General features: G+C 44.9%; 16 protein-coding genes. 9 read left to right on the top strand and 7 right to left on the bottom strand.

Annotated features, from left to right (window positions below):
* Nucleotides 1-204 precede the first annotated feature (204 nt).
* From AB4185_RS14675 to AB4185_RS14665, 3 genes are all read right to left on the bottom strand, one after another.
* Nucleotides 205-1,086: an NAD(P)-dependent oxidoreductase gene (locus AB4185_RS14675; protein ID WP_004733521.1), complete on the bottom strand. Its 882-nt coding sequence runs from the start codon at nucleotides 1,084-1,086 to the stop codon at nucleotides 205-207.
* 653 nt (nucleotides 1,087-1,739) lie between these two features.
* Nucleotides 1,740-3,818 (bottom strand): DUF4962 domain-containing protein, encoded by a 2,079-nt coding sequence (locus AB4185_RS14670; RefSeq protein WP_017061476.1) that lies wholly within the window; start codon nucleotides 3,816-3,818, stop codon nucleotides 1,740-1,742.
* A gap of 219 nt (nucleotides 3,819-4,037) precedes the next feature.
* On the bottom strand, nucleotides 4,038-5,816 hold the full coding sequence (locus AB4185_RS14665) for a sodium:solute symporter family transporter (protein ID WP_102332117.1): 1,779 nt from the start codon (nucleotides 5,814-5,816) through the stop codon (nucleotides 4,038-4,040).
* A 1,140-nt stretch (nucleotides 5,817-6,956) separates the two neighbouring features.
* Here AB4185_RS14665 and AB4185_RS14660 point away from each other — a divergent pair.
* From AB4185_RS14660 to AB4185_RS14645, 4 genes are all read left to right on the top strand, one after another.
* Entirely contained in the window at nucleotides 6,957-7,427 is a 471-nt protein-coding gene (locus AB4185_RS14660; protein ID WP_016785024.1) for a hypothetical protein, read from the top strand.
* Nucleotides 7,428-7,452: 25 nt separating this feature from the next.
* Nucleotides 7,453-8,379 carry a tripartite tricarboxylate transporter substrate binding protein gene (locus AB4185_RS14655; protein WP_010438355.1) on the top strand — a complete coding sequence of 309 codons (927 nt, stop codon included), beginning with the start codon at nucleotides 7,453-7,455 and terminating at the stop codon, nucleotides 8,377-8,379.
* An 88-nt stretch (nucleotides 8,380-8,467) separates the two neighbouring features.
* Entirely contained in the window at nucleotides 8,468-8,929 is a 462-nt protein-coding gene (locus AB4185_RS14650; RefSeq protein WP_372135605.1) for a tripartite tricarboxylate transporter TctB family protein, read from the top strand.
* An 8-nt stretch (nucleotides 8,930-8,937) separates the two neighbouring features.
* Entirely contained in the window at nucleotides 8,938-10,440 is a 1,503-nt protein-coding gene (locus tag AB4185_RS14645; protein ID WP_010438351.1) for a tripartite tricarboxylate transporter permease, read from the top strand.
* A 210-nt stretch (nucleotides 10,441-10,650) separates the two neighbouring features.
* Here the strand turns inward: AB4185_RS14645 and AB4185_RS14640 are convergent, their stop codons facing one another.
* The 3 genes from AB4185_RS14640 to AB4185_RS14630 all read right to left on the bottom strand — a co-directional run bounded on the left by AB4185_RS14640 (nucleotide 10,651) and on the right by AB4185_RS14630 (nucleotide 16,256).
* On the bottom strand, nucleotides 10,651-11,367 hold the full coding sequence (locus AB4185_RS14640) for a FadR/GntR family transcriptional regulator (protein WP_010438348.1): 717 nt from the start codon (nucleotides 11,365-11,367) through the stop codon (nucleotides 10,651-10,653).
* A 525-nt stretch (nucleotides 11,368-11,892) separates the two neighbouring features.
* Nucleotides 11,893-14,046: a heparinase II/III family protein gene (locus tag AB4185_RS14635; RefSeq protein WP_017069900.1), complete on the bottom strand. Its 2,154-nt coding sequence runs from the start codon at nucleotides 14,044-14,046 to the stop codon at nucleotides 11,893-11,895.
* Between the two features lie 2 nt (nucleotides 14,047-14,048).
* On the bottom strand, nucleotides 14,049-16,256 hold the full coding sequence (locus tag AB4185_RS14630) for a heparinase II/III family protein (protein ID WP_372135604.1): 2,208 nt from the start codon (nucleotides 16,254-16,256) through the stop codon (nucleotides 14,049-14,051).
* 333 nt (nucleotides 16,257-16,589) lie between these two features.
* Between AB4185_RS14630 and AB4185_RS14625 the strand changes: the two genes are divergently transcribed.
* The 5 genes from AB4185_RS14625 (at nucleotide 16,590) to AB4185_RS14605 (ending at nucleotide 22,232) form a co-directional block, all read left to right on the top strand.
* Nucleotides 16,590-16,925 (top strand): cupin domain-containing protein, encoded by a 336-nt coding sequence (locus AB4185_RS14625; RefSeq protein ID WP_009846518.1) that lies wholly within the window; start codon nucleotides 16,590-16,592, stop codon nucleotides 16,923-16,925.
* 34 nt (nucleotides 16,926-16,959) lie between these two features.
* Complete coding sequence (locus AB4185_RS14620; RefSeq protein ID WP_017061485.1) at nucleotides 16,960-17,892, top strand: sugar kinase; 933 nt, start codon at nucleotides 16,960-16,962, stop codon at nucleotides 17,890-17,892.
* Between the two features lie 73 nt (nucleotides 17,893-17,965).
* Complete coding sequence (locus AB4185_RS14615) at nucleotides 17,966-18,592, top strand: bifunctional 4-hydroxy-2-oxoglutarate aldolase/2-dehydro-3-deoxy-phosphogluconate aldolase (protein WP_017069898.1); 627 nt, start codon at nucleotides 17,966-17,968, stop codon at nucleotides 18,590-18,592.
* Nucleotides 18,593-19,453: 861 nt separating this feature from the next.
* Entirely contained in the window at nucleotides 19,454-21,220 is a 1,767-nt protein-coding gene (locus AB4185_RS14610; RefSeq protein ID WP_102332113.1) for a sodium:solute symporter family transporter, read from the top strand.
* A gap of 247 nt (nucleotides 21,221-21,467) precedes the next feature.
* Nucleotides 21,468-22,232: a transporter substrate-binding domain-containing protein gene (locus AB4185_RS14605; RefSeq protein ID WP_017067326.1), complete on the top strand. Its 765-nt coding sequence runs from the start codon at nucleotides 21,468-21,470 to the stop codon at nucleotides 22,230-22,232.
* 120 nt (nucleotides 22,233-22,352) lie between these two features.
* Here the strand turns inward: AB4185_RS14605 and AB4185_RS14600 are convergent.
* On the bottom strand, nucleotides 22,353-40,989 hold an 18,637-nt coding region (locus AB4185_RS14600), incomplete at its 5' end, for a cadherin-like domain-containing protein (RefSeq protein ID WP_372135603.1).

Below are 40,989 nucleotides of genomic sequence, written 5' to 3'. Positions count from 1 at the left end.
GATATAGATATAGATATAGAAACAAAAATAGGAATTGAGGCAGTAACAAAGTTGAACAGAGTTTTGAGTCGGTGTAGCTGAGGAAGTAGAAGTAGAAGAGTTTAACGAGGGAACAAAGGGTTGGGTATGGCAGATAAAAACGAACCTCGCTGAGGTATCGCCGCCTAAAAAGACAGGCAATACCCTAGCGAGGTCGTACGTCGATTACTTCTCTAGTTTAGCGAAGTAGTCGAAGATTACTGGTACGTCGTTGTTACCCATTCCTGCGTCAACAGCAGCTTGTAGGCTAGTTGCAGTACCTTGAGCAATTAGAGACTCAGTACCTAGCTCTTCACAAAGAGCAAGGAAGTAACCAAGATCTTTGTTAGCGTTAGCAACAGAGAAACCTAGCTTCTCTTCGCCGTCTACTGCGTAGAACTTACAGAATTGCATGAATGGTGAGTTAGATGGACCTGCAGACATGATGTCAAACAGTTGTTGGCCATCAACACCAGCGCGTTGAGCAACAGCGAAAGCTTGAGACATAGTCGCAACAGTCGTCATACCCATGAAGTTGTTTACAAGCTTAGTAACGTGACCAGAACCTAGAGCACCTAGGTGGAATACGTTTTCGCCTTGCTCTTCAAGAACAGGTTTAACTTTGTTGAAAGTTTCCATGTCGCCAGCAGCCATGATGTTCAGAAGACCATCTTTAGCGTGTGCCGGAGTACGGCCTAGAGGTGCGTCGATCATGCCCGCGCCTTTTTCAGCTAGAGCTGCGCCGATTTTCTTAGTAGAAGCAGGGATAGAAGTACCGAAGTCTACTAATACTGCGCCTTCTTTGATGCCAGCTAGAACGCCGTCTTCGCCGTAAACGATTTTTTCAACAACAGCAGAAGTTGTAAGACAAAACTGAACGATATCACTTGCAGCCGCTAGTTCTTTAGCAGAAGTGAATGCAGTTGCGTTGCCGCGATCTGTAACGCGAGCAACAGCTTCAGCGCTTAGATCCATTACGTTTACGTGGTAGCCGCGCTTTTGCAGGTTTTCAACCATGTTGCCGCCCATAAGACCTAGGCCAATGAAACCGATTACAGGTTTAGTCATGTTCAAACTCCAAATATAGTATTGTATGATTATATGCTCATTATAATAACTACGTCTTTCTCGTTACGCAATAGTTTTAGGGTAATCCTTCAATGCTTAGACGCAAGTTGTGACGGGGGTTCACTTTACGAGAAAATATGGGGCACGCTTTGTACTTACAGGAACTATTTGCCAGTTTAAAAACCGTCTATTGATGAAATAACATACGTTAAATGTCATACGATTAGTAAGCACAAGCTACGCCTTTACCTATGTATAGTTCACGACTCCCCTACTCAGCCAGTGATTAGACTGTTCACGCAGAAGTAAGTCATATCAGTTTTTACGAAAAAGGGGTTGGCGCCCTATTCTTTTAACAGAACGATAAATATAGGTCTCGTATACTACTCCTGCACCTTTCATTAAGCATAGTGGCTAAGTACATACACAGTCTTTGTGTATATCAACTTCCAGGTTTAGCCCTCGATCTACTGACTTGGCATCGAGAAGCGATTGATTTCTCAGCCAATTAGTTTCGTTTCAACCTGATGGGGTTCCCAACTTTGCCAACTAATACAATTTAACTGAGTATCCAACTTGCTAGCTAACAAAACAAAAAAACTCCGAGCTTTCACTCGGAGTTTTTAATATCTAGCTTCTGTTGCTTCAGCGAATTACAGTTCGATTGAAACCGTTTCACCGTCAACATTTAGCATTAGCGTGTTACCTTCAAGCTTGTGAGACACTTCAACTTGCTCGCCTTCGTTCTTATTAGGAACAAGAAGGGTCAGGATGTTGTGCTCTTTCGATGGCTTGAATTCCACTTCAACGTGACGGTGGATTTCAAGATCTTTGAACTCGTATGGGTCAACTTCGCCAAAACCTTCAACATTCTTAACTGACGTGATGTTATCAGCAGACTCGTTGATGAAGTTTACGTCTAGGTGCGCAACTTCGCCACGGATAGTGAAAGACTTGTCTGCCACGTCGTTTGCGAAAGTTGTATGCATTAGCCAAGTCATGTCTTTCTCTTCAGAAAGCGTTGCCTTGTCTTGCATTACGAATACTTTACCTTGAACAAACCAGACCTTACGCTTGTAAGATTCAATTTCAGGAACGAAGTACTTGTAAGACGCTGTCGCATCACCTTCAACCATCTTCACATCAGATTCAGTGTCGAAATCAGAGATGTTGCCGCCCGCTTCGATACAGAAGCGATCTTGGTGGTTTTCGTAGCCCGTGTTCTTGTTCTCGCCGTACTGACCTTTACCGCCAAATAGTGGAAGGTTCTTAGAGAACGTTTGACGACGCCATTTAGTGTGCATATCAACACCGAAACCACCGTAGTAGCCAGTGATTGACGCTAGCGTTTCACCGAATGCATGCAACGTGAATGCGTTTTGGTCACCGTGAGAGTGGCTGATTGAGCCAAACGGAGAACATTTGAATACCATGTGAATATGGTTATCACGCTCAGTCATCTTGTTGTGGAATGCAGCCCAACCCGTGATTGGGAATACTTTCAACAGTGGGTCATTCGATGGTGCTTTCTCTTCAGGTGCATCCCAAAGGAAGTTAAAGCGAAGATCATCGTAACCGAAGTCCCACCAACCGAAGTTGTAGAATTTGGTGTGTGCTTCAGTATCACGGCCTTTCAGTTGGTTGTAGTACCAAACATACTCAGGCTTCTGGTTAACACCTGCGTAATGCTTGATGTTGTAAGCCAGTTTTAGACCTGGGAAATCACCGATTGAAGACTGGTCACAGAAGCTCGCGCGCTTAGAGTGAACAGGCATGCAGTAAAGCGGGAAATCACCTGTGTTTTCGTAGAATGTTTTGTTGAACATGTCTACGCCACAGTATGCTTTCAATAGGTCGAATGCTTCGCCTAGGAATGCAGTTTGCGTGTTCCAGTAGTCAGGACCTTCAGCCCAACCGCCGTCTACACCGCCCCATGGTGGGTAGTGTACTGCGTAGTATTCTAGTGCGTATGCAATGTACTCGCCTGCTTTCGGGTGATCGTGGTAAAGCGCGATACACGTTGGGATGATAGCAGAAGAGATAGAACGAACACCGTGGCTGTTCAGTGGGTTGTTCAATAGATCAACCGTCACTTTCAGGTGGTGCATGATTTCGTCTAGACGCTCAATCAAAGCATCTTGAACTTGCTGACGTTCTTCATCTGTGAAGTAGCCGTGTAGCCAGTCGTAACCCCAAGCCATAGCCGCGATAACACGGAAAGCCGCTTCATCGTTATAGCCACGAGAAGTCACGCCTTCTGGATCGTACGTAGACAGTTTTAGAGTCCAAGCTTTTGCTTTAGCAATTAGCGCTTCGTCTTCTTTCACAACACCAGCAATTGCTAGGTTACGTGTCGCGTTTAGTGCCATTTGGCAATCAACGTACATTTGACGCCAGTAAGGACGCCATAGAGAAGCTTTGCCTACCGTGTCAGCTGGGTACGCTTGAGGCTCTTCGAAAGGAGCAGTCTCAAGGAACTTAACTGTCGAGTTATTGTAGAAATCATCAAACATGCAGTGAGCTTCATCAGCTTTCACTTTCGCTTTGAATTCTTCTAACTGATCTGCTTGAACAAGAAGACGTGGACGTGCTTCGCTCAAGTTGTCTAGGAATGATAGGTCGAAGTCACGTTTCTGTACTTCGATAGGGAGTAGGTCTACAAGATTACCTGCTGAAGTATCATTCTCCAGCTTCATCTTCCTGATTGCATCAAGAGATTTTTGGTCGCTCATTCTAACTCACTTATTTTTCAAGTTGATTGAAAGGAATTAGCAATAATATACGTCTTATTGTAGGACAATTAAATCTATTTCGGTTCGATTGAACCATTTTGTACAGTTTTCGTGATTTAGGTCAGATATCTTCCACCTGACCGTTTTTCCGTTTCGCAGAGCAAAAAAAAGCGACGCCCTTTCGAGTCGTCGCATTCTATTATAATCGTTTTCTATGTATTAGCTTTCAGTTACTGCTTTCGCTTGCTTGCCGCCGTCATCGACCGCTTTAACCAATAGCACACCAACACCACCAACAATCACACCACAAAGTATGAAGACTAGACGTCCCCACATTGGGTTAGTGAGTAGAGCCATTAGCATGATACCGACACCCGCTACCGCAATCAGTTTACCAAGCATTTCACGCTGTTTGTTATCCAGTACTTTCTGTTCTGCTGACTCCGCAACTAATGGAGTAGACAGGTTACCGAAGAACTTATCAACGTCTGCTTGACGCTTCTCAGTTAATGGCTTGTAGAACAGAGTTGATAGGATGAAGAAACCACCTGTCAGCGTAATGTGAGCAATCAGACCGATAGCAACCTTAACATCAGACCATTCACGGCTTGTTAGCTCTTCTAGACCGAAGATTGAAGACACCATTTCAGCGTTAACAACGAAACCCACGTAGTAAGAAACAAAACCACCAACCACTAGCGTACCCCAACCAGCCCAGTCCGGAGTCTTCTTAATAAAGAAGCCAAGGAATGCAGGAATTGTCATTGGGAAGCCGATCAGTGCGCCTACATACATCATGGTATCGAACAGGCTCAAACCTTTAAGCGAGTTGATGAACTGTGCAATAAGGATGATAGCAATACCAAACACGGCAGAAGTAATCTTAGAAACCGTTACTAGTTCTTTTTCGCTAGCCGTACCTTTACGAACGATTGGTTCATAGAAGTTCTTAACAAAGATACCCGAGTTACGGTTTAGACCAGAATCCATTGAAGACATTGTCGCTGCAAACATCGCCGCAACTAGAAGGCCAACCATACCTGCTGGCATGTACTCTTGTACGAAGTATAGGTAGGCAAAGTCACCCGCTTTCTTACCTGCATCTGGGTAAGCTGCTGCTAGGTCGACACCTTGACCTGCAATGTACCAAGAAGGCATGAACCAGATAAATACACCACAAAGCATTAGCACACACGCTAGTAGCGCCGCTTTCTTCGCGTTCTTTGAGTCTTTAGCCGCTAGGTAACGGTAAGAGTTAAGCATGTTGTTAGTAATAGAGAACTGCTTCACGAAGATGAAGAATGCCCAAATGCTGAAGATGCTTAAGTAGTTAATGTTGTTACCAGAAAGGAAAGAACCGCCTTCCGCTACAGGGAAGTTATTCACGATTTCACCAACACCGCCACCTTGAACAACAGCAACAACAGCACATGTCACGGTTACTGCCATGATGATAACCATCTGCATAAAGTCAGATGCAATTACCGCCCATGAACCACCCGTTACAGACATTGCCAATACAACCAAACCGGTAATCCAGATAGTTGCTGTCATGTCGAAACCGAAGATACCAGAAGCGATGATTGCTAGTGCGTTTAACCATACACCGGCAGAAACAACACTGTTTGGCATTGAAGACCAAGTGAACACTTGTTCGTTAGTCGCACCGAAACGCATACGAATTGCTTCGATTACCGTTACTACACGTAGTTGACGGAACTTTGGAGCAAAATATGCGAAGTTCATGAAGTAACCAAATGCGTTGGCTACGAAGATGACCGCTACTGCAAAACCATCGTTATACGCTTTACCTGCCGCACCGGTGAATGTCCATGCACTAAACTGGGTCATAAAGGCGGTTGCACCAACCATCCACCACAACATGTTACCGCCCCCGCGGAAGTAGTCACTGGTGGTACTTGTAAATGTTCTAAACATCCAACCTATCGCAATCAAGAATAGGAAATAAATGCCGACAATAATCGTGTTGAGTTCCATCGTGTATCCTTTGTCCGTTGTATTTTGTTACGAGGACTATAGGAAATCTCAAACTTTATTTGTAGTACAATAATCCAAATAAGTGATGGCGATCTTATTTTGATTGATTAAGTTAATTATATATATGACATAGGATGGAATATGGCCAATCCATTAAGGAAATTACTGGTGTTTGAGATGAAAACTCAAAAAACCAAGACCAAAGAACATCATACCCATTAAAATCAATGACTTATAAAAAAGCGAGACTTTGCACACTTATTAACAAATACAACCAAACACATATAGATATAAAATTCTCAAAAATAATAAAAGCCAAATCAGAGCTGAATCACCCTCATTTATCACACAATAAACCAGTGTTTTATATCAATTGAGAGTAGCTAATTCTATTAGAATTCTACGTAAGTTACTCAATATAGAAGCCACATATCTTGTTGAGATGATGATGGATTCAAAAGATAAAAAATGAAAAATCATGGATGGTGCATAATTATTTGAGGAGAGATCGAGTGTCTAAAACACAAATCTCGCCGCAATATTCTCTTAATTACGATGGTAAAAAGAACTACCGCTAAACGTATACAAGAAAAATTGCCTTAAGAAAGAGTTAATCGGGAGTGAACCAAAACCGTGCTACACATGGTGCAACACACTTCTTAAAAACAAAAAAAGCATTCACTTGGTATACCTTTTTGACTGGTTTTGATGAACCTATAAATGGTTCATCGGGACGTTTAAGTGGTTCACATAATAGTTGAAACACCCGTTTAGCTTAACGGTGGTTAGCGTCTTGCAGGTGAGCCGCTGACATGTTCGCATATAACTCGTTGTGTTATAGGACGCTCGATTATCAAGCCAAAATTTTCTCCCATATGAATTAACAGAACGGCGAGCATATGGTGGGGAGTTTATATCTAGGAAATCAGCCAAAATAAAACTGGATCTGTGTCCATTTACACCCAGCTCAAAAAAAGACCAGAATCACACTATTTCCGAAACAATATGGTTAAAACAAGATCGAAGTCTAGTTAGAAGACTTTCACTTGTGATCGCTCCCCGCTTCCAAGTCATCGTTAATTGAAGAATTATTGTCATACAATATTCTATATTCATCTACCAAACGTAAGGACATGTGGAATGCGATCAATGAAAGATATCACTCAAGACGCTATCGATATCGTTAAACCCTCTATCGACAAGCTGTTTGAAAGAACGAATAGAAAAGAACTGCATATTGTCGTTATGAATCCACACCTCAAGCCTTGGGAAGCCTCTTTTGAAGACGCCATTCTATATGAAGAGTCGTTAGGAGCTCCTGACAACTGGACAATCAAGTTTGATCACCTTGCCCGTAAGAAAGCACAACAAGCGTGGCGAGAATCGACAAGCAATCTAACACTGCACTCCCAACACCCATCTTCACTACGTGACGAAGACTTACTGTTTTATGGTTCGTTTGTTTACGGAAACGTGGTTGTTGCCTGCAGTGGTGTACAACAATGGTATGACATGCTGATCAGTGGCTGGATAGCGGTAGCTATTGAACAGTTAGCAATGCACGAATACCAAACAGAAAAAGCAGAAAACCCTACAAAAACATATCGCTAATAATTAGAAACAGAAGGTACTTATTATGAGTAAACTATTAAAATCCATTATGCTAGCAGCCGGTATACTTGTTTCTGCAACGTCAATTGCAGCTGACTATCCAAGCAAAAACATTCGCTTAGTTGTGCCATTTGGCGCGGGCGGCGGCACCGATGCCGTTGGTCGTACTCTTGCAAATAGCGCGAAAGACATTCTTGGGCAAAATATTTCAATCATGAACCGTACTGGTGGCGCAGGCGCAGTTGGGATGAGCTTTGGTGCTCAGCAGCGTGCGGATGGTTACACATTAACAGTAGTAACACGTGAAATCGCTTCACTTCCTCAAATGGGTTTGATGCGTCATACCGCTGACGACTTTAAACTCATTCGTTTAGTTAACTTAGATCCTGCGGTCGTATTGGTTGCAGCAGATAGCCCATACAACACGATTAACGACCTGATTAAGGAAGCCAAAGAAAAACCAGGCAGCGTAAAATTCGCTTCAACCGCTGCGCCAAACTTCTACCTAATGTCTCTTGAAAAAGATCAAGGCATTAAATTAAACGCTATCCCTTACAACGGTGCATCAGAAGCAATTCCTGCTGTACTAGGCCATCACACAGACGTCACTATGGTTACTCCTGGTGAAGCTATCGCTCAACTTCGTTCAGGCCAACTAAAAGCATTAGGTGTCATGTCTGAAGAACGTATTCAGTACATTCCAGATGTTCCTACTTTGAAAGAGCAAGGCATTGATGTAGTAACAGGTACATGGCGCGGTATTGGTGCTCCAAAAGATACACCTGATGCAGTAATCGAAAAGTTGGGGGCTGCATTTGATGAAGCAATGGCAAGTGAAGAGTTCAAAACTTTCATGGCGAAAGGTGCAATGACGATTCACAATCTTGATGACAAAGCCTTCACTGAGTTTGTTGCAGAAGATACAAAATCATTGACTCAATTAATTCAATAACCTTTGTTCAGAGGCACAGCTTTTATCAGTTGTGCCTCTGTTACTAGTTTGTACCTTTCCCTTGCTTTACTTTTTAGGGGTAAACTCCATGTCTAACTCTCACTCTTACTTAAACCGAAACGTCGTTTTCCCTTCTATCATCATTATCCTTAGCGCAATCGCGTTCGCGCTGATCACTCAATTTGATCGTCCGATGTACCAAGATGCAAGTGTCGATGCAAAATTCTTCCCGATGGTGATTGTGATTGCCCAAATTGCTATCTGTATTGTTCTCATCGTTCAACACAAATTAAAAGGTGCCTCTGAACAACAAGAAGCGATGATAAGCAAGATGTCGATTTTCGGCGTTGCTTTTCTTATTGGCTACGCATTACTCATCAGTGTAGTTGGCTACCTTTATGCTAGTTTGATTGCATTTATGTTCTACCTCGTTTACTTCAAAGTGAAGAAGCCAATCTATTACGTTGTCGCCGTTGTCTTTGTGTTCGCGGTTTACTATCTATTTGGCGAGGTGTTCTACATCGCGCTTCCTGAAGCAACGTGGTCTTAGGAGGTCATATGTTTGAATATCTAATCGATGGTCTCGCAACTGCAGTTAGCTTTGCAGTGCTTCCTGTCCTTGTTTTTGGCGTACTGGGCGGCGTTATTTTAGGCGCACTACCCGGACTTACAGCGACAATGGGCGTGGCAATTCTCCTTCCATTTACCTTTGGCATGGAACCGACTTCAGCCCTTGTGATGTTAATTGGTGTATACATTGGTGGGATTTACGGTGGCTCAATTGCCGCAATTTTACTTAAAACCCCAGGAACACCGGCTTCTGCAGCAAGTGTACTCGACGGTCACACTATGGCTGTTAGAGGACAAGCAGCAAGAGCATTAAGTATTTCTGCTGTTGCATCATTTATTGGCGGGCTGTTAAGTACTATCGTCCTCATCGCGATTGCGCCTAAATTAGCGACCTTTGCACTGCGTTTTAATGCGCCAGAATATTTTGCACTCGCTCTGTTTGGTTTAACGATTATTGCGAGTGTTTCTTCGAACAACATTTTTAAAGGGTTACTTGCGGGAACCATTGGATTATTGGTTTCAACTGTTGGACTCGACCCAATCAGCAGTGTGCCAAGATTTACTTTTGACATCATGGATCTTTACAGCGGAATCAATGTCATCCCTGTCTTAATTGGTTTATTCGCTCTATCTGAGGCATTAAACCAACTAGAGAAGCTGTTCTCTGAAAAGAAAGTCGTTGCACCGAAATTTGACCACAAACTATTAAGTAAAAGTGATCTCAAAGAAATGCTACCAACGGCCATAAAAAGTGGTTTGATGGGAACAACTATCGGCTCGGTACCGGGTGCTGGTGCTGATATATCTGCATTTGTTTGTTACAACGAAGCAAAACGTTCGTCTAAGAACCCAGAAGAGTTTGGTAAAGGCTCGGTTCGTGGCCTTGCAGCCGCTGAATCTGGAAACAACGGCGTAACGGGTGGCTCGCTAGTTCCGTTATTAACACTAGGTGTTCCTGGAGATGCCGTGGCAGCGGTTCTTCTTGGTGCACTTATAGTACAAGGACTCACACCAGGCCCACTGCTATTCGCCCAAAACCCCGAAGTGGTTTATGGCGTGTTCAGCTCAATGTTGGTCGCTAACCTTGTGATGTTAGTGATTGGTTTACTGGGTATTCGCTTCTTCTGTCGAATCATTGAAGTACCGAAGATCATCATGATTCCAATCATTGTCTTCCTTTCAATTGTCGGCGCTTACGCAATTAATAACTCGATGTTTGATGTGGGTATTGCAATCGGTTTCGGTCTACTTGGCTTTATCTTAACTAAACTGGATATCCCTTCTTCACCGATTCTGCTTGCGATCATCTTAGGGCCAATGGCAGAAACAAACCTTAGAAAATCACTGCTGATGTACGATGGCAGTTGGTCTTTCCTTTATGAGCGTCCTATTGCTCTCGCGTTTATCGTGTTAGCTGTATTCTCGGTTTATTCAACGTTAAAAATGAAGAAAAAGCAGAAACAAAAGCAAACTTACGAACATCATGATTAGCCGCTTGTTTAAGCTAGAATATTGAAACAACTCAAAGCCAGAGACAACAGTCTCTGGCTTTTTTCATACATGAAAGCAGCCAATTTTCGTAAACGGTAGACAACAAAAAAGGTATGCACTTGGCATACCCTTTTAAGTCGTTTATCCGAGCGTAATGCTGTTCATCTCTATATGAGGTGACTCATCTACCTACGCTCTAGATTATTTCTATTACGCCGTCGCCAGACGGTGGTTGGCATCTTGCAAGTGTGCAGCAGACACAACTCGTGCCTTATCACTATCACCAGCCATGATTGCTTCATAGATTCTACGGTGTTCATTGATACACGTGCTTCCTTCTTCAGAAGAGTGCACGATGAAGTTCACGAACATCGTAGTCAAGATATTGCCGAATGGCAGGTAGAAGTCATTACCTGTCGCATTAAAGATCAAGCTATGAAAACGAGTATCAATATCTGTCCAACGCTCTTGATCAAATACTTCAGCCTCATCCACTTCTACCATTTTTTGGAAGATTTCTGAAAGTTCAATGCGTTGTTCAGCCGTTGCAAATTTAGCCGCCAGTGCGCACGCTTCAGGTTCAATCGCACGGCGAAGGCCTAAAAACTGAGAACAGAATTGATCTATGTCGGTTAGACCATCCATCCATTCAATCAGCTGAGGATCAAGAAAGTTCCAATATGCGCGGTCGACTACACGAGTACCGATTTTCGGGCGGGACTCTAACAAACCTTTAGAAGTTAATAGTTTAACTGCTTCACGTAGTGCCGTTCGGCTAATACCAAACTGTTCACATAACGCCATTTCACCAGGAATAATAGAACCTTGCGGCAGATCGCCAGACAAGATTCCACGAGCGATTTCACGCGCTACTTGCACGTGCAGGCTACGCTTCGAGCCCGAAATTGAATTAAAAGTGCTAACCATAAGTTCACTTATTTTATATGTTATGTTTATGTATTATTTAAGGATTACTATAACAGTATTTCAACCTACAGCCAATTGAGTAAAATCCAAACGAATCACAACCTGCAAATTTTTATAATCAGAGATTTAAAAAACATCCTGTGAGAAACGTTATCTTAAATCACTCATAAATCCGTACTCAAAACTAACCCTCTTTGTATCGGTATGAAAACCACCAGCACAGCCTCGAAAAACCATAGGAAAAAGGTACACCTTTAGAAGCGCAATTCATTAACCGCCAGAGATTATTAAATGAGATCCCCTTCCCAAATTACATCAGCCTCTGTCCTACACGCATAAAAAAACCGAGCAACTCACAACGAGTTACTCGGTTTGACTTATTTCCGATATTCTTTGTCATCGACATTAATTTCGTTCAGTTACTTAGATGCGAACACCCTTACAATCGAACATGATATGGCGCTTCGTTCCCGCAAAGCACCACATCAGCACACACCATCGTTAAACGGTATGTGTGTTGATCATTTACAGTTGAGCAAATGACCCTTCCCACGAGTATGTCTCACCCGCGAACTCAACAGTGTGAGTTGCTTGCTGCGTGTCTTCAGCTTGGTTTGAGATACCGTAGTGGTAAGTGTTGCCAGAAGTAGTCTGAATGCGAACAACAGTCCCGACACTGTTATGGCCCACAACAGATACTGATTTAACTAGACCACGAGCGCCTACAGAGGCTTCGATAGACTCGTTAAAGTAACCATGCGTTTCTAGTACAGAAGCAAACACGTGGTTTTGACCAGACTGACGTAAGATGAACGCAGGCTCACTCTTAAGGTTGAAGTCTGGATCGTTAGCACCAGTGCGAGCAAAAATCACTTCGCTGCCCGCATTCGCGCTGGTTACTAGGCTGTAGTAGCTGCTGTCATGTAGCCAGCTTACTAGAGAACCTTCTTCGTTCACTTTGCCTGAAGCCACGTTCCATAGATGTTGGTAACCGTTGTCTTCACCTAATGGCTTAAGCGTTGTTTCCATGTTGTAATCGAAGTCAGTGCGAATGATTTGACCCGAGTGGTGAACTGGTAAGTCGTACTGGTGCTCAGCGTCAGCTTCGATGCGGTACACATCAATTACTAGCGGTTTTTCGAACTCAGGTAGTTCAGCAAGAATCACGCTGCGTTGCATGTCTACGCCAGTGTAGTACTCAGAAATTGTGCCGCTCATACCTTGTAGCGACTGGTCGTCTGCTACGAAGAAGTGCTTCTGACCAAACTTAGACTCAGCCAATGCTGTGTTGAAGTTGTTCTGCGTTTTCTGATCAACCGTTACTGTGTTGTGAGCAACCGTCTGCTTACAGTAAGACTTGTTCTCCGGGATGTAACGACCGCCAAACTTAGGCTCAACGTTTACCCAACGACCGAAGCCGTAATCGTGCAGCACTTCGTGGCCACGGTTGAATACGCTTAGGTGCAAGCCATCGTAGTGACCATGGTCTAGCGCAGAATGGTACTGGTGGTCTGAACCGTGCTGACCAAACCAGATCAACGCCATTGTGTCGTCGTCTTGCACATCACGGTGACGAAGGATGCTTACGCCGCCTTTTTCGCCTTCAGGCCCGTCTGTTACAAACAGGCTACCCCAGTTGAATGGTTTGATGTCGTCTGCTGCATCAACCGCGTCAGACAGTGTTTTACCAGAAGCATGAACCCAAACATTTTTTTGGTGATCAGCCATACCAAGCAGAGTTTCAGTCTGCTCGTAACGGTGGTAACACACAGACGTCGCCATGATAACCCCTTCATCGTTGATAGAAATCGTCTTCGATGAATCGTTCAGAGCAGGCAATGTACCGTCTGGGAATGCTGTTTTGAATACTGAGTAAGACGTTGTCTTGATCACTGAATCGTTAAATTCGTAAATACCGATTTCTGGCTGACGACGTTCAATCGCTTCTGCGAACAGGTAGATTGGACGCAGAGAGAAACGGTGATAGTAAGGACCTTCCATGTAGTAGCCGTCTGGCGAAAACAGTTGGTCAAGTTGTGCTAAGAAACCGCCGCTTACTTTGTCTAGTTTCAGGCCGTAAAGCGCTTTGTCTACAGACTCTTGATCGTTGATTGCGTAACCACAGATACCTACCGCTGCCACAGCCCATAAGCCGTGGTTGTGTACGATATCGAAGTCGTGTGCGTAAGTCACAACGAACATTTCGATCATTTGCTTAAGAAGATCGTCTTCGATAAGACGCTTTTGCTCTTCAGAAATGGTGTGGTAAATACAGCTGTACGCACAAGAAGCGTAAAGCATCCACATGTTCTCGTTCAACGTTTGGTGGAACAGCTTACCCGGAGGGTTAGAGTCACGGCTTACGTTGCTTTCAAGTGTTGGGTATACCGTCGCGTACGCTGTTAGCATATCAACGATGTAATCACGGTACTTAGTTTCCTCAGTGATAAGGAACAAACGGCCCGCTAGATCCATATGGATGTAGTTTTGCTTGTGACGGTTGTGCTCGTAACCGCCGCCTTCACCGTGACCTGGTACTTCGATGCCAACTTCTGCCATGTACGCGTCAGTTTGTTTAATGTCACGAGTCAGTGCGTTACCTAAAAGGCTATCCTTGCCAAGTTCTTTACGAAGCTCTGCTGCTTCATCAAAGTTAAGTAAAAGTGGTTGATAGCTCATTATTATTTCCCCTGCTTTGCAGTGCTAAGTTCTTCTGAATTTGTTTCTTGTAAAGTTGTCTCTACTGAGTAGAAGCCTGTCCAGCTGTATACTTTGCCGTTCAGTTCTACCTTGTGTTCAGTGTTGTCAGTCGCACCAAGTTGGTTGCTGATCATCACGGTCACATTTGATTTTTCTGTGCTGATTTCGACGACTGAACCTACATTTGTATGCGCGACAACCTTGATGTCTTTCACAACGCCGCGAGCATTGACTGATTGCTCGAACTCTTCGTTGAAGTAACCGTGCGTTTCAAGAACAGAAGCGAACAGTGTTGTTTCGCCCTTGCTACGTAGAATGAAAGCAGGCTCTGAGCGTAGGTTGAAGCTTGGGTCATTCGCGCCAGTGCGAGTAAAGATAACTTCAGCATTATCGTTAGACGTTGCACCTAACCATGTGTAGTAGGTGTTGTTTTGTAGCCAGCTCACAAGTGCTGTGCCATTCACATCACCGCTTGCTACGTTCCATAGGTGTTGGTAACCGAAGTCACTACCCAGCGTGTTCAACTCTTTATTCGCTTGGTATTCAAAGTTAGTACGAACAATCTGACCGGCATATTGGTGCGAGTAATCGTATTGGTGTTCGCCTTCGCCACCTTTCTCAGAATCTAAGCGGTAAAGATCCAATAGTAGCGGAGATTCCAACTCTTCAAGATTTAGCATGAACACGCTGCGTTGCATGTCAAAACCTTGGTAGTGATCGTTAGCAAACGCACTCATGCCGTTGATTTGCTCGTCTTCTACTTTGAAGAAGTGTGGTAAGCCGTGTACTGCGTCTGCACGTTCAACATCAAAGTTGTTCTGGCATTTTTCATCAATCGTTACTGCGTTGTGAGCAATCGTTTGACGAGCGTAAGATTTGTTTTCGTCTAGGTAGCGGCCGCCAAATTTTGGCTCCACGTTAACCCAACGACAGAAACCGTATTCACGTAGCACTTCTTGACCGCGGTTGAAGAAAGAAATACCCAGCGTATCGAAGTTGCCGTGACCCATGCCGTGTTGACCGTAGTTCATCACTAACTGAGAAACGTCGCCTTTCTTATCCTGCATACGGATAAAGCCTTGCGCGCCGTTGTGACCTTGAGGGCCTTCGTTCAATTCAACACTTGGCCAGAAAGGCATGCCGATTTCTTGCTCAGCAGACGCCGCTTCATAAGCTTTAGATAGCTCAAGACCACATGGGTGCATCCAAACTGCGTCTTGAATCTTCGCCATACCAAGAATGTTTTGGTCAACGCCGTTTTCAGATGAGTAATGTTTGCTGTAAACGCTCACTGCAACCTGAACACCCATGTCTGTAATACCCATTGTGCGAGATGCATCGTTCAGAGCTGGGAATTCGCCGTTCGGGTAAGCCGTCGCAAGCATCGCTTGTACTGTGTTACCAATCACGCCGCCTTTGTAGTTGTAGATATCCACTTCAGGCATATGACGGTGAATCACTTCAGCGAACACACACGTTGGACGAATCGCATAACGGTGGTAGTAAGGACCTTCCATGTAGTAGCCAGACGGTGCAAACAGCTGAGAAACTTGCGCTAGGAAGCCGCCAGTGTCGTTACGGTCAATGCCGTACACCGACATTTCAAGGTACTCACGCTTGCCAAGAGCAAGACCACAAATACCGACAGCCGCTACTGCCCAAATACCGTGATTGTGAATTCGGTCGAAGTCGTGTGCGTATTTAACCGTGAACATTTCTAGCATTGGTTCGAAAATACGAGACTCAATATTGTCGCGTTGTTCTTGTGTCAGGGTTGAAGCAACACAAGAGTAAGCTAAGCTTGAGAACATTAACCAGCAGTGTTCGTTCAGGATTTGGTGGAACAAACGACCTGTAGGGTTAGTGTTTTTCTGTACGTGGTAATCAAACGTTAGGTATTTGTCTGCGTACTCTTCTAGTAATTCAGTAACAAAGTCAGCGTATTTTTGCTCTTTAGTGATCAAGAACATGCGACCAGCTAGATTCATGTACGTGTAATTTTGCTTATGGCGGTTATGTTCGTAACCCCCAGCTTCACCATGACCTGGGACATCAATAGGTAAACGCATGAATGCTTCTAGATCTTTCGCGTTCGCTGCAATGGTTTTGCCCATTAAGCTAGAACGGCCCACTTCAAGATGAAGCTGCTCGATTTCTGCTTCAGTCAACAATACTGGTTTAGTCGTCATATTCTTTGTCACCCTCAATAAAGAGTTTATCTGCTTAAACTTTGATTAAATTTTCAAACTCCATATAAAGTAATACAATATGAGCTTTAATTATACCTATTCGTCGCTAAATGATGAGTATAGTCACATAATTAGCCATAAGTCATTGATGTAGCTGGCTAATGGTAAATATTAGCCATTTATTAAGTTGTTGATTTATTTACGCTATATAAAGTATCGCTTGATCGATATCACACAAATTTAGATATATTGTATTACAATTAGGCTCATTCCCTTATGATGGATGCAAGTTAAGTAACACTTAAAAGATTTAAACAGATTAGGAGATACACAATGAACTCTTTCTTTATCCTAGATGAAAACCCATGGGAAGAACTTGGTGGCGGCATTAAGCGTAAAATCGTTGCTTACACTGACGATCTAATGGCAGTACACCTATGTTTTGATAAGGGCGCGATTGGCCACCCTCATACTCACGAAATCCATGACCAAATCGGTTACGTAGTTCGTGGTAGCTTCGAAGCTGAGATTGAAGGCGAAAAGAAAGTCCTTAAAGAAGGCGATGCTTACTTCGCTCGTAAACACATGATGCACGGTGCAGTTGCACTAGAGCAAGACAGCATCCTTCTTGATATCTTCAACCCTGCGCGTGAAGATTTCCTAAAATAATAAACAGCGCAACCTCAGTTGCTAAGGTAAGCATATGAAATCATTAAACATCGCGGTCATTGGCGAGTGCATGGTTGAGCTACAAAAGAAACAAGACGGGCTTAAGCAAAGTTTCGGTGGCGACACACTAAATACTGCACTTTACTTGTCTCGCTTAACAAAAGAGCAAGATATCAACACGAGCTACGTAACAGCACTAGGCACTGACCCATTCAGTACCGACATGTTAGAAAAGTGGCAAGCGGAAGGTATCGACACTAGCTTAATTGCTCAGCTTGATCACAAACAACCAGGGCTTTACTACATCGAGACCGATGAAACTGGTGAACGCAGTTTCCACTACTGGCGTAATGATGCTGCAGCAAAATTCATGTTTGACCAGGAAGACACACCTGCTCTACTTGACAAGTTATTCTCTTTTGATGCGGTTTACCTAAGTGGTATTACGCTTGCTATCTTGACAGAGAATGGACGCACACAGCTATTCAACTTCTTAGACAAATTTAAAGCTCAAGGCGGCCAAGTATTCTTCGATAATAACTTCCGTCCAAAACTTTGGGAAAGCCAACAAGAAGCGATTTCTTGGTACTTGAAGATGCTTAAGTACACAGACACGGCTCTACTGACGTTCGATGACGAGCAAGAGTTGTACGGCGACGAAAGCATTGAACAGTGTATTGCACGTACGTCTGAATCTGGTGTGAAAGAGATCATCATTAAACGTGGTGCTAAAGACTGCTTAGTAGTTGAAAGCCAAAGCGCTCAGTACGTTGCTCCAAACCCAGTAGACAACATTGTTGATACTACAGCGGCTGGCGACTCGTTCAGCGCGGGCTTCCTAGCTAAGCGCTTAAGCGGTGGCAATGCACGTGATGCAGCGTTAGCAGGTCATATTGTGGCAGGGACTGTGATTCAGCATCCAGGTGCTATCATTCCTCTAGAAGCGACGCCTGATCTGTCTCTATAATTACGCACTTTAACTATTAATCAAGGGTTTGCTTAGTTGAAAGCAAGCCCACATTTAACGTGAGAAAGAATTCATGACGACATTAAATGAACAACTAGCAAACCTAAAAGTAATTCCTGTAATCGCTATCAACCGTGCTGAAGACGCTATCCCTCTAGGTAAAGCACTTGTTGAAAACGGCATGCCATGTGCAGAAATCACGCTACGTACAGAATGTGCAATCGAAGCGATTCGCATCATGCGTAAAGAATTCCCAGACATGCTAATTGGTTCAGGTACTGTACTGACTAACGAGCAAGTTGACGCATCTATCGAAGCTGGCGTTGATTTCATCGTAAGCCCAGGTTTCAACCCGCGCACTGTTCAATACTGTATCGATAAAGGCGTTGCAATCGTACCGGGTGTTAACAACCCAAGCCTAGTTGAACAAGCAATGGAAATGGGCCTTCGCACGTTGAAGTTCTTCCCTGCTGAGCCTTCTGGCGGTACTGGTATGCTTAAAGCACTAACAGCGGTTTACCCTGTTAAATTTATGCCTACTGGTGGCGTAAGCTTGAAGAATGTTGATGAATACCTATCGATCCCTTCTGTACTTGCGTGTGGCGGTACTTGGATGGTTCCAACTAACCTTATCGACGAAGGTAAGTGGGACGAACTAGGCAAGCTGGTTCGTGACGCAGTTGATCACGTTAACGCTTAATCTATTTTAGATTGAGTGATGAAGCCTCACCTCGGTGGGGCTTTTTGTTATCTGGCGTTTATTGCGCTGACTAACCGTAAAACACGCTCAATCAACATTATGTTTCCCCCACACCTTATCGCCTTTCTCTCTATGGGCTCGTCCAGCTCCGCGACTAAGACAGGCAATAACAAGTAATGTAAGCTTTCAATCGACTTCAGCACGCATCTAACGAAGCGTTACTGGTGCCCCCTATCGCCTATCCAGCTTCTTATCCAGCCCCTTACCCAGCAATGTTCCTTTTCGATACGTCATCAAACATCTCTCGTGGCATCTAATGAAGGTCACAATAGACAAAGTGCACCGCAAAATGTGTCCCGTCCGTCCAGTTTAACGCCCACTCAGTGACAAAAATTCCAAATATGCACCTCTATGGCACGAAAAAATGAATAAATAGCATAGAAAGGCTACAGAGCCGCAGACAAATACAAAATAGCGAAGTGAAAACAATGAGCTACACTTGAAATCCCAATACAGAATTTTTCAGTATAGAGTTCCAAATTAACGTGAATGTCGTCGCACAACACACCAATTTGTAGCACATTTGTTACGGTTATAATTAAAATCTTATAGATACGGCAAAGTAAGCGCTTTTGTTTATATTGTAATACATATAAACATTTAACCCTCAATTTATTTTAGATCTCAAACAAAATACACTCACATTTAAATTCAATTAAAACAAATACTTATATAACCACGTGTTAGAGGCCGAAAAATCAATGCGACCTAGATCATACTAAAGACATATTGTAGTACAAATAAACCTTGAGACGCGTTAATCTAAGCCCAGTTAATTATGATATTTAAAAGGCTGAAAAGATGACTATTGATACTTTTGTTGTTCTCGCCTACTTCTTCTTTTTAATCGCGATTGGTTGGATGTTCCGTAAGTTCACCACCTCTACAAGTGATTACTTCAGAGGGGGCGGCAAAATGTTGTGGTGGATGGTTGGTGCAACTGCCTTCATGACACAATTTTCAGCATGGACGTTTACAGGTGCCGCAGGACGCGCATTCAATGACGGTTTCGTTATTGTAATCCTATTCTTAGCCAATGCTTTTGGCTACTTCATGAACTATATGTACTTCGCTCCAAAGTTCCGCCAACTTCGTGTGGTAACGGCGATCGAAGCTATTCGTCAGCGCTTTGGTAAAACGTCTGAACAGTTCTTCACATGGGCAGGTATGCCGGACAGCCTTATCTCTGCAGGTATCTGGCTAAACGGTCTAGCTATCTTTGTAGCAGCGGTATTCAACATCCCAATGGAAGCTACCATTGTGGTAACGGGTATGGTTCTAGTATTGATGGCAGTAACCGGCGGCTCTTGGGCGGTTGTTGCTTCTGACTTCATGCAAATGCTTGTAATCATGGCCGTGACAATCACTTGTGCGGTAGCAGCTTACTTCCACGGTGGCGGCTTAACTAACATTGTTGCTAACTTCGACGGCGACTTCATGTTAGGTAACAACCTAAACTACATGAGCATCTTCATCCTTTGGGTTGTATTCATCTTCGTGAAGCAGTTCGGTGTAATGAACAACAGCATCAACGCATACCGTTACCTATGTGCAAAAGACAGTGAAAACGCACGTAAAGCGGCAGGCCTAGCATGTATCCTTATGGTTATTGGTCCACTAATTTGGTTCCTACCACCTTGGTACGTTAGTGCATTCATGCCTGAGTTCGCTGAGCAATACACATCAATGGGCGACAAAGCCGGTGATGCTGCTTACCTAGCATTCGTACAGAACGTAATGCCAGCAGGTATGGTTGGTCTTCTTATGTCAGCAATGTTCGCTGCGACAATGTCTTCTATGGATTCAGGTCTGAACCGTAACGCTGGCATCTTTGTAATGAACTTCTACAGCCCGATTCTTCGTCAAAACGCGACTCAGAAAGAGCTGGTTATTGTCAGCAAGCTAACCACTATCATGATGGGTATTATCATCATCGCGATTGGCTTGTTCATTAACTCTCTGCGTCACTTAAGCTTGTTCGATATCGTAATGAACGTAGGTGCGTTAATTGGCTTCCCAATGCTTATCCCTGTACTACTTGGTATGTGGATTCGTAAGACGCCTGACTGGTCTGGTTGGTCTACGCTAATCGTTGGTGGCTTCGTTTCTTACATCTTCGGTATCTCGCTTCAAGCAGAAGACATCGAGCACCTATTTGGTCTAGAAACAGCGCTTACTGGCCGTGAATGGAGCGACTTGAAAGTGGGTCTTAGCCTAGCTGCTCACGTAGTGTTTACTGGTGGTTACTTCATCATGACTTCTCGCTTCTACAAAGGCCTATCGCCAGAGCGTGAGAAAGAAGTTGACCAACTATTCACTAACTGGAACACGCCGCTTGTAGCGGAAGGTGAAGAGCAACAAAACCTAGATACTAAACAGCGTTCAATGCTTGGTAAGCTTATCAGCACAGCAGGTTTCGGTATCCTAGCAATGGCTCTGATTCCAAACGAACCAACAGGACGCTTGTTGTTCCTACTATGTGGTTCAATGGTACTAACCGTTGGTATCCTATTGGTTAACGCATCTAAAGCTCCGGCTAAGATGAACAACGAGTCAGTTGCTAAATAGCTAAATAAGCAGCTAACAAGTTAAACCAAAATGAAGCCCATGTTATTCGATAACATGGGCTTTTTGTTTGTCTTCGGTTTATCAAAACGGAATATGAAACGCACCTCGATCAATGCTCACAAACCATAGAAATACCTATCTCCTGCCCTCGTTTCATCTTCTTTTCCAACCTTTCCAATGGTTTGATCTCTTTCTCTGATTGTTTCTGTTACTTTGAATGACAACACAAACACAACAGACAATTACAATGAAAAAAACATCACTATTACTTGCTTCCATTGCTCTGGCACTTTCTGGTGTCGCACACGCTGACCAGCTAGAAGACATTCAAAAATCAGGTACTCTGCGTGTGGGCACCACAGGTGACTACAAGCCTTTCTCTTACTTCGATGGTAAAAGCTACTCTGGCTACGATATCGACGTTGCACAGCACATCGCGGAACAATTAGGCGTTGAATTGAAGATTGTTCGTACCACATGGAAAGATCTACTGGCCGATCTAGACGACGATAAGTACGACATCGCAATGGGCGGCATTACACGTAAAATGCAGCGTCAGTTAAACGCGGAACAAACTCAAGGCTACATGACCTTTGGTAAGTGTTTCTTGGTTGCAAAAGGCACCGCAGAACAGTACGACAGCATTGAGAAAGTGAACCTCTCTTCTGTTCGTGTGGGCGTGAACATTGGCGGTACTAACGAGATCTTTGCCGACGCGAACTTGCAGAATGCAAGCTTCACACGCTACGAGAACAATCTCGACGTACCGAAAGCAGTAGCAGAAGGCAAAGTTGATGTGATGGTAACAGAAACGCCTGAAGGTCTATTCTATCAAGTAACTGATGAACGTCTTGAAGCGGCACGCTGCGAAACTCCATTCACCAACAGTCAGTTCGGCTATCTGATTCCTAAAGGTGAACAACGTTTGTTGAACACGGTGAACTTCATTATGGATGAGATGAAATTGAAAGGTGTTGAAGAAGAGTTCCTGATCCACAACTCCCTTAAGTAACTCTTTTCAATTTATACCGTAACAAAAAAGAGGCCAGCAATGCTGGCCTCTTTCGTTATGGTTTAATGGTTCGCTTTTAGTTTAATCGTTAGATTCTAATAGCTAGCCTCCAATTTAGCGTTAACCGTGAGTGATGACATTTTGTTGCACTAACGCATCCAAAATATCCGAAGGCATGGTGCTACTTAAGGTTAGCTTTGGCGCAAGGTCTTCAACCACAATCACCTGTTCCGTAGTACCTAAGCCATCCGGGTTGATCGTAAGCTCAATATCATCCCCGTCCACTTTCGCGTCTATCTGTTTTAGCAACGCGGTCATGTCTGGAGATGTATTTTTAAGCTCCGGCAACACTTCTCTCAAGTCAATGCTGTCCCCTTCCGACAAATCAAAGTCGGTAATCGTATCTTCAACACCATCTTCGATGTTAAGCCATACGAACGAGTCCATACCATCACCACCAGTCAGAATGTCTGAGCCTCCGCCGCCAATCAGGGTGTCGTTACCGTCACCGCCAACAAGCGTATCGTCACCTGCGCCACCTTCAAGTCGATCATTCCCTGAACCACCCGTTAAGTCAGTCGCATTAGCACCAGCCAGTAACTGAACATCATCGGTTTCCGAAGCCAAGTTAATATCAACTGCGTTAGACACAATGTTCAAGTTAAGGTCAATCGATGCAGAGGTTGCTGTATCGTTGTTGTCAGTCTCTTCAGAAACCGCCTCGACTTTCAGTGTGTAGTTACCTGGAGTTTGAGAAAGCCCAACCGCTTGCAAGCTTTCAATTGCATCTGCCGTTGCTACCCAAACACCACCGCCAAGATCCGTCACAGAACCCGCAGCACTGGTGATTTGAGCGCCAGCAGGTACATCACTGATATGCAGCGTTAGCTCTTCTGTAATGTCCGTTAAGGCTGCGATAATCCCAACTAAAGGAATGCCACTCGCACTCACAGACTGACTCGCAGTAATGTTTCTCACGTAGTTAGTCGCACTATCGATAGACAGGGTTGGTGCATTCGCCACTGGCGTCACCGCGATGTTGTAAACCACAGGTGCTGTCTCTATCGCAATACCTGAAGGGTTGCCGCTGTCTTTGGCAACAACTTCTAATCCAATGCTATTGGTTGGAGACAGGCTCGCATCAAGGAAAACACCATTTGGACTGGTTGGCGTATCAATCAACGCATTCAGGTCACTCAATGTCCCCACTAAGATGACTGAACCCGTGTTGTTGCCGTTAACAACAACCGTCGTCACTGCTGGAAGTGATACATTCAATGTACCGTAATCCACCGTCAGCGTGACGGTCATCAGATCATCAGAAAATGTATCTACATAATCAGGGTCACTGACATTGATACCACTCAACAGTTGACCAGCATCCTCGTCAATAACCGTAGTGACACTGTCACCATTAACGACCGGTGTATCGTTCACTCCATCGACAATCGCGGTGATCTCCGCTGTATCCGTTAGGAAGTCATTAGCGCCGTTGGTTGTACCATCATCCTCTACGGTATAGGTAAACTTAACGTTGCCGTTGTATTCATCAGCTGCCGTAAATACCCAGTATGGGCCAGTGATCGTAGCATCATCAGCACCACCTACGTTCTCGAAGCGTTGTAGTTGACCTTGGCCTTCATCGAGCGCCAGATTAGTCACGGTAATCGTGTCGTTTTCCGGATCGCTCGTCGCAGCAATTAAATCGCCCTCTTTGATGATCAACTGACCTTCTTCAAGGATGTTGCCTAAGTCGATGTCCGTTGCTACAGGAGCGTCATTCACTTCCGTTACTTCAAGACTAATTTCAGCACTGTCGGTTAGGAAGTCATCCGCGCCATTAGTTGTACCGTCATCAGTAATTGAGTAATTGAATTTAACGTCACCGTTAAAGTCGTTGTCCGCTACAAATAGCCAGAATGGTCCGGTAATCGCCGCGTCATCGGCGCCACCTGCATTTTCAAAGCGGGTTAGTTGGCCTTGTCCCTGAGTCAGAGTTACACCAGTTACTGTTAAGTTGTGGTTTTCTGGGTCAGAGCTTGCTGCAATTAAATCCCCTTCAACAATGACGATTTGACCATCTTCTGCAATCGAACCTAAATCAACGTCTGTCGCGACAGGTGCATCATTCACTTCCGTTACGATGAGGCTAATTTCAGCGCTATCGGTCAAGAAATCATCCACACCATTGGTTGTGCCATCATCGATAATGGAATAGTTGAATTTCACATCACCGTTGAAATCATTATCTGCAACGAACAGCCAGAATGGTCCGGTAATCGCCGCGTTATCGGCGCCACCTGCGTTTTCAAAGCGCGTTAATTGGCCTTGTCCTTGAGTCAGGGTTACACCCGTAACCGTCAGGTTATGGTTTTCAATGTCAGAACTTACTGAAATCAAGTCTCCTTCCACAATCACTATTTGACCATCTTCAGCAATCGAACCTAAATCAACATCAGTTGCCACAGGAGCGTCATTCACTTCCGTTACTTTAATGGTGAAAGTAGTTTGGTTGGTCTGTGCTGTATTCGGATCACCCGCATCAATCAAGCCATTATTACCGCCGTCATCGAGTGTTGCATTAATCGTGACTAAACCACTCTGGTTGAGATAGTTCTGGTCTGGGTCTGGTTTGAAAGTCACGGCTCCATTAGTCAATGCGGTATTGATGTCGGCTTCTTTACCGGTAATCACCAATGAGCCACCAGGTTGCAATACAAACGTCACGTCAGGTGAGCTCGTAAACTCAAACACACCTTGCGCTCCCGGAAGTGTTTGATCGACTTGCAACGTAAGAACATACGGAGCGTCTGGATTATCAAAGTTAGCATCAACGTCGTAGATACTAAAGTTGTCGATAGCAACACTAATGTCTTCCGATGTTTCAATATTCGTTACGTTCACAAAGATCGGTTGATCGTTAATAGGATCAATCACCAGCTCAACATCGAAGCTGGTTGGCGTCCCCAAATATTCGGTGTTATCAGCGTCAGTATCCACAGAGCGAACGGTAATCTGCAGCGGGCCATTAATGCCTAATACATTACCCGTATCGCTATTGTGTTCACCTGAATTGAATACGATCTTATCGAGCGACTGTGCAGGAACATCAAGTGTCCAAAGCTGCGTAACTGGATCATAACTAGCCAAGGTTGTGCCGTCTGGATAATAGATAGAGGCATCTTGAGGAACGCCCGCAACTTCTACTCGAAGTGTCTCTGGTGCATTCTCGGTATAAGTGCCGTTGCCCGTTGCAGATAGCTCTTTATCCAAAATCGTCGCATTGATTTCGATATCAATGTTTTGACCTTCGTTACCTGTCACAGAATCTGTTGGATTAGTATCAACATCATCACCCACAGGTACCACATGCAGCTTAAAGCTTGGCAGATTTGATGCTGCAGTAGGCACACCCAACAAAGATTCTTGAGTAAATACGGCAACACCAAATTCAGCCGTACCACTGAAGTCCTTAGGCGGTAAAATCGAAATCTCACTCAAGTCGAACGATAACCCTGATGCTTGAGGTAGTTGAACACTCCACTCACCACCACCATTATTCTTCACCGTGTATGCCGAACCAGCATCTGCACGCATCTGGAAGCCATCAGGTACATCTGTAAACTTAATCGACACAAACTGTTCTGAGCCATCAAGGTCAGTCAGTGCAATCGATACAGGCCCTGTGCCCGACAAAGAAATCAGCTGGTCCTCAGTACCCGTAATCTCGATAACATCAGGATCGCTACCCGGGCCAGTGACAGACACGTCATCCACCACAGGAACGACTTCAAAACTGACATTGGTAGAGAAAGTATCGGTATCAGTCGCGCTGCCAGTTGGCGAAGCTGCATCATTGTATGTAGCAGTATCGGTAATCGTCCCGCTGACATTCACTTGCACCTGATTTACGTCATTATCTGTTGGGTAATTTAACGCCGGTCGGAATAGTACATTATCCAACGCGCCTGCATTAATCTCAGCTTCATTAAAGGTCACCGATGTGCCAAGCGATACCCCTGCGCTGGTATAGAAAGCCCCAACACTCGTGTCATTTAACGTCAGTGTGATAGAGGTGAATTTTTCGTCACCACCTTCAACTCCGCTTACTTGGTCATCAATGGTCGAGCTGAAATCAAGTTGGATATAGGTATCTTCGTAGCCGACTGGATCTTGCCCTGCTTGACCGTCGGTATCGACAGGGTTAAACGAATCGTCAAGCGAACCAACGACAGTAACGTCAATATCTGGGTTACCTTCAACATCAGGAGCAACTTTAATGACTACTTCTGTCACTAGAGTTTTCTCATCCCCCGACAATACGTCTTTAGTTACTATCGTCAACGGCAACCTAAAGTCGCCGGAGTAGTCGGCTGGTAAGTTAAGCAGTAGTCCAGAGAGGTCGGTCGAGACCCCTTGATCGACGGTAGTCTGGAATACATATTTGCCATTAACAAAGTCTAGGTCGCTGCTTCCCGATAAACTAATTGGGAAGGTGACTTCGTTCACCGCTCCTGGATTAATGGTCACACTGTCATCAATAATGATGGTCACTTGATCAGTTGAGTCATCTTCGCCCGAGAAAGTAATTAAACCATTCAATGCCGTACCTAGATCTAACTGGGTGTCCTCAATCGCATCAACAACACTGTCTGGTGTTATATCAATATCGGCTGCAACCTTAGTACTCCCAGCCACCACTTGAGGGAATGACAGAGTGACTTCTCCGTCCCTACGAGCGGCCGTAGATGACTCAACCTCAGCACCATCACCTCGGTCTATTACCGTGCTAAAGATATCCATCTTGATGTCATTGAACCCTCCTGCCCCGCTGTTTCCTGAAGGAAGAACAAGGCCGTTCGATGCACTGATGCTAAATATGTCTTCATTCGTTACAACCCAGCGCCCATTGCCTTCATAAGCAGCGCCAATAACGAGCAGTTGATTGAGTACAGCATCTGATAGCTCCGAACCGTCCACGTTTGTTAATTCAATAACTAACTGGTCAACTTCTTCGATAGCGGACGAAGCATCTGTTTCTTGATATCGAATGACGAACTCATCCGTAACCGATGTATTATCGCTGTTGGTTGTGAACTTAAGCACGCCAGTGTTTGCATCAGCAACTACGGTTGCTAGTGCTCCAGTACCCAGCACATCATCGACGATAAGCTTGTTGCTAGCGTCTTTCGGCTCAACGACTGGACGTACGATAACATCAATCGAGCCCGTGATTGTCGCGGTAGCGATGCCCTGACCAGGATCAGTCGCATCAACATACTCATGATCTCGCTCTTCGATCATGACAACCGTATTAAGCGTAAAGTCGGTGCTCGAGTCTTGTTCAGGTGTGATCTGAATAAAATTATTGTTCAGTGCAATTTGAGTAAACTCTTCTGCCGTCTGTCCACTCTTCGGCGTAATGGTTAAAGTGCCTGCTGAAGCATCGTAAACCCAAGTTACATCGCCATTAACCACAACACTTTCAACATCTGTCGGAATGGCACTGATCACAATAGAAGTGAAATGCTCATCATCATCAATATAATCAGTACCCTCTGGGTGCCAATCAATACTGATCGCCGTATCTTCATCGCCATTAGTGACTGTGCTGTACGTCGCTGAGGTATCGATTCTAGGTTCGACCAACACTCGCACTTCTTGGTCAAACGTAAGCGTATGACCGTCATTCTCAGTCACGATCACTTTACCCTGAATGTGAATGTTCTCTGTTGAAGAATCGACAGGTCTGATGCGGATTCCTGAGGTTTTAACTGCGTCAGTGATGTTCGCTTCGTAGATAGGTTTAGAAAGATCGGGGCTACCACCCGGACCGGTTTCGTAACCGACAAAGTTAAGGTCAATAATGGTACCGTCACCGTCTTCCAGAATAACGCCATCAGGAATACCCGAGAGGATAACGGTTATGGATTCTGAACCATCGTCAGGTAATGGGGTTTGATCTACTGCTGCAGGATCAGGTCTTCTCTCTCCCGACAACACGGTGAAATCAAGCTCGGCGTAGCTGTCTCCATTCTGGCTCTCTTGGATCGTGGTTTGAACACCAGGTGTTGTGCCATCGGTGATTGCTGTCCAAGCCGAACCGTTTGTACCGCCATAAGGAATATCTGCAACCCCTTTAACCTCAACGTTAACCGTTTTAGTTCCTAGGATTTCTTCATCAACTTGTGCACCAGTAGAGAGGTTCGCAGTGTCTTTAACCACACCGGTTACATCAAAAGTAAAATCGACATTGCTGTGTTTAGTCGGAACAATCTCTACGTTGGCGAGATCGGAATACGCCACTTCCTGATAATCAATACCGTTAATGGTGATTGTAGGAACTGGGGTCGTAGTTCCAAGGAAATAAAGCACCGCCCCTTCGGTAATATTACTGATACGAACAAATAGCTCTTCTGAACCATCAGTGTCCACTGAGCCGTTCATTGTGATGACTTCGTCTAGCGTGAAGGCATCTTTGTTGTCCAGAGGACCTAGGTAGTCTGGGTCATCAATATTGTCTTCGTTAATACGAATCCTGTTAACACTGAATGAACCAGGATCCGCGTCGGCAGTCACATCAATGATAATATTTTGCTCAACAGAGCGAGCGGTCGTTTTGTCTAACCCGCCGTTCGCTGAGTCATCGTATGGGTTAAGCGTCTCTTCCGTAATTGCCGTCGCTTTGAACTCAATTTGTCCAGAGAAGTTGTCGATTGGGTTAACGACTGTGCTATTGATATCAGCAGATGCGATGATATAAACACCATTAACAGGCGTTAACACATTGCCATTTTGATCAAGTAACTCAAACTTCCCATCACCCTGAATCGCTTCAAGTTCATAGGTAATCGTCTCAGTATTACTGTTATCTTGCGATTCAGCATTCAGCTGCAACGTAACATTGTCTTCATCTTCATTCACTTGATACTGATAAGTACTGTTGGCGTCATCCCACGTTGCAATATCCGCTACCGCTTCAATCTCGATTCTGAAGTTTGAGTTAACGGTGTGATCCGTATTGCCATTTTTCTCAATTTCTAGCTCATAACGAACGCGCCCACCAGTTTCATCCGAACTAGCGTGTTGGTCCGGAACAAAGAACAAGTTGTCTATCGTCGCAATAGTTTGTCTTGGCTCATTCGGATTTGGAGCAAAGCTTTGTTCGAGTTGAGGAGGACCAAATATAATGCTCCCATTTGACTCAGGCACTAATTCAATGTAGTCAGCACCATCAAAGTAATAAAAAGTACCTTGATGACTATCACCTCCGTTCGGGCTTTTAATCGTCAACTGGCCAATAGATTCAGCGTTATCTTGGTCATACAGACTAACTTGCAGCGCAACTTGAGCTGGCGCATTAGGCAAACCATTTTGGTTATCTTGAATATTCTCAAGAGCCGGCTCATCGCCTGTTGCATAAGGTATGGTTGAGTCTCTACCCGCATCCTCGAAGGTCGTCACTTTCAGAGCGATTCTTGTAGAGTCCCTATCAGTAATCGTTATATCTAACGGTGTTTCAGAGGTATCTAAATCGCCATCCGTCGCAATCACATTAATCGAAAAATCGATGGTGTCTAGGCCGTCATGATCGAGATAGCCGTTAGCTCTAAATTCAACCTCGCCATTTGAGTTGATACGCAAACGCCCTAGCTCACGGGTGTCCACGCCACCACTACCATCGTCGGTTTGTTCGTACACTCGTACTTGTTGACTACCGCTATTTAAATCGAAACTGCTGCTGTACGGCCCGCTGTTTCCTGTACGGAAAACAATATCTGCACCATTACTGGTAATGCCCTCAATTCGACTCAGTACCGCGCCATCCGCGCCGACATCCGTCGCATTAGCAAACATGTCAACTTTGGAATTACCATAGCCCTGGCCTTCAATTCGTGTGATCGATTGAGTTGTCACCAATGGAACATCATCAGTCACCGTGATTTTCAAATCGATCGCGTTTGATTGGTCTTGATCAAAATCTTCTGCAACAACAGAAAAGTTAAGGTCAATTGCGTTTTCATTCGCGCCATCAGGGTGCTTAAGTGGTTTAAACAATTCAAACTGATAGCTGTTATCCGAGGTATCGAAAATAATCTCAAACACAGCTTCATTACTCGTTGCAGTTTGAGCAACGTAAGTAAATGTTGTGCCGCTTTGTGAAACAGCAAGCCACTCTAAACTTTCTCCGTTGGAGGTTAAGCCAGTCAGAACCAAATCTTCATCAACCAGTTCATACTTCACAACACCATCCGCGCCTTCATCGACAGTGAACAGGCCATTAATAATGGTGTCTTCAGATTGATCGGAACCAATACCAGTAAGATCGTCTTCATCGACAACCGTTTCACCCGTCGGCGCACTCATTACTGGCGCATCGTCTAGCACCTCGATTGGCAATACATATTGGTTAGAATCATCACCGTCACCATCAACCGCAACGACATCAAATGGAATCGTTAAGGTATTGGAATTCGGGCTTGTTGGGTGGTTTAGAGGACCTAGCAACGTAAACGTATAAGAGCCGTCATTCGCTAGCGCGAGCGTGAAGATAGGAGTTCCACTTGTCGTCGTACCTTGATAGGTCGTTGTGTTGGCGGCACCTGTGACTTCTGTAATAGAAATCGCTTCAGTTCCAGAGGTCAATGTCGCTTCAAGCGCAGAGATATTACGCAGTTCGTAAACCTCTACTTGGTCTGCACCTTCTGTGGTAACAAATGCACCTGTTGCTTGAGAAATCGCAGAGCCGAGATCATCTTCATCAACCACAAATGTGCTGGTCGCTGTCGTATCGGTAATGACAGGCACATCATCGGTGATAGTAACGGTCAAAGGTTTCATCACAGAGTCGGTATTGTCTTGGTCGACCGCGATCACTGGCAGAGTGAATACTTGATCGTTGTTGCCTTGCACAGGCAGATGATCGAGCTCTTCCAACAAAGTGAAGGTGTATTCGCCTAGCACTACACTATTAAAAGTGATGGTAAAGATATCCGTTTGAACACCCCCACTCTCAACGAAACCAATATAGGTTCCGCTGTTGGCTGGATCTTCTTTAAGCTGAACCACTAGGCCATCCGATTTCAAATCACCAGACGTGTTGAACTGAGTGGTATCAATACGGAAATAGCTCACATCATCACTTCCCGCTGTGAAAGCAATGGTTTCAGTTTGGCTCACAGGTAAGCTCGGAGATGAACCATCCACGAGATTCGCTTCTTCCAATGCAACCGTTGGTACAGTATCAATTACCGGTGGAGCACCATCTGAAATCGTCAATGTCACGGTCGAAGTAACAATATCACCGTCTTTATCTTCTGATGTCACGGTAATCGTCTTAACGATATCACCACCAGAATGATTCAGGTTTCGATTAGGCTCAAAGCGCACATCACCTTCAAGCGTGATAAACAACGAACCTTCCGTAAATACAAACTCTTGCTCACCAGTGTTGGTTTGCACCAGAGACTCTTCAGGCTGACTACCATAAGTAAATTTGGTTATGGTGGCGCCATCAGCACTTTGCGCAGGCATCACATCAAATGTCGTTGTGGTAGGTGTGCCCGTGCTTGGTTCAGTGATGCTAAGCGCACCAGACTTCATTAACTGGACATCATCGGTAATGGTTACTGAAAGCGGTTTAGACGCTGAAATATCGCCATCGGTGTCTTGCGCGTAAACAGAAAGATCAAAACTCAGATCGTTGCTTCCTAAGCCATCAACGTGATCCAAACGCTCAAGCAGCGTAAAGGTATACTGGCTAGGATTAGTATCATCAAAATCTAGGGTGAATATGATTTTCTCACCACCCGAACCATCCGTCGTAAACGCAATGTAGTCGCCAGAACCCGCAGGCTCCTCACGTAAACTCAATTCAAGGCCATCAGACTTCAACACGCCGTTGGTATTGAACAGCCCAGCTTCAACGACTATTTTTCCAATGTCATCACTGCTCGCTAGCGAGGTGATAGTCTGAGTCACACTGACAGGCGTTCCGCTAGGTGTCGAACCATCCGCAAGTAAGCTTTCCGACAAGCTGACACTTGGCACAACGTTGATTGTTGGTCCATCGCCATCAACAATCGTAAGCGTGACTGTTGATGAAAAGGTATCTTTATCAAAGTCAGAAGACGTAAACACAATCGACTTAACAATGTCGCCCGCAGAATGATCTAGATTTCGGTTTGGTTCGAACCTTACATCACCGCTTAGCGTGACAAACAATGAGCCTTCAGTGAAGGTAAACTCTTGCTCGCCATTGTTAGTTTGATCCAAGGTGATCGCTGAACCGCCACCAAAAGTAAACTGAGTAATGGTCGTCCCATCAGCACTTGGTGTAGGCATTACATCAACAGTAGCAGTGGTTGGTGTGCCAGTATTTGGCTCTGTGATGCTTAACGTGCCATCTTGCATCTGTTGAATGTCATCTTGTATCGTTACCATGACATCGCGTTTAACCGAATCATCACCATCGGTATCAACGGCGTAAACAGGCAGGTTGAAGTTGAGGCTGTTATTAAGATCACCATCAAGGTGATCTAACGCCTCAATCAAAGTGAAGGTGAACTGCCCTTTATTAACGCTATCAAAATCAATGGTGAATACATTAGTTACGTTACCGGCCCCGTCATCAGTAAACCCGATGTAGTCGCCAGGTGAAGCAGGATCTTCTTTTAACTGAACAACAAGACCATTTGATTTGAGTAGGTCGCCAGGATTGAACTCGTTGGTTGCAATTCTAAAGTGGCTTAAATCATCACTACCCACGGTATAAGTGATCGTTTGTGTCGAGCTAACCGCTGAACCACTCGGCATAGAGCCATCAGTAAGACCAACTTCCGATAGGTTAATATCTGGCACTACATCGATAACCGGATCAATTCCGTCTTTGATCGTCAACGTGACATCCGCGGTATCGGTATCGTTATCAAAATCACTGGTCGTCACGACTATCGTTCTCACGATATCGCCAGATGAATGGTCTAGATTTCTACTTGGTTCAAAGCGCACCTCACCTTCAATCGTGATGTACAGTAAGCCATCGGTTACGGTAAAAACTTGTTCTGTAGACACAGTTGGGTCTAACGTAACAGCCGTGCCACCATCGTAGATAAACTGAGTCACTTTCGCGCCATCAGCACTCTGTGTCGGCATAACGTCGATTGTTGGCGTGGTTGGCGTACCTGCTGCTATATCAGCAAGTGAAGGCTCAGTGATACTTAACGCCCCATCTTGAACGCCTTGTACATCATCGGTGATCACCACGGTCATTGGCGACATTGCAGAATCATCACCATCGGTATCAACCGCTAAAACAGGGACATCGAAACTTAGAGTATTGTTTTGTAATCCATCTGTATGGTCTAACGCTTCAAGCAGTGTGAACGTATATTGCCCTAGATTGGTTGTCGAGAAACTGATCGTGAAGACGTTGGTTTCGACGTTAGAACCGTCCTTGACGAAGCCAATGTAATTACCAGAATTCGCTGGCTGCTCTTTAATCTCAACCTCTAATCCATTCGACTTCAAAGCCCCCGAAGTATTGAACTGAGCAGGGTCAATTCTGAAATAACTAACATCGTCACTACCCTCTGAATAGGTAATAACTTGAGTCATCGCCACTGGATTGCCGGTTGGCGAAGAACCATCAGCGAGATCCACTTCTGAGAGCGTAATTCCAGGGACCAAATCGATCGTTGGAAGATCACCATCGGTAATCTTCAATGTCACGGTAGATGAGACGATATCACCATCAAGGTCAGTAGATGTAACAACAATCGTCTTAGTAATATCACCACTCGTGTGATCTTGATTTCGCACAGGCTCGAATCGTATCTCACCTTCTGTGGTAATAAATACAGAACCTTCAGTGAACACAAACTCTTGCTCGCCATTCACATTGAGATCAAGGCTTTCTGCACTGTTTCCATCAAACACAAATGAAGTGATTTTTGCTCCATCTGCGCTCTGATTTGGCATCACGTCCAGAGTATTCGATGTTTCGACGACTCCAGCAGGCTCACGACTGGTTATTGTGCCGCCTTGCATCAACTGCACATCATCACCAATAGTCACGCCAAGCTGAGAGACTAACGAATCGTCGCCGTCACTATCCACCGCATACACAGGCAGATCAAAACTCAGGTCGTTGTTGCCACGTGCATCTTGATGATCCAAGGCTTCGATTAAGGTAAAGGTGTATTCACCTAAGGTTGTCCCAGAAAAACTCAACGTAAATACTGTGGTTACCGCATTCGACGAGCTGGTTGTAAATCCGATGTAGTTGCCCGACCCTTGCGGATCTTCACGTAATTCAACAGCTAAACCATTCGATGTGAGTGCATCATTGGTATTGAACTCTGTTGGTTCAAGGCGGAAGCGGACCACATCATCACTTTGATTAGTGAAGGTGATGGTTTCGGTTTGACTTACCGCACTGCCACTTGGGGCTGAACCATCCGTCAGGTTCGTTTCAGATAAGCTAACCGTTGGAATAACATCAATGGTTGGAATATCACCATCGGTGATCGTTAACGTAACGGTTGACGTGACTGAGTCTTTGTCGAAATCGCTTGAGGTCACCACTATCGACTTAACAATATCGCCGGCCGTATGGTCAAGATCTCGATTAGGCTCAAAGCGAACTTCACCTTCGAGGGTAATGTACAGTTTGCCTTCTGCGAAGATAAACTGCTGTTCGCCTGCAATATTTTGATCGAGGGTGTTTACGACGCCATCATAAGTGAACTGAGTGATGGTCGCGCCGTCAGCACTTTGGTTTGGCATGACATCAAAAGTAGCCGTGGTCGGTGTACCAGCCGCTAAATCAGCGACGGTCGGCTCGGTAATATTGAGCGCACCACCTTGCATGATTTGAACATCATCATCAATCGTTACATTAAGCTGCGATACCAGTGAATCATCACCATCACTGTCTACCGCATAAACAGGCAGATCAAAGCTCAGATCATTGTTCGCTAGGCCAGCAACATGGTCTAGCGCTTCAAGTAGAGTGAAAGTGTATTCACCTAACGTGGCTGAAGAGAAGCTAATGGTAAACACGGGGACTTCAGCGCTCGAACCGTTGGTAATAAAGCCTATGTAAGTGCCCGGATTAGCAGAATCTTCTTTTATCTCGACCGCAAACCCATTCGATTTCAGTACACCACCGACATTAAACTCAGTTGGTTCAATGCGGAAACTCGTCACATCATCACTTTGGTTAGTGAAAGTAATCGTCTCGGTTTGACTTACTGCGCTACCGCTCGGGCTAGAGCCATCGCTAAGGTTAGTTTCAGATAGAGTAACGCTTGGCACGGCATCGATGGTTGGGATATCACCATCGGTAATCGTCAGCGTAACCGTTGCTGTCACGGGATCGTTATCGAAGTCACTTGAAGTCACCACAATCGACTTCACGATGTCTTCGCTCGTTGTGTGGTCTAAATTACGATTTGGCTCAAAACGCACTTCACCTTCAAGAGTGATAAACAACTCACCTTCTGTGAAGCTAAATTGCTGCTCACCATTGTCAGTTTGATCCAATGTTCGAGTTTGACCATCATACGTAAATTGAGTGATCGTCGCGCCATCGGCACTTTGTTCTGGCATCACATCGATGGTATTGGTTGTTACAGTACCACCAGCCAAATCAGCAACATTCGGTTCAACGATATCTAATGTGCCGTTTTGCATGATTTGGACATCATCACCAATGGTCACGTTAAGTTGAGACACCAACGAGTCATCGCCATCGCTATCGACCGCGTAAACCGGTAAGTCGAAACTCAAATTATTATTTGCGAGGCCATCTACATGGTCTAGTGCTTCAAGTAACGTAAATGTGTATTGACCTAGATTTGTATCCGAGAAGCTAATGGTAAAGACGTTGGTTTCAACATCCGACGTGTCTTTAACAAAACCGATATAATCGCCAGCACTGTTAGGATCTTCTTTTAGCTGAACCGCCAAGTTGTTTGACGTTAACGTACCTAGAGTATTGAACTCTGTTGGCTCGATACGGAACGACTCAACATCGTCACTCTCATGAGTATACTGAATGACTTTGGTGTCGCTGACCGCAGAATTCGACGGATCAGAGCCATCGGTTAGATTCGTTTCAGATAGTGAGATTGGTGGAATGACATCTATGGTTGGGACATCGCCGTCCGTAATCGTAAGCGTCACTGTCGAGGTAAGAACGTCATCATCGCCATCGCTTGATGTCACAACGATATTTTTAACAATATCGCCTGCTGAGTGGTCTAAATCTCGGTTCGGCTCAAAGCGCACTTCCCCTTGAGTCGTAATAAACAGTGAGCCTTCGGTGAAGGTAAACTCTTGCTCGGTCGCATCATTCGGGTCTAGAGAGTAAGCGGTGCCGTCATAGGTAAATTGAGTCACGCTCGCGCCATCGGCACTCGCGAATGTTAATACATCGAAAACGGATGTCGTTGGCGTACCTGCAGCTAAGTCGGCGACAGTAGGCTCTTCAATCGTCAGATCGCCACTAGCCATCACTTGAACATCATCGGTAATAGTGACTGACAGAGGTGACATTAAAGAATCATCACCGTCGGTATCAACCGCGTAAACTGGTAGTTCAAACGTGAAGTCGTTATTGCCACGACCATCCTCGTGGTCGATATTCTCCAACAGCGTAAAGGTATATTGCCCCAGAGTCGCAGCGCTAAAGCTTAATGTGAAAATCTGTGTTTCTACATTCGAGGCACTAGTTGTAAAACCAACATAGTTACCTGAGCCTGTCGGATCTTCTTTCAGATCAATTGGCAGACCATCGGATTTCAATGAGTCATCACTGTTGAACTCACTTGGCTCTAAACGGAATTTCTCAACATCATCGCTTTGATTCGTGAATGAGATGGTTTCTGTTTGACTCACCGCACCCATGATTGGTGACGAGCCATCCGCTAAATCTGCTTCAGCAAGCGCGATGCTTGGCACCGATTCAATCGTTGGGATATCACCATCAATAATCGTCAGTGTGACAGTGGCCGTTTCAACATCGATATCGCCATCGCTTGACGTAAAGACGAGAGATTTAACGATATCGCCATCTTCGTGGTCTAAATCACGGTTTGGCTCAAAGCGCACGTGACCTTCGATGGTGACGAACACATCACCCTCAGTGAACGTAAATTTCTGCTCACCTGTGATTGTTGGATCTAGAGTTTGAGCGGTACCACCGTCATAAGTGAACTGGGTAATCACTGCGCCATCGGCACTTTGCGCCGTCATTACATCAATGGTATTGGTCGTCACCGTACCGTCAGCTAAATTCGGCTCGGTAATATCCAGCGTACCATTCGCCATGATTTGGACGTCATCACCAATATTCACATTAAGCTGAGACACCAATGAGTCATCGCCATCTGAGTCGACGGCATAAACTGGCAAGTCGAAGGTCAGCACGTTGTTATCTAAGCCATCGGCATGGTCTAATGCTTCAAGCAGTGTGAAGGTGTATTCACCTAACGTAGTACCGGAGAAGCTTAAGCTGAAGACAGGAACGTCAGTATTCGAACCATCGGTAATAAAACCGATATAAGTACCCGGATTAGCCGAATCTTCTTTTATCTCAACCGCAAATCCATTCGATTTCAGTGCACCGCCCACATTGAACTCTGTTGGCTCAATACGGAAACTCGCCACATCATCACTTTGATTGGTGAAGGTAATCGTCTCTGTTTGACTTACAGCACTGCCGCTTGGCGCTGAGCCGTCACTAAGATTAGTTTCAGACAGAGTAACGCTTGGCACTGCATCAATGGTTGGGATATCACCATCAGTAATAGTCAGAGTGACCGTTGACGTCAGTACATCGTTATCTAAATCGCTTGAAGTCACCACAATCGACTTCACGATGTCTTCGCTCGCTGTGTGGTTTAGATTGCGATTTGGCTCGAAACGCACTTCACCTTGCAAGGTGATGAACAGTGAACCTTCAGTAAATACAAACTTCTGTTCACCGGTGTCGTTTTGGTCGAGTGTTATTGCCGCCCCGCCATCGTAAGTAAACTGAGTGATTGTCGCGCCATCGGCACTTTGGCTAGGCATCACATCAACAGTGGCTGTCGTCGGAGTACCTGCAGCCAAATCAGCAACCGTTGGCTCAATAATATTAAGCACTTGGTTTTGCATGACCTGTACATCATCACCAATGGTCACATTCAGTTGAGACACCAGTGAATCATCACCATCGCTATCAACCGCATAAACAGGAAGATCAAAAGTCAGATCATTCTTCACTAAGCCATCTACATGATCCAACGCTTCAAGCAGGGTGAAGGTGTATTGACCTAAATTGGTATCCGAGAAGCTAATCGTAAACACGTTAGTTTCAACGTTCGAACCATCAGTCACAAAACCGATGTAGCCACCCGGTGTAGTTGGGTCAGCTTTCAGTTCGACCGCCAATCCATTTGATGTGAGAGCACCGCCAACATTGAACTCAGTCGGTTCAATACGGAAGCTGGTTACATCATCACTTTGAGTGGTGTAAGTGATGGTTTGAGTTGAGCTAACCGCGCTGCCGCTTGGTGCAGAGCCATCACTCAGATTCGTTTCTGCCAGCGTAACGCTTGGCACTGTGTCAATGGTTGGGATATCGCCATCAGTAATGGTTAGCGTTACCGTTGAAGACACAAGATCGCTATCGGAATCACTTGAAGTTACGACTATCGACTTCACGATATCGCCACCAGTATGGTCAAGGTTACGACTTGGTTCGAAACGAATATCGCCTTGCAGAGTGATATATAATGCCCCATCAGCAACCACGAACTTCTGCTCACCTGTATCGTTTTGATCAAGCGTTAATACCGCCCCACCATCATAAGTGAACTGAGTAATGGTCGTGCCATCAGCACCTTCTTCATCAAGTACATTAACGGAAGCTGTCGTCGGAGTACCTGCTGCCAAATCTGCAACCGTTGGCTCTTCAATTGTGAGAGAGTCATTAACCATCACTTGAATATCATCAGTGATAGTTACAGCCAGTGGCGACATTAGCGAATCATCACCGTCGCTATCAACCGCGTAGACTGGCAAGTTGAATGTTAGATCGTTATTGCCTTGAACAGGCGTGTGGTCAATCGCTTCCAGAAGCGTGAAGGTGTACTCACCCAAAGTGGTACTGCTGAAATCGAGTGTAAACACAGTGGTTTCGACATTCGAAATATCGGTCGTGAAACCAATATAATTGCCGGATCCTGTTGGTTCCTCTCGAATCTCAATGATCAAGCCATCGGACTTGAGCGCGTTGTTAGTATTAAATTCACTTGGTTCTAAACGGAATTTCTCAACATCGTCACTTTGATTAGTGAAAGTGATGGTTTCCGTTTGACTAACCGCGCTGCCACTTGGCGATGAGCCATCAGTTAAATCAGCTTCTTCAAGTACAACGCTCGGTACCGAATCGATAGTCGGATTATCACCATCAGTAATGGTCAGCGTAATGGCTGAAGTCACCGGATCGTTATCGAAGTCGCTTGAAGTCACTACTATCGACTTCACGATGTCTTCGCTAACGGAATGGTCTAGATCGCGATTAGGTTCAAAGCGCACTTCACCTTCAAGGGTGATAAACAACTCGCCTTCTGTGAAGCTGAACTGCTGTTCACCAGTGTCATTTTGATCAAGCGTTCTTAGCTGACCGTCATAAGTAAACTGAGTGATCGTCGCACCATCAGCACTTTGGTTTGGCATCACATCAATGGTGTTGGTTGTTATTGTGCCGTCTGCAAGATTTGGCTCGATGATATCTAACGTACCGTCTTGCATGATTTGGACATCATCACCGATGGTCACGTTTAGCTGAGACACCAATGAATCATCGCCGTCCGTATCGACCGCATAAACAGGCAGATCGAAGCTCAGATCGTTCTTATCTAAACCATCTACATGGTCTAACGCTTCAAGCAGAGTAAAGGTGTATTCACCCAATGAGCTCGTAGAGAAAGCAATCGTAAACACTGGGATTTCAGCGCCCGAACCGTTGGTAATAAAGCCAATGTAAGTACCCGGATTAGCCGAATCTTCTTTTATCTCGACCGCAAATCCATTCGATTTAAGTGCACCGCCCACATTGAACTCGGTTGGCTCAATACGGAAACTCGCAACATCATCACTTTGATTGGTGAAGGTAATCGTCTCTGTTTGGCTTACTGCACTGCCGCTTGGTGAAGAACCATCTGCAAGATTCGTTTCAGAGAAAGTGACACTTGGCACCGCATCAATGGTTGGGATATCACCGTCAGTAATGGTCAGAGTGACCGTTGACGTCACCACATCGTTATCTAAATCGCTTGAGGTCACCACTATCGACTTGACGATATCTTCGCTAACCGTGTGGTCTAGATTGCGATTTGGTTCGAAGCGTACTTCACCTTCAAGAGTGATGAACAACTCACCCTCTGTGAAGCTAAATTGCTGCTCGCCTGTGTCCGTTTGATCCAGTGTTCGAACTTGACCGTCATACGTAAACTGAGTGATCGTCGCACCATCGGCACTTTGTTCTGGCATCACATCGATGGTATTGGTTGTCACTGTGCCGTCTGCAAGATTTGGTTCAGTGATATCTAACGTACCACCTTGCATGATTTGAACATCATCACCAATGGTCACGTTAAGTTGAGACACCAACGAGTCATCGCCATCGCTATCGACCGCGTAAACCGGTAAGTCGAAACTCAAATTATTATTTGCGAGGCCATCTACATGGTCTAGTGCTTCAAGT

This window comes from Vibrio sp. 10N.286.48.F5 (assembly GCF_041469785.1).
GTDB lineage: Bacteria > Pseudomonadota > Gammaproteobacteria > Enterobacterales > Vibrionaceae > Vibrio > Vibrio crassostreae_C.
The sequence above is the reverse complement of the archived record's forward strand: the minus strand, read 5'-3'. Positions and strand labels throughout refer to the sequence as shown.

Coding starts and splice junctions, on each gene's coding strand:
- AB4185_RS14645 (WP_010438351.1), top strand. CDS start 8,938: ATGTTTGAATATCTAATCGATGGTCTCGCAACTGCAGTTAGCTTTGCA.
- AB4185_RS14625 (WP_009846518.1), top strand. CDS start 16,590: ATGAACTCTTTCTTTATCCTAGATGAAAACCCATGGGAAGAACTTGGT.
- AB4185_RS14675 (WP_004733521.1), bottom strand. CDS start 1,086: ATGACTAAACCTGTAATCGGTTTCATTGGCCTAGGTCTTATGGGCGGC.
- AB4185_RS14640 (WP_010438348.1), bottom strand. CDS start 11,367: ATGGTTAGCACTTTTAATTCAATTTCGGGCTCGAAGCGTAGCCTGCAC.
- AB4185_RS14610 (WP_102332113.1), top strand. CDS start 19,454: ATGACTATTGATACTTTTGTTGTTCTCGCCTACTTCTTCTTTTTAATC.
- AB4185_RS14665 (WP_102332117.1), bottom strand. CDS start 5,816: ATGGAACTCAACACGATTATTGTCGGCATTTATTTCCTATTCTTGATT.
- AB4185_RS14605 (WP_017067326.1), top strand. CDS start 21,468: ATGAAAAAAACATCACTATTACTTGCTTCCATTGCTCTGGCACTTTCT.
- AB4185_RS14620 (WP_017061485.1), top strand. CDS start 16,960: ATGAAATCATTAAACATCGCGGTCATTGGCGAGTGCATGGTTGAGCTA.
- AB4185_RS14630 (WP_372135604.1), bottom strand. CDS start 16,256: ATGACGACTAAACCAGTATTGTTGACTGAAGCAGAAATCGAGCAGCTT.
- AB4185_RS14670 (WP_017061476.1), bottom strand. CDS start 3,818: ATGAGCGACCAAAAATCTCTTGATGCAATCAGGAAGATGAAGCTGGAG.
- AB4185_RS14635 (WP_017069900.1), bottom strand. CDS start 14,046: ATGAGCTATCAACCACTTTTACTTAACTTTGATGAAGCAGCAGAGCTT.
- AB4185_RS14650 (WP_372135605.1), top strand. CDS start 8,468: ATGTCTAACTCTCACTCTTACTTAAACCGAAACGTCGTTTTCCCTTCT.
- AB4185_RS14660 (WP_016785024.1), top strand. CDS start 6,957: ATGCGATCAATGAAAGATATCACTCAAGACGCTATCGATATCGTTAAA.
- AB4185_RS14655 (WP_010438355.1), top strand. CDS start 7,453: ATGAGTAAACTATTAAAATCCATTATGCTAGCAGCCGGTATACTTGTT.
- AB4185_RS14615 (WP_017069898.1), top strand. CDS start 17,966: ATGACGACATTAAATGAACAACTAGCAAACCTAAAAGTAATTCCTGTA.